A 57671-nucleotide genomic window follows, 5' to 3' on the forward strand; every position below is an offset into this window, starting at 1 on the left:
CAGGGAACCGGCGATCGCGGCGCCCCACGTGTAGAGGTCGAAGAAGTGCTTCTCCACCGGGCGGTCCAGGAAGCGGGAGGAGAGCCAGCCGCCCACGAAGGCGCCCGCGATGCCGATGAGGGTGGTGCCGATCAGGCCACCCGGGTCGCGGCCGGGCAGCAGGACCTTGGCGATGGCTCCGGCGAGGAGACCCAGGACGATCCAGCCGATGATGCCCACGTTCGTTGTCCTCCAGTGAGTTGCGTTGTTGCGCAAGCTTATGAACGGGAGTGGCCGCCGGATACGCCTGACGCCGAGCCGTCGATGATCTGTCACCCGGTCATGACAATGCGGGGAACAGGTGGAGGACATTGCGGGGAGGCCGTACGGGAGGCGGTGACCGTGCGCCTACACTGAGTGGGCGCCTGTGCGGAGACTGTGATGGGAGGGAGTGGCTGTGGGGGAGAGCGACGACGGCTTCACGGATCCCTCCGACGGGGTGCTGACGGAGGCGGCGGCGGTGTTCGGGCTGCTCGCCTCGCCGGCCCGGCTGCACATCATGTGGGCGCTGTCCCAGGGCGAGAGCGACGTGACGCGCCTCGCCGACCGGGTCGGCGGCGCCCTGCCCGCGGTCAGCCAGCACCTGGCCAAGCTCAGGCTGGCCGGTCTGGTGCGGTCCCGCCGGGAGGGCCGGCGGCAGGTCTACTACGTGGACGATCCGGACATCGTGACCGTCGTACGGGTGACCGTCGGGCAGTTGACCGCGCGCTCCCACCAGGCCTCGGTGCCGGTGCGGCGGCTGTACGAGGCCGGTGTCTGACCGACCGCACCCGGGCCGCCGTACGGGGGCGGACGGCGAGTGTGTCACCGAGGTTTCATGAGATGCCTCACCTGTGAATTCGGGTGGGGCTTGTGCTGTCGGGGCTGTGGGTTTGTTAGATTGCGCAATCACGCAACCCAAATGGGCCCTGCCCGCGGCTGCCCGTAACCCGCCGCGGACGCCCGACCCGCCCGACCGTACCCGCAGACGGACCCGACCGTTCATGGGAGTGGAAGATGACCGACCCGTGGGACGGCCCGGGAGGCCAGGCCACACGCAGCCGCACCGACCGGGTGCCCGGACAGCGTGGCGCCCTGCCCGACGGGACGCGGCCGACCGGCGGCCGGGCGGCCGCCCGGCAGGCGGCCAAGACCCGCGGCGGTGGCAGAGGGGGCTCCCGGCGGGCCAGGCCGCCGGGCCGCGGCAAGCGGGTCATGAAGATCCTGGGCCTGGTCACGGCCGTCCTGGTGCTGGTCACGGCCGGTGCCGGCTGGTGGTTCTACCAGCACCTCAACGGCAACATCAACAGCGTCTCCCTGGACGGCAAGGGCGGCACCGAGAAGGCCGACGCGTTCGGCCGCACCCCGATCAACATCCTGGTGATCGGCTCGGACGGCCGGACCAGCTCGGCCGACTGCAAGCTCGGCGGCGGCTGCAAGGAGACCGGCGTCCAGACCGGCAACGGCAACGCGGACGTGGAGATGGTGGTCCACATATCCGCGGACCGCTCCAACGCCACGGTGATGAGCATCCCGCGTGACACCATGGTCGACGTACCGGCCTGCAAGGACAGTTCGAGCGGCCAGTCCACCTCCGGCTACTACGGCCAGGTCAACAGCGCCCTCCAGTACGGCGCCGCCTGCCAGGTCGCCACCGTGCACCAGCTCACCGGCGTCCCCATCGACCACTTCGTCAAGCTGGACTTCTCCGGTGTGGTCAAGATGTCCGACGCGGTCGGCGGTGTCTCGGTCTGCGTCAACAACAACGTGTACGACACGTACTCGCACCTGAAGCTCTCCAAGGGCGCCCACACCCTCAAGGGCGAGGCCGCCCTGGAGTTCGTCCGCTCCCGGCACGGCTTCGGCGACGGCAGCGACCTCGGCCGTACCGTCTCCCAGCACATCTTCCTCAGCGCGATGATCCGCAAGTTCAAGAGCGCGGGCACCCTCACCGACCCGACCGCGGTCTACAAGCTCGCCGACGCGGCCACCAAGGCGCTGACCGTGGACGACGACCTCGACAGCGTCAAGAAGCTGATCTCGCTCGCGGCCGACGTGAACAAGGTCCCCACCAAGCGGATGACGTTCACCACCATGCAGACCGCGCCCGACCCGAACAACAGCAACCGGGTGGTGGTCGGCGAGGGTGCCAAGGACCTGTTCGCCACCATGGCCAACGACCAGTCGCTGACGACCAGTTCGGGCAAGAAGTCGTCGGCCGCCTCGGCGGCCGCGAGCGCGAAGCCGACGCCCACCGCGACCGTCCCGGCCGCCCAGATCGCCGTGACCGTCGAGAACGGCACCGACATCACGGGCCGCGCCTCCGCCATCGCGAACTCCCTGATCTCCCAGGGCTTCAGCACCGGCACCAGCACCGCCAACGCCCCGGACTCCGCGAGCACGACCACCCTGTCCTACGGCAGCGGCGACAAGGCCGAGGCGCAGACCGTCGCCAAGGCCCTGGACATCCCCGCCTCGCACATCAAGTCGGGCAGCGGCACCGGCGTCACCCTGGTGATCGGCAGCGACTGGAGCAGCGGCACCTCCTACCCGGCCAGCTCCGGCGACACCAAGGCGGCCGTCTCCAACGCCAACGCCTCCACCGCCGACGACTCCAAGACCTGCGCCAAGGTCAGCCAGTACAAGACGGTCAGTCTCAACGGGATCCCGATGACCCCGTCCCAGGCGTACGCGGCGGCGACGAGCAAGCCCGACTCGGACAAGTGACGGGCGGAGGCGAACCCCCGGACGGGGGGGGGTTCGCCCCGCCACGGCCGTGAAAGCATGTAACCGCCAGACACCTGGCCCGGCCGTGCGCACAGCGAGGTGACAGATGCAGTTCACCACCCGTCCCACCCTCCAGGGCACCTTCGGCATGGTGTCGTCCACGCACTGGCTGGCCTCCCAGTCGGCGATGGCGGTCCTGGAGAACGGCGGCAACGCGTACGACGCGGCCGTCGCCGGCGCCTTCGTCCTGCACGTGGTCGAGCCGCACCTCAACGGCCCGGCCGGCGAGGTGCCGATCCTGCTGGCCCCGGCCGGCGGCGAGGTACGGGTGCTCTGCGGACAGGGCGTGGCCCCGGCCGGCGCCACGGTCGCCCACTACCGGGGACTCGGACTGGACCTCGTCCCCGGCACAGGCCCGCTGGCCGCGGCCGTCCCCGGCGCCTTCGACGCCTGGCTCCTCCTGCTGCGCGACCACGGCACCAGGCCGCTGGACGAGATCCTGGCGTACGCCATCGGCTACGCCGAGCACGGCCACCCGCCCGTGGAGAACGTCGGCGCCACGGTGGAGAGCGTCCGCAAGCTGTTCGAGACCGAGTGGACGTCCTCGGCCGAGCTCTACCTGCCCGGCGGCCGGGCCCCCCGCCCCGGCGAGCTGTTCCGCAACCCCGCGCTCGCCGCGACCTGGCGACGGCTGCTCGCCGAGACCGCGGGCGCCGGGGACCGGGAGGCCCGGATCGACGCGGCCCGCGAGGTGTGGCGCACCGGCTTCGTCGCCGAGGCGCTGCTCCGGCAGGCCGCCCGCCCCACCATGGACACCAGCGGCACCCGGCACACCGGCACCCTCACCGCCGCCGACCTGGCCGGCTGGTCCGCGGGCTACGAGAGCCCGGTCCGCTACGACTGGAACGGCTGGACGGTGTGCAAGGCGGGCCCCTGGAGCCAGGGCCCGGTCCTGCTCCAGCAGCTCGCCCTGCTGCCCCCCGAACTGCCCGCGTACGGCTCCGCCGACTACGTCCACCTCCTGATCGAGGGCTGCAAGCTCGCCATGGCCGACCGCGAGGCCTGGTACGGGGACGCGGCCGAGGTGCCGCTGGCCGAGCTGCTCTCGGACGCCTACAACGCCGGACGGCGGGAGCTGATCGGCGCCAAGGCCTCCGACGAGCTGCGGCCGGGCAGCCCCGGCGGGCGCGTGCCCCGGCTGCCCGGGTACGCGCGCGTGGAGGCCGGCCGGAGCGCCGCCTTCGACCCGCTGGGCGCCGGGGAGCCGACGGTCGCGCGGCTCCCCGGGGACGCCCGGGTCGCCGCCGACGGCACCACCCGGGGCGACACCTGCCACCTGGACGTCGTCGACCGCTGGGGCAACATGGTCGCGGCCACGCCCAGCGGCGGCTGGCTCCAGTCCAACCCCGTCGTCCCCGAGCTGGGCTTCCCGCTCGGCACCCGGCTCCAGATGGCCTGGCTGGAGGAGGGCCTGCCCAACACCCTCACGCCCGGCCGCCGCCCCCGCACCACCCTCACCCCGTCGATCGCCCTGCGCGACGGCATCCCGGTGCTGGCCTTCGGCACGCCCGGCGGCGACCAGCAGGACCAGTGGCAGCTGCACTTCCTGCTCGCCGTCGCGCTGCGCGGCGAGGTCCGCGGCGGCCTCGACCTCCAGGGCGCCATCGACGCCCCGAACTGGCACAACGACAGCTTCCCCAGCTCCTTCTACCCGCGCGGCCGGCGCCCCGGGAGCGTGACCGTCGAGTCCCGCACGGACGAGCAGGTCGTGGCCGAGCTGCGGCGCCGCGGCCACGACGTCACGGTCGGGCCGGGCTGGTCCGAGGGACGGCTGTGCGCCGTGGCGCGGGACCCGGAGACCGGGGTGCTCTCGGCGGCGGCCAACCCGCGCGGGATGCAGGGCTACGCGGTGGGACGCTGACGCCGGCCCGCTGACCTGGTACGCCCGTCGGCGCCACCCAGGCCTTCGGCGCCGCCTGTTCGTCCGTATTCCATGTTCCGTACATGCGACGCGTGGGGATTGTTGTCAGTGGCGCGTGCTCTCATGGAGGCATGATCGAAGCAACGGAGACCATCGACGAGTTTCTCCTCCAGCACGGCGGTGACGTCGAGGACGCCATCCGCAAGGCCGCCAGAACCGAGATCCTGCCCCGCTGGCGCCGGCTCGCCGACCACGAGGTCGACCAGAAGAGCGGCCCGCACGACCTGGTGACCGACGCCGACCGGCTCGCCGAGCGGTACCTCACCGCGGAGCTCGCCGCACTGCTGCCCGGCTCCGTCGTGGTCGGCGAGGAGGCGGTGCACGCCGATCCGGAGACGTACGACGCGCTCCAGGGCGACAGGCCGGTGTGGATCGTCGACCCGGTCGACGGCACCCGCCAGTTCGTGCGCGGCGAGGACGGCTTCTGCACGCTGGTCGCGCTCGCCCACCGGGGCGTCCTGCTCGCCTCCTGGACCTACGCCCCGGCCCGCGAGCAACTCGCCACCGCGGTACGGGGGAAGGGTGCCTTCCTCGATGGCGAGCGGCTGCTCTCCGGCGCGCCCGAGGCGGGCCGGGACCTCCGGATAGCCACCTCCCACCCGGACTACACGACCGACGCGCAGAAGCGCGCGCTGTTCGCCCTGTGGACCGACGGCGTCGCCCCGCGCGCCTGCGGCTCCGCGGGCCTGGAGTATCTCGCCGTCGCCCGGGGCGAGTTGGACGCGACCGCGTTCTCCTGGGAGGCCGCCTGGGACCATGCGGCCGGGCTGCTGCTGGTCGAGGAGGCGGGCGGCGCCCACCTCACGATCGCCGGCGAGCCGTTCCGGATCACCGGCGACAACGCCCTGCCGTTCACCGCGGCCCGCGACGCCGCCACCGCCCACCGGATCGTGGACCTGCTGCTCAACCCGCACTGGTAACCCGAGCGCGGGGAGTGTCAGTCCCCCGGCATATCCTGAACCCGAGTGGCCATCGGCTGACGAAGGGGTCCCAAGGTGCCGTCGATGCTCGATGCGGTCGTGGTGGGGGCGGGGCCGAACGGCCTGACGGCCGCCGTGGAGCTGGCCCGGCGCGGTTTCTCCGTGGCCCTCTTCGAGGCCCGGGACACCGTGGGCGGGGGCGCCCGCACCGAGGAGCTGACCCTCCCCGGCTTCCGGCACGACCCGTGTTCGGCCGCCCACCCGCTCGGGATCAACTCGCCCGCGTTCCGGGCGCTGCCGCTGGAGCGCTACGGCCTGGAGTGGCTGCACGCGGACCTGCCGATGGCGCACCCCTTCCCCGACGGCCGCGCGGCCGTTCTGGCCCGCTCCGTCGCCGAGACGGCGGCCTCCTTCGGACCGCGTGACGCGGGCACCTACCGCAGGCTGGTCGAGCCGTTCCTGCCCAAGTGGGACACCCTGGCCCGGGACTTCATGTCCCTGCCGCTGACCGCGCTGCCGCGCGACCCGGTCACCCTCGCCCGGTTCGGCCTGGCCGGGCTGCCGCCCGCCGCCCTGCTGCTGCGCCGCTTCCGCGACGAGCCGGCCCGCACCCTCTTCGCCGGGCTCGTCGCGCACGTCATGGCCCCGCTCAGCGGCTTCGCCACCGGCGCCGTCGGCCTGGTCTTCGCGCTCGCCGCGCACGCCCGCGGCTGGCCGGTGGCCCGCGGCGGCTCCCAGGCCATCTCCGACGCCCTCGCCGCCTACCTGACGGACCTCGGCGGCGCCATCCACACCGACTACGAGGTCAAACGCCTCGACGACCTGCCGCCCGCCCGGTCGTACATCTTCGACACCTCGCCCACCGCGCTGGCCCGCATCGCCGGCTTCGGCACCTACTACCAGGGCTACCGGTACGGCCCCGGGGTCTTCAAGATCGACTACGCGCTGGACGGGCCGGTCCCCTGGACGGCGCCGGAAGCGCGCCGCGCCGGGACCGTGCAGATCGCGGCGGACAGCACCGAGATCGGCACCGCCCTGCGCGCCGCCGCCCGGGAGGGCCGCGCCCCCGACCGGCCGTTCATGATCACCGTGCAGCCCAGCGTGGTGGACCCGGGCCGGGCCCCCGAGGGCAAGCAGGTCTTCTGGGCCTACGCCCATGTGCCGAGCGGCTGGACCGGCGACCTCACCGAGGTGATGGAGCGTCAACTGGAGCGCTTCGCCCCCGGGTTCCGCGACCGCGTACTGGCCCGCGCCACCGCGGGCCCCGCCGAGCTCGCCGCCCGCAACGCCAACTACGTCGGCGGCGACATCGGCACCGGGGCGGTCTCCGGCCTGCAGATCATGCTGCGCCCCAAGCTCTCCCTGTTCCCGTACGGCACCCCGCACCCCGCCGTCTTCATCTGCTCCTCGGCCACCCCGCCGGGACCGGGCGTGCACGGCATGTCGGGGCACAACGCGGCGAAGGCCGTGTGGAGGAGGTTGCGACAGTCATGACCCGTATCACCCTCGTCCAGGGCGACATCACCCGGCAGAGCGTCGACGCCATCGTCAATGCGGCGAACTCCTCCCTGCTCGGCGGCGGAGGCGTCGACGGCGCCATCCACCGCCGCGGCGGCCCCGCCGTCCTGGCGGACTGCCGCAAGCTGCGCGCCTCGCACTACGGCAAGGGCCTGCCTACCGGCCAGGCCGTCGCCACCACGGCCGGCGACCTCGACGCCCAGTGGGTCATCCACACCGTCGGCCCCGTCCACTCCGCGACCGAGGACCGCTCCGAGCTGCTCGCCTCCTGCTACCGCGAGTCCCTCAGACGCGCCGACGAACTCGGCGCCCGCACGGTCGCGTTCCCCGCCGTCTCCACCGGGATCTACGGCTGGCCCATGGACGACGGCGCCCGCATCGCCGTCGCGACCGTCCAGGACACGGACACGGCCGTCGAGGAGGTGCGCTTCGTGCTCTTCGACGAGCGCGCCTACGACGCGTTCGCCCGACAGCTGCCCTGACGGCACCGCCCGGCACGGCACGGGGTGCCGTCGCACCGCCCGCCCCGCACCCTGGACGACAGGGAAAGGAGCAGGCGATGCCGACCAGCGGGCGGAGGCGGCACAGCGGGGGCGGGGGCGGAGTGCCCGAAGGCAGCGGGGCGCGGACCGGCGGGTCCGGTTCCGGCGGGTCCGAGACCGGCGGGGGCGGGTCCATGGGGGTCGGGGCCGGCGGGGTTGAGGCCGGCGGGCCAGGGTCCGGTGGGTCCGAGACCGGTGGGTCCGGCGGGGGCGGGTTCAGGGGGTCCGGGTCCGGCGGGGTCGGGGCTGGTGGGACCGGGGCTGGCGGGGGCGGGTTCAGGGGGCCCGCGACGGGTGGGGCCGCGACCGGCGGGTCCGGGGGCCGCGTATCCCGGTGGCGTCGGCGGAGCGTGCGTATGGTGGCCGCTGCCAGAGATGCGCACCGGCGGGCGGAGAGGCGTTTTCCGGTGGTCACGCATCTCGCGGAGCGGATGGTGTCCGTGAACATCTTCGACACCGCCACGCGGTTGGCCGCCCAGTGCTTCCTGACCGCCGTTCCGCTGCTCTTCGTCTTCGCGGCCTACGCCCCGCCGGTCGTCCGGGACCAGCTGCTCCACTCCCTGCGCTCGGTCCTCGGGCTGTCCGGACCGGTCGACACCGGGATCCAGCAGCTGATGCAGCCCCCGAACGAGGACCTGCGGCAGACCACCGGCGTGGTCGGCGGCCTCATGGTGCTGATCTCCGCCACCGCCGTCAGCCGGGCCGTGCAGCGGCTGTGCAAGCGGGCCTGGGAGATCCCCCGCGGCGGCACCCGGATCGCCCCCTGGCGCTGGGTGGCCTGGCTCGTCCTGTGGGTCGGCGCCCTGCTCCTGGAAGGCACCCTGCACAACGGCTTCGGCCTGGGCATCTGGCTGGGCGTCCCCGTCACCCTCGTCTGCCAGACCGGCCTGTGGTGGTGGACCCAGCACCTGCTCCTCGGCGGCCGGATCGCCTGGCGCCCCCTGCTGCCCGGCGCCCTGATCACGGCCGCCGCCCTCACCGCGCTGAGCGCGACCGCCCAGCTGTACATGCCGCTGACCCTGAACCGCACCGTGAGCGAGTACGGCCCGCTGGGCTCGGTCTTCGTGCTGCTGTCCTGGCTGATCGTGGTCTGCCTGGTCGCCACCGTCAGCGTGAGCACCGGCGCGGTCCTCGCCCAGGAGCCGTTCCTCGCCGCCCGCCTCGGCAGCCCGCCGCCCGGCGGGGCCCCGGGAGCGCCGACGTCCTGACGCCCTGCGCGGCGGCCCCAACACTGAGATCCTGATCGTGCCGAGCGCCGACCACGGCCGACCGGACACGGGAGGTGATCTCTGTGGCCGCGAACGACGACAGCGCACGGGGACCGGCCCTCGGGTACGCCGATCCCCTGGGGGAGCCGTTTCTGCGCACCCGGTTCGCCGTGCCGGCCGTACCCGCCACCTTCGTCCGCAGACCCAGGCTGGCCGCACACCTGGACCAGGCCCTCGACACCCCGCTGACCATGGTCAACGGCGCCGCCGGGGCCGGCAAGACCCTCCTCGTCGCCGACTGGGCGGCCCGGCTCGGACAGCCGGTCGCCTGGTTCACCAACGAGGCGGGCGACCAGGGACCCGGCATGTTCTGGGCCCATGTGCTGCACGCCCTGCACACCGCCGGAACACCGCCGCCCGCCGGGACCGCCGGCTCCCCCGGGGGCCCGCGCATGGTGGACCACCGGCTGCTGGCCCGCCTCGCCGACGAACTGAGCGGGCGCGACCGGCCCGCGATCCTTGTCCTCGACGAGTTCGACCGGCAGGCCGCCCCGGAGACCGCCGAGCAGCTCGAGTTCGTCCTGCACCACGCCGGACGGGGACTGCGGCTGATCCTCGTCACCCGTACCGAGCCCCTGCTGCCCCTGCACCGCTACCGGGCGGCGGCGGCCATGACCGAGATCAGGAACCAGGAGCTGGCGTTCACCCCCGAGGAGGCGGCCGACCTGCTGGCCCGGCACGGTCTGCGGCTGCCCGCCGACGCGACCCGCGCCCTGGTGGCACGTACCCGGGGCTGGGCGGCCGGGCTGCGGCTGAGCGCGCTGGCCGCCCAGCAGAGCGTGGATCCGGAGACGTACCTGAAGGAGTTCGAGGCCGGCCACAGCACCATCGCCGACTTCCTCCTCGCCGAGGTGGTCGGACGGCAGCCGCGGCAGACGCAGGACCTGCTGCTGCGGGTCAGCGTTCTGGACCGGTTCGGGCCCGAGCTGGCGCAGGCGCTGACCGGCCGCCCCGACCCCGGTCCGCTGCTGGCCGGACTGTGCCGGCAGAACGCGTTCGTCGAGGACCTCGGACACTCCTGGTACCGGCTGCATCCGCTGTTCGGGGAGATCCTCCGGGTCCATCTGCGGGCCCGCTCCCCGGGGCTCGAACCCGAACTGCACCGGCGCGCCGCGTGGTGGCTGCGGGCCCACGGCGCCGTACCCGAGGCGCTGGCCCACGGCGCGGCGGCGGGCGACTGGGAGTGCGCCGCCGGCACCCTCGTCGACGACCTGGCGATCGGCCGGCTCCTCACCGGTCTGCGCGCCGACGACCTCACCGAGCTGTTCTCCGCGATGGGCCCGGAGGCCGGCGGAGCGGCCGTGGACCTGGTGCGCGCGGCCCGTGAGCTGGCCGAGCACGACCTCGACCACGGCCTCGCCCACCTCGGCCGCGCCGAGGAGAGCCTCGACCGGGGCCGCGCGCGGTCCGGTCCCGCCGGGGAACGGCTTCCCGCCGGTACGGCCGCCGCCACCCGGCTGAGCTGCGTGGTGCTGGAATCCCTCGCGGCCCGGCTGACCGGCGCGCCGGACCGGGCCGAACAGGCGATGGCCGAGGCTGTCCGGCTGCGCCGCGAGGTGCCCGCTCACCTCCTCGCCAGGCATCCCGAGCTCACCGCCCTCCTCCTCACCCACCTGGGCTCGGCCCGCCTCTGGGCCGGGCACTTCGACGAGGCCCGCGCCGCCCTGACCGAGGTGGCCGAGGCGGGCGAGGTGGCCGAGGAACCCGGTGTCGCGCTGACCGAGCTGCCCCGGGAGGACTGCCTCGGCCACCTGGCGCTGATCGACTACTTCGAGGGCCGGCTCGACCGCGCGGAGAGCCGGGCCCTGGCCGCGACCGACGCGACCCGGCACTGCGGCGGACGCCCGTTCCCCGGCGCCGGGCTCGGCCAGCTGGTGCTGGCCGTCGTCGCGGTCGACCGCGACGAACTGGAGCGGGCCGGGGCCCTGCTGGACGAGGCCGCCGACTCCGCGCCCGGCCCCGGCGCGCCCGACCCGGTGACCGAGGCCTGCCGCGCCCTGGCGACGGGCCGGCTCCGGCTCGCGCTCGGCGACCCGGCCGCCGCCGCGTACGCGGCCGAACCCGCCGTGGAGACCCGGGTGACCTCGCCCTGGGCCTGGGCGAACACGGCCCTGGCCGCCGCGGCCGCCCTGCTCGCCGAAGGCAGGACCGGCGCCGCCGCCGAGGTGCTGGACGGGATCGACGGCCCGTACGGGCCCCTGTGCGTCGCGGAACTCGCATGGGCGCGGCTCGCCGCAGGCCACGCAGGCCACGCAGGCCACGCAGGCCACCGCGAGGAAGCCGTCGAGACGGCTGGCCGGCTGTGTGCGGACGGCCGGAGCGGCCCCGGCGTCACCGTCCGGGCCACCCTGGTGCGGGCCCGCGCGGCAGCCGAGGCGGGGGACACCGGCACCGCCTGCAAGCTGCTCGCCCGGTCCCTCCTGGAGGCCCGTCCGGACCGGCTGCGCCGCCCGTTCCTCGACGCCGGGCCGCAGATCCGCCGGCTCCTGGACTCCCCGCCGCTGCACGGCCTGGCCGCGGGCTGGCTCTACGGCGACGGCCCCGGCGCCGGTTCGCCGCCGCCGCTGCTCGTCGAGGAGCTGAGCGGACGCGAGCGGGAGGTGCTCGGCCGGCTGGCGCAGATGATGTCCACGCAGGAGATCGCCGCCGATCTGTTCGTCTCCGTGAACACCGTGAAGACGCACCTCAAGAGCGTCTACCGGAAACTCGGCGTGGGCCGGCGCGGTGACGCGGTCCGCCGGGCACGCGAGCGCGGACTGCTGTGACCGCTGCCCCGCGGCCCGGTTCACCTGTGCCGGGTGAGGCCGGGCGGTGGCCGTGGGGGCAGGATCACGGGACGGACAGACCGCAGCAGACCCGCGGCGGGAGACGGCTCATGCGCTACGAGATCCGCGTCGAAGGGACCATGTCGGAGACGCTGACCCGGGCCTTCCCGGAGATGGAACACGTGACGATGTCCGGCGAGACGGTCCTGTTCGGTCCCGTCGTCGACGAGGCGCATCTGTACGGCCTGCTGAACCGCTGCCTCTCCCTGGGGCTGCGGGTCGTGGAGATGCGGCGCCTGCCGGAGTGAGGGGGCCGCGGGGACCGGAGCGACGCACGATCACCCGCACCGGGTGAGGAACCCCGGCGCCCGCAGTGCGCACGCTGGGACGGCAGGGCCCGGCCGACCGGCCGGCGCCGTGGACGGAGGACGTACATGAGCGCGCAGACCTACCTCGCATACGACTATCCGCTGCTGAGCGCCTTCTGGACGATGTTGTGGCTCTTCCTGTGGATCATGTGGCTCGTCCTGCTGTTCCGGGTCATCGTGGACATCTTCCGCGACGACTCGATGGGCGGCTGGGCCAAGGCCGGCTGGCTGGCCCTCTGCATCGTCGTCCCCTTCCTGGGCGTCCTCGTCTACGTGATCGCCCGCGGCAAGGGGATGGGGCAGCGCGAGATCACCCAGGCCCGTGACCAGCAGAAGGCGTTCGAGTCGTACATCCGGCAGACCGCCAAGGGCGGCCCCGCCCAGACCAGCAGCGTCGACGAACTGGCCAAGCTCTCCGAGATGAAGTCCCGGGGCGACATCTCGGACGAGGAGTTCCGCAAGGCCAAGGCACTGGTCCTGAGCGACTACGGGCCGGCCGAGCGCTCCGGCGCCGGTTCGGTGCCCACCGCCCACGGGCGCTGAGCACCCCCTCCGAGAACGAATCGAGGCAGCCGCATGACCGCGACACATTCCGCGCACCACCCGCACCAGCACACCGCCAAGATGGCGTGGGCCGGCGGACTGACCGCCTTCGCCGGCGTCATGCTCCTGATCGCCGGACTGCTCGCCGTGTTCCGGGGCATCATGGCGATCGCCCAGGACGACGTCTTCGTCACGACCCCCAACTACGTGTTCAAGTTCGACCTCACCAGCTGGGGCTGGATCCACCTGGTCCTGGGCGTGATCGCCGTGGTCGTGAGCATCGGCCTCTTCCAGCCGGCCGCGTGGGCCCGCGGCGCCGGGGTGGCCATCGCCGCCCTGGTGATCATCGCCAACTTCCTGTCCCTGCCGTACTACCCGGTCTGGTCCGTCGTCATGATCGCGCTGTCCGGATTCATCATCTGGGCGCTGTGCGTGGTGCGCGGCGACGACTCGGCGGACGCCGCGGACACGGCGGACCCGCGCATGGGCTGACGGGCCGTACCGCATCCGGCGTGCGGGACTCCGCTCACGGCGAGTCCCGCACGACGCTCCGCGCGGGCACCGGCACCGGCCCCGCCGGGGCGGCGCCGGCCGGGGCGGCGCCCGTCGGGACCAGGTGGGACTCCGCGGCGTGGCGGAACGCCGGGAACAGGGGGTGCCGGTCCCCGGCCCGGGTGGCGAGGACCACCTGGAGGGGGACCGCGTCCTCGATCGGGACGGCGACGATGTCCGGCCGCAGGTTCCCGCGGAACCCGGCCGGCGCCAGGGACACCACCTCACCGCTCGCCACCAGTTCCAGCTTGTCCTCCAGCGTCTCCACCACCGCACCGAGGTTGGTGTGGCCGGGGGGAGTCGCGCCGATCCGGTCGGAGCCGGTGAAACGGGCGAGCGGCTCGTCGGCGAAGTCGGCGAGGGTGACCGACTCCCGGCCGGCCAGCCGGTGGCCGAGCGGCACCAGGAGGACCCGCGGCTCGTCGTAGAGGACCGTGATCTCCAGGCCGTCGGAGACGAACAGGAACCGGGTCACCACCACGTCGACCCGGTGGTCGAGGAGCGCGACCCGCGGTTCGCTCCAGTCCACGTGCAGGGTGCGGACGTCGGCCTCCGGATGGCGGTGGCGCAGCTCGCGGACGGCCGGGGTGACGATCTGGTGGGTGGTGTACCCGACGGTGAACGGGACGTGCGCGGCGGCCGAGCGGGCGCTGGCGGCGGCCCGGGCGGCGGTCCGCAGCAATTCCCTTGCCTGCGGCAGAAAGGTCTCGCCGGCCTCGGTGAGCCGGGTGCCGCGCGGCGTGCGGTCGAGCAGCCGGACGCCCAGCTCCCGCTCCAGGCGCCGGATCTGACGGCTCAGCGACGGCTGCGCGAGATGCAGGGCGTCGGCCGCGCGGCCGAAGTGCAACTCCTCGGCGACCACGGTGAAGTAGCGCACCAGGCGCAGCTCCAGGTCCACCGGCGGTACGAAGGAATCGGGCACCCCTCGACTCTACTCCCGGCGCCTCCGCTGCCGCCGCCGTGAGCTGCGGTCATGACCGGAAGGACATCACCGGGTACGGAACAGGTCTTGGACCGGGCCCCGGGGCCGGGCGCACGCTGGGGTCATCCCAGCAGCAGCACTCTCCGTGAGGTGATTTGTCATGCGTGTGTTCGTCACCGGCGCCACCGGGTTCATCGGCAGCGCGGTGGTCCGCGAACTGCTCGGCGCCGGCCACCAGGTGCTCGGCCTCGCCCGCTCGGACGCGGCCGAGGCGGCCCTGAAGGAGGCGGGAGCGGAGGCGCACCGCGGCGACCTGGACGACGTCGACGGCCTGCGGGTCGCGGCGGACGCCACGGACGGCGTGGTCCACACGGGCTTCAACCACGACTTCTCCGACCCGCACGGCGCCCTGCGCACCGAACTGGCGGCCCTGGCGGCCTTCGGCGACGCGCTCGCCGACTCCGGCCGCCCCCTGGTCATCAGCTCCGTGACCGGCCTGCTCGCCCCTGGCCGCCTCGGCACCGAGACCGACGGCCCCGACCCGGCGGCGCCCGGCGCGCACCGGGCCGAGTCGGAGCGGGCCGCCCTGGCCCTGGCCGACCGCGGGGTACGGGTCTCGGCGATCCGGCTCCCGAACGTGCACGGCGTCGGCGACCACGCCTTCGTCCCGCACCTGATCGACATCGCCCGGGACAAGGGCATCTCCGCCTACCTGGGCGAGGGCGTCAACCGCTGGTCGGCCGTGCACCGCCTGGACGCCGCCCGGCTCTACCGCAAGGCGCTGGAGACGGCCCCGGCCGGTGCCGTGCTGCACGCGGCCGCCGAGGACGGCGTGCGGCTGCGCGACATCGCCGAGGTCATCGGCCGCCGCCTCGACGTACCGGTCGTCTCCCTCGCGCCCGAGGAGGCGGCCGCCCACTTCGGCTGGATAGGCCGCTTCGTCGGCAACGACAACCCCACGTCGAGCGAGGCGACCCGGGAGCGGTACGACTGGCGCCCCGAGCAGCCCGGACTGCTGGCCGACCTCGACCAGGACCACTACTTCGGCTGAGCCTCCCCGGGTCTCAGGTCAGCTCACCTTCGTGTCGGATTTCCGCCAGCATCGGCCGCTCCGGTGGCCGATGCTGGACCCATGCAGAAAGCGATGCACCTCGACCGCGAGCACTGCGTACGGGCCGTACAGTCGAAGGACGCGCGGTTCGACGGCTGGTTCTTCACCGCGGTCCTGACCACCCGCATCTACTGCCGGCCCAGCTGCCCGGCGGTACCGCCGAAGCCCGAGAACATGACGTTCCACCCGAGCGCCGCCGCCTGTCAGCAGGCCGGGTTCCGGGCCTGCAAGCGCTGCCGCCCCGACACCAGCCCCGGTTCCCCGGAGTGGAACCAGCGTGCCGACCTGGTCGCCCGTGCCATGCGGCTGATCGCCGACGGGGTCGTGGACCGTGAGGGCGTACCCGGCCTCGCCACCCGCCTCGGCTACAGCCCCCGGCAGGTCGAACGCCAGCTGCTCGCCGAACTCGGGGCCGGCCCGCTGGCCCTGGCCCGGGCCCAACGCGCCCAGACCGCACGCCTGTTGATCGAGACGACCGCGCTGCCGATGGCGGAGATCGCCTTCGCGGCCGGCTTCTCCTCGATCCGCACCTTCAACGACACCGTCCGCGAGGTCTTCGCGCTCTCGCCGACCGAACTGCGCGACCGCCGCCCGAGGTCGGCTCAGCTCGCCCCCGGCACGCTCACCCTCCGGCTGCCCTTCCGTGCCCCCCTCAACCCCGACAACCTCTTCGGCCACCTCGCGGCCACCGCCGTACCCGGCGTCGAGGAGTGGCGGGACGGCGCCTACCGGCGGACCCTGCGGCTGCCGTACGGCCACGGCATCGCCGCCCTCACCCCGAAGCCCGACCACATCGCCTGCCGGCTCACCCTCAGCGACCTGCGGGACCTGCCCGTCGCCATCAGCCGCTGCCGGCGGCTGCTCGACCTGGACGCCGACCCGGTCGCCGTCGACGACCAGCTGCGTACGGACCCCTTCCTGGCGCCCCTGGTCGACAAGGCGCCGGGACGACGGGTACCGCGCACCGTCGACGAGGCGGAGTTCGCCGTCCGGGCCGTGCTCGGCCAGCAGGTCTCCACGGCCGCGGCCCGCACCCACGCGGCCCGCCTGGTGACCGCCCACGGCACCCCGGTGGACGATCCCGAGGGCGGCCTCACCCACCTCTTCCCGTCCCCCGAGGCGCTCGCGGCCGTGGACCCCGAGACCCTGGCGATGCCCCGCACCCGCCGCACCACCTTCACCACCCTGGTCCGTCAACTCGCCGACGGCACCCTCCACCTGGGCGTCGAGAGCGACTGGTCCGAGGCGCGCGCCCGGCTCCTCGCCCTCCCCGGCTTCGGCCCCTGGACCGTCGACGTCATCGCCATGCGCGCCCTCGGCGACCCGGACGCCTTCCTCCCCACCGACCTCGGAATCCGGCGCGCCGCCGAGGAGTTGGGCCTGCCCGGCACCCCGGCCGCCCTCACCGCCCGCGCGGCGGCCTGGCGCCCCTGGCGCGCGTACGCCGTCCAGTACCTGTGGGCGACCGACAGTCACCCGATCAACTTCCTGCCCGTATAAGGACGTTCAAGGAAACCGCCGTGAAGAACCACACCGTCACCGACAGCCCCTACGGCCCCCTCACCCTCGTTGCCGAGGGCGGCACCCTCTGCGGCCTCTACATGGAGGACCAGCGACACCGCCCGCCCGAGGAGACCTTCGGTCCCCGCGACGACGACCTCTTCACCGAGGCCGAGGACCAGCTGACCGCCTACTTCGCGGGCGAGTTGAAGGAGTTCACCCTCGAACTGCGCCTGAACGGAACCCCGTTCCAGCGCAGCGTCTGGGAGCAGCTGCGCCTGATCCCCTACGGCGAGACCCGCTCCTACGGCGAACTCGCCGAGGCCCTCGGCAACCCCCAGGCCTCCCGCACGGTCGGCCTCGCCAACGGCAAGAACCCGGTCGGCATCATCGTCCCCTGCCACCGCGTGATCGGCGCCAACGGCAGCCTCACCGGCTACGGCGGCGGCCTGCCCCGCAAGCAGCGCCTGCTCGACTTCGAACGGGGAGCGGGCCTCTTCTGACCGGGCCTGCGGCGCGGCGAACGGTCAGCCGGCTCTGCTTCGGTGGCGGGATTCCCGCGGCGGGAGAAGTCGGCGGTCCGGTAGGAGGTGGAGGCGCGCAGCAGCGCCTCGCGGGCGCTGGCCCCGGGACCGACGGTCGGTGCGTCCCGGCCCACGGGGGCGACCGGGCCGCCTCGTCTCCCTCCGGGATCTGCCGGCAGGCCACCGCCGTCCGCCAGGACTCCGCCATCGCCACCTTCCTCTCCCTCAACCCCATTCAGCCCCCGACCATCCCGGACGACGTCGTCGACGCGCAGCTGAAGAAGCTCGCCTGACCTCGTCCTGCGGGGGATGGCGTACGCGCCGAGGTTCACAGCGCACCGTCGGGCGCGCCGAGAGGGCCGAAGCGCCTCACGCGCTCTGGCGTGCCAGAACGCGGAGGAGCTGAGGCAGCGCGGTGCCGATCGGTTCGCGGACGACCTCGTCGGCGAGTTCGTCGTAGGGCGTCGGTTCCGCGTTGACGATGACCAGCCGGGCGCCGTGGTCTGCGGCCACGCCCGCGAGGCCGGCGGCGGGCTGGACCTGGAGGCTGCTGCCGACGGCGACGAACACGGTGCAGGCCTTGCTGATGGCGAGGGCCTCGCCGAGGACGACGGGGTCGAGCCGCTCCCCGAACATCACGGTCGCGGACTTGAGGATGCCCCCGCACTCCAGGCACGGCGGGTCGTCCTCGCCGGCCTCGACGCGGGCGAGCGCGTCCGCCATGGATCCCCGTGCACCGCACCTGGTGCAGAGCACACTGCGTGCGGTGCCGTGCAGTTCGAGCACCTTGCGGGCGGGCATCCCGGCGAGCTGGTGCAGCCCGTCCACGTTCTGCGTGATCACCCGCACCGGAACCCCGGACCGCTCCAGCTCGGCGACGGCCCGGTGCGCCGCGTTCGGCTCCGCCCGCAGCGCCCGGTTCCCGCGCCGCATCTGCCAGGACCGGCGCCGGATCTCCGGGTCGCCCATGTAGTACTCGTACGTCACGAGCTTCTCGGCCTCGGGATCCTTCCGCCACAGCCCGTTGGGGCCGCGATAGTCCGGGATCCCGGAATCAGTGGAGATACCGGCGCCGCTGAGGACGGCGACCAGGGGCCTGTTCATGGGGCCGAGGGTAGGGCGGGCGGGCAGCCGGGGCCAGCGGTTATCGGTGCGGCCCGGTCAGCCGACCCGGTGGCCGTTCTCCAGTTCCGCCGTGCCCGTGTCCTGCGCGAGGACGTCGAGGGCGGCCAGGACCCGGAGGCCGAGGGAGCCCGGGAGGTGTGCGGGGAGTTCCTCGCGGGGGACCAGCCGCCAGGACAGCAGCTCCTCCTCCTGGAGCCGGATCGCCTTGAGGTCGGCGTCGGTGACGACCCCGCCGTCGTAGAGGTAGGCGACGATCGGCGGGCGGCCGGTGCCGTGCACCCAGTCCACCGTCAGCAGGCGGCCCATCTCGCGGTCCAGGCCGATCTCCTCCAGGGTCTCCCTGCGGGCGCCCTGGCGCGGGGTCTCCCCGTCGTCGGACTCGACGGTCCCGCCCGGCAGTGCCCAGCCGTCCCGGTAGTTCGGCTCGACGAGCAGGACCCGTCCCTCGGTGTCCCGGAAGAGCGCGGCGGCCCCGGCGAGGATCCGGGGCAGGCTCGCGATGTACGCGGCGTAGGCGTCAGTCGTGGTCACTCGGGAAGCGTAGCCAGTGCGGACGCCGCGCCGGTCCGGGCGAGACGCTCGGCGGGGGGCCGCCAGGTCCGCGACGCGGGAACCGCCGAAGCCGAGGACGGCGCTGCGGACCCTGTCCTCGGGCATGGCTGAGGGGCACCCGCTTTCGCAGGCGGCTCCCAGCCGCCTCCCAGGCTTCGGGCGGGGCATGACGGCGAGGGTGTCCTCCGGTTAAGGTCACAGCGGCGCGACTGGCCTTGACGTGCACGAGGCCCGGAGAGCAAGGGGATACAGGTGACACAGCGCGTGCTCATCGCCGCGGACAAGTTCAAGGGCTCGCTGACGGCCGTGGAGGTCGCCGAGCGGGTCACGGCCGGGCTCAGGCGGGTCGCGCCGGACGTCGGCGTCGAGGCGCTGCCCGTCGCGGACGGCGGGGACGGCACGGTGGCCGCGGCCGTCGCGGCCGGCTTCGAACGCCACGAGCGGGAGGTCGCCGGGCCGCTGGGGCAGGAGGTCACCGCCGCGTTCGCGCTGCGCGGCGACACCGCGGTCGTGGAGATGGCCGAGGCGAGCGGGCTGCAGCGGCTGCCCCGCGGAGTCTTCGCGCCCCTGACCGCGTCCACGTACGGCTCCGGGGAGCTGCTGCGGGCCGCGCTGGACGCGGGCGCGCGCACGATCGTCTTCGGCGTCGGAGGCAGTGCCACGACGGACGGCGGGGCCGGGATGCTGTCGGCGCTCGGCGCCCGCTTCCTCGACGCGGACGGCGAACCGGTGCCGCCGGGCGGCGGCGGCCTCGCCGACCTGGCCCGCGCGGACCTGTCGGGCCTCGACCCGCGGCTGTCCGACGTCGACCTGGTCCTCGCCAGCGATGTCGACAACCCGCTCACCGGCCCGAAGGGCGCGCCGGCCGTCTACGGCCCGCAGAAGGGCGCCTCGCCGGACGACGTCGAGCTCCTGGATGCCGCGCTGGCCGAGTTCGCGAAGGTCCTGGAGGCCGAGGTCGGTCCGCGCGCCGCCGAGTACGCGGTCGCGCCGGGTGCGGGGGCCGCCGGGGGCATCGGGTACGGCGCCCTGCTGCTCGGCGCGCGCTTCCGGGCCGGTATCGAGGTCATGCTCGACGTCCTGGGTTTCGCGCCCGCGCTGGAGCGGGCCACGCTGGTGATCACCGGGGAGGGCTCGCTGGACGAGCAGACCCTGCACGGGAAGGCGCCGGCGGGGGTGGCCGCGGCGGCGCGCGCCGCCGACAAGGAGGTCGTGGCGGTCTGCGGCCGCCTCGCCCTCCCGCCGGAGGCGCTCGGACGCGCCGGGATCCGCCGCGCCTACCCGCTCACCGAGATCGAACCCGACGTGGTCAAGTGCATCGCCGAGGCCGGACCGATCCTGGAGCGCGTCGCCGAGCAGATCGCGCGGGACTTCCTGCGCTGAGGGCGCCTAGTCCAGCGGGGTCAGCTCGCCGTTCGCGTCTCGGTAGTAGCTGCCGCTGGTGAGGCCCCACACCTTGTACTTGTTCTGGAGCCAGTGCTGGGAGATCTCGTGCAGGATCTCGGCGGGGCGCTCCCAGACCATGGAGTGTCCTGCGCCCTCCAGCTGGAACATCAGCTTGTGCTGCCCGGCGATGGCCGCGTAGAGCGCCGGGACGGAGAAGCGCTGGTCGTCGGGGACCGGCGAACTCGCGGGTGTGTTGGCGGTCTGGTCCAACTGGCCGTGGACGAGGACCACCGGCACGCGGTCGCCGAGCACGTGGGCGCCCGCGGGACTCTCGAACGGCGCGGTCTCGTTGTTCCACCCCCAGAAGTAGGTGTTCCGGTAGCGGTGGATGCCCTCGGGGCTGCCTGACGGCAGTACGGGGCCCCAGGTACTGCCGACGGGGTCGTTGGCCATCATGGCGGCCCAGGCCCGGTCCACCATGTCGGGGTCCCGCTGCTCGACGCTGCCCTGCTCGCGGTCCCACCCCTGCTTGAAGTTCCGCTTGCTGTTGACGTGCATCGGGAAGCCGAACACGGGGGCCGGCTGGGACACCGGCAGGGTCGTGTTCGGCGGCAGGCCGAAGGGGTCCGCGGCGTTCCCCGACCACCGGCCCAGCGGAGCGAAGATCGGGGCGAGCAGGAACAGGCTCTTGACGTTCTCGGGGTGCTGGAGGGTGTAGGGCCCCATGACGGGCCCGGCCGCGGACCAGCCGACGAAGTCGATCGGTGTGGTCATGTTGGGCAGCCCCTTGATGAAGTTGACCACCGTGGCCAGCTCCGCCCACTCGCTCCCGGAGTTGCCCAGCTGGTGGGGGTACAGCGGCGGATCGGTGTACGGCTCCGGCAGGGGGTTGGGGGTGAGCACGCCCCGCTGTGCCGGGTTGGCGTTACGGGGCTCGTCCATCTTCGGGCGCGGTGACCGGCCACTTCCCTGAAGATCCATGAGAAACACGTCGTAGTGGTGCGAGGCCAGTTCCTGCGCCCAGCTGTACGTGATGTCGTGTCCGGGGCCGGTGAGGTCGTACCCGGCGACGACCGGCACGCTTCGGCCGTGCAGCATCAGGACGGGGGAGCGCGGCTGGTTGCCCTGGGTGCCGTTGTACTCCCGCACGAAGAGTTTCACGGAGTCGCCCTCGTTCGCCGGGATGGACGAGATGTGCGGGACGAGGTGGTCCTGGGCGGTGGGTGCGGGCATGGCTGTCCTCCGATCGGCATGTGGAGACAAATCCCCCCTGAATTGGGGCAAGTCATTGCAAAATTCACCCCAATTCCACCGTCCTCCCCTTCCCGGACCTCTGCAACTCGACACTGACCATGGGTAGTTGACCGGTCAAGAGCCACGCCGTACGCCCTTGAAGCCGAAACGGGTGTGGCCCGAGCCTCGAAGGCTCGGGCCACACCCGTTTCGGCGTTGTGACGAGGGTCAGGGCAGCTGTGTCGCCCGTGCCTCGCGCCTGTTGTCGCGGAAGTTGTTCACCCGGCGGGCCGTCGCGAACAGCGGGATCACCGCGCCCATCACCAGCTGCAGCGCGCAGCCGGTCTGGAGGAGGAGCTGGCCGCTGGGCGCGTCGAAGGCCCAGGAGACCAGGAGCCCCATCGAGAGGACGATCCAGGCGAGCATCGCGACCGCGAGGCGCCCGCGCGGCTTCGGGTACTCCACCCGGCTCACCATCAGCCAGGCCGTGCCCAGGATGGCGAGCAGCGTCGCCACGAAGGGCAGCTCCAGGAGCACGATCGAGACGACCGTCAGCGCGCCGAAGGGGCTCGGCATGCCCTGGAACATGCCGTTCGGCGGTGTCACGCACGAGAACCGGGCGAGTCTCAGCACCACGGCGAGGAGCACGACCACCGCTCCGACCGCGGCCACCTTCTGGTACGCGTCGTCGGCCACCATGCCGTAGACGAGCACGAAGTAGGCCGGCGCGAGGCCGAAGCTGATCAGGTCGGAGAGGTTGTCCAGTTCCGCGCCCATGGGGGAGGAGCGCAGCTTGCGCGCGACCAGGCCGTCGAACAGGTCGAAGACCGCCGCGCAGAGCATGAGGATGACGGCGGTGGCGGCGCTGTGGCGCGCCATGCCGGCCGACTGGTCGTCCCCGGTGAGGTGCGGGATCAGGATGCCCGTGGTGGTGAAGTACACCGCCATGAAGCCGCACGTGGCGTTGCCGAGCGTGAGGGTGTCCGCTATCGACAGGCGGAGAGAGAGCGGCATCTCCTCCTCGTCGTCGCCGATCTCGTCGGCCTCGGGCACCCAGCCCGCCTGGGTCTCAGGATCAATCACGGTCAATGCGAGTCACCCCAGCCACGGTCTTCTGGCCGACCTCGACCGCGACGTCCACGCCCTCCGGCAGGTAGATGTCGACACGCGAGCCGAAGCGGATCAGACCGATGCGGTCGCCCTGCTCGACCTTCGTGCCCTGCGGGATGTAGGGGACGATACGGCGGGCCACCGCGCCGGCGATCTGGATCATCTCGATGTCGCCGAGTTCGGTGTCGAAATGCCAGACTACGCGCTCGTTGTTCTCGCTCTCCTTGTTGAAGGCGGGAACGAAGCCACCGGGGATGTGTTCCACCGACGTCACCTCGCCCGCGAGGGGCGCGCGGTTGACGTGGACGTTGAGCGGGCTCATGAAGATCGCGACCCGGGTGCGTCCGTCCTTCCACGGCATGATGCTCTGCACCACACCGTCGGCGGGGGAGATGACACGGCCCTGGGCGATCTCACGCTCGGGGTCGCGGAAGAACCACAGCATGCCCGCCGCGAGCGCGGTGGCGGGTACGGCGACTGCCTTGGCCGCGCCGGAGCGACGGGCGCGCAGGAGGCTGACGGCTGCGGTGGCGACGGTCGGGAGAAGCCACGGCGATGCTCCGCGCGCGAGGCGTACGCCGGCCAGGCTGTCTCGATGTGCAGAGGTTTGGCTGTGGGGCATGGATGACCTTCGTAGCGGATGATGCCGCGCAGGATACGGGGACGGCGGCTTTCCGGGATCGTACCGGTCGGGGGCCGCAACTGGGCAAGCCAGGAAGACGAGTCGGCGGCCGAAGACCGTTGACGGGGTGTGATCTTCTTCTCGAAGAAAACACCCCGTACCGGGACAATCAGCCCTGGAATCGATACTCTTCGAGCAGCCTGCGCCCGATGATCATTTTCTGGATCTCGGCGGTACCTTCGCCGATCAGCAGCATCGGCGCCTCACGGTAGAGGCGCTCGATCTCGTACTCCTTGGAGAAGCCGTAGCCGCCGTGGATGCGGAAGGCGTCTTCCACGACCTCCTTGCAGTACTCGGAGGCGAGGTACTTCGCCATCCCTGCCTCCAGGTCGTTTCGCTCCCCGGAGTCCTTTTTGCGTGCGGCGTTGACCATCATGGCATGCGCCGCCTCGACCTTGGTGGCCATCTCCGCCAGCTTGAACTGGATGGCCTGGTGCTGGGCGATCGCCTTGCCGAAAGTGTGACGCTGCTGGGCGTATCGGACGCCCAGTTCGAACGCACGCTGGGCGACACCGCAGCCACGGGCCGCCACGTTGACGCGGCCGACCTCGACTCCGTCCATCATTTGGTAAAAACCTCGGCCCGTGGCGCCGCCGAGCACCCGATCGGCCGGGATCCGCAGCCCGTCCATGATCAGCTCGGTGGTGTCGACGCCCTTGTAGCCCATCTTGTCGATCTTGCCCGGGATGGTGAGGCCGGGGCGGACCTCGCCGAAGCCGGGCTCCTTCTCCACCAGGAAGGTCGTCATCGACTTGTGCGGGGCCGTGCCCTCGGGGTGTCCTTCGTCACTCCGGACGAGGACGGCCACGAGCGACGAGGTGCCGCCGTTCGTCAGCCACATCTTCTGGCCGTTCAGGACGTACTCGTCGCCGTCCTTCACCGCCTTCGAGGTGATCGCGGACACGTCCGAGCCGAGGCCCGGCTCCGACATCGAGAACGCGCCCCGGATGTCGCCGGCCGCCATCCGCGGCAGGAAGTGGTCCTTCTGCTCCTGCGTGCCGTGCTGCTTGAGCATGTACGCCACGATGAAGTGCGTGTTGATGATGCCGGAGACGGACATCCAGCCGCGGGCGATCTCCTCGACGCACAGCGCGTACGTCAGGAGGGACTCGCCCAGGCCGCCGTACTCCTCGGGGATCATCAGGCCGAAGAGGCCGAGCTCCTTGAGCCCGTCGACGATCTGCTGCGGGTACTCGTCGCGGTGCTCCAGCTCGGTGGCGACCGGGATGATCTCCTTGTCCACGAAGTCGCGGACGGTGGAGAGGATCTCCTGCTGGACGTCGGTCAGACCGGCGGTCTGGGCGAGACGGGCCATGACTAGCGCTCCTGAAGTTCCGGGCGGCCCGGCTGCTCGCCGCCGCGCTCCTTGATGTACGTCTCGGTCGGCACCATCACCTTGCGGCGGAAGACGCACACGAGCGTGCCGTCCTGCTTGTAGCCCTTGGTCTCGACGTAGACGATCCCGCGGTCGTTCTTGGACTTGGACGGCCACTTGTCGAGCACGGTGGTCTGGCCGTAGATCGTGTCGCCGTGGAAGGTCGGCGCCACGTGCTTGAGCGACTCGATCTCCAGGTTGGCGATTGCCTTGCCCGAGATGTCTGGTACGGACATGCCGAGCAGCAGCGAGTAGATGTAGTTCCCGACCACCACGTTCCTGCCGAAGTCCGTCGTCTTCTCGGCGTAGTTGGTGTCCATGTGGAGCGGGTGGTGGTTCATGGTGAGGAGACAGAAGAGGTGGTCGTCGTACTCCGTGACCGTCTTTCCGGGCCAGTGCTTGTACGTCGCCCCGACCTCGAACTCCTCGTACGTCCGTCCGAACTGCATCGCGCTCAGGGCTCCTTAGCTGACGGGGGTCTCGAACTTCGACGTGCGCTGCATGCCGGCGGCCCGGCCCTTGCCGGAGATGACCAGGGCCATCTTGCGGCTGGCCTCGTCGATCATCTCGTCGCCGAGCATCGCGGAGCCCTTCTTGCCGCCCGCCTCGGACGTGTAGTAGTCGTAGGCGTCCAGGATCAGCTCGGCGTGGTCGTAGTCCTCCTGGGAGGGCGAGAAGATCTCGTTGGACGCCTCGACCTGGCCCGGGTGCAGCACCCACTTGCCGTCGAAGCCGAGGGCCGCGGCGCGCTGGGCGACCGCGCGGTAGCCGTCGATGTTGCGGATCTGGAGGTAGGGGCCGTCGATCGCCTGGAGGTTGTTGGCGCGGGCGGCCATCAGGATCTTCATCAGGATGTAGTGGTAGGCGTCCGCCGGGTAGCCGGGCGGCTGCTCGCCCACGACCAGCGACTTCATGTTGATGGACGCCATGAAGTCGGCCGGGCCGAAGATGATCGTCTCGACGCGCTGGGAGGCCGTCGCGATCTCGTTGACGTTGTTCAGGCCCTGTGCGTTCTCGATCTGCGCCTCGATGCCGATCTTGCCGACCTCGAAGCCCATGGTCTTCTCGATCTGGGTCAGCAGGAGGTCCAGCGCGACGACCTGCTGGGCCGTCTGGACCTTCGGCAGCATGATGCAGTCGAGGTTCTGCCCGGCGCCCTCCACCACGGTCACGACGTCACGGTACGTCCACTCGGTCGTCCAGTCGTTGACCCGCACCACGCGCGTCTTGCCGGTCCAGTCGCCCTCGTTGAGGAACTTGACGATGGTGTGCCGCGCGCCGGGCTTGGCGAGCGGCGCGCACGCGTCCTCCAGGTCCAGGAAGACCTGGTCCGCCGGGAGACCCTGCGCCTTCTCCAGGAAGCGGGGGTTCGAACCGGGCACGGCCAGGCACGAGCGCCGCGGGCGGAGACGGTTGACGGGCGTGACGGGCGTCGTCATGCGGGGACCTCCAGAGGGTCGAGCTTGTTCGCTTTCCGGATCTCGTCGACGATGCGGCCGATGATTCCGGTGATGTCGAAGTCCTTCGGGGTGAAGACCGCGGCCACTCCGGCTTCCCGCAGCTGCTCGGCATCCCCGTTCGGGATGATGCCACCGGCGATCACCGGTATATCTGTGGCACCGGCCACACGGAGTCGTTCCAGGACGTCCGGGACCAGCTGCGCGTGCGAGCCGGAGAGGATCGACAGGCCGACCGCGTGCACGTCCTCGGCCAGCGCCGCGTCCACGATCTGCTCGGGCGTCAGCCGGATCCCCTGGTAGACCACCTCGAAGCCGGCGTCCCGCGCGCGCACCGCGATCTGCTCGGCGCCGTTGGAGTGACCGTCGAGGCCCGGCTTGCCGACCAGGAAGCGGAGCTTGCCGCTGCCCAGGTCGCGGGCGGTGGCGTCCACCTTGGCCCGCACCCCGGCCAGCGCCGAGCCCGGCTCGACGGGGACCGCGATCGGAGCCGAGGAGACCCCGGTGGGCGCCCGGAACTCGCCGAACACCTCCCGCAGGGCCCCCGCCCACTCACCGGTCGTCACGCCCGCCCGGGCGCACTCCAGGGTGGCCTCCATGAGGTTGTCGGTGCCCTTGGCGGCCTCCTTCAGCCGCTCCAGGGCCTTGCAGGGCCGCGGGTGGTTGAACGGCGGCTGGTAGCGCGTGTCGCGCCAGTGCCCGATCGCCGCCACGACCCTCGCCTCGACCGCCGGGTCGACCGTCTGGATCGCGGTGTCCAGGTCGGCGGTGAGCGGGTTCGGCTCGGTGGTCTCGAAGATGTTGACGCCGACGATCTTCTCCCGGCCGGACTCGATCCGGGCCCGCCGCTCGGCGTGCGAGGAGACCAGCTGCGACTTGAGGTAGCCGGACTCGACGGCGGCCATCGCGCCGCCCATCTCCTGGATCCGGTCGATCTCCGCGAGGGAGTCCGCGACCAGCTGGGCGACCTTCTTCTCGACGACGTGCGAGCCCTCGAAGATGTCCTCGTACTCCAGCAGGTCGCTCTCGTGGGCGAGTACCTGCTGGATGCGCAGCGACCACTGCTGGTCCCAGGGCGTCGGCAGGCCGAGCGCCTCGTTCCAGGCCGGGAGCTGCACGGCACGCGCGCGTGCGTCCTTGGAGAGCGTCACGGCCAGCATCTCCAGGACGATCCGCTGGACGTTGTTCTCCGGCTGCGCCTCGGTCAGCCCCAGCGAGTTGACCTGGACGCCGTACCGGAAGCGGCGCTGCTTGGCGTTCTCGATGCCGTAGCGCTCGCGGGTGATCCGGTCCCAGATGCGGCCGAACGCCCGCATCTTGCACATCTCCTCGACGAACCGGACGCCCGCGTTGACGAAGAAGGAGATACGGGCGACGACGTCACCCATCCGCTCCTGCGGCACCTGGCCGCTGTCCCGCACCGCGTCGAGGACCGCGATGGCCGTCGACATCGCGTACGCGATCTCCTGGACCGGCGTGGCGCCGGCCTCCTGGAGGTGGTAGCTGCAGATGTTGATCGGGTTCCACTTCGGGATGTGGGAGACCGTGTACGCGATCATGTCCGTCGTCAGCCGGAGCGAGGGTCCCGGGGGGAAGACGTGCGTCCCCCGGGACAGGTACTCCTTGACGATGTCGTTCTGGGTCGTGCCCTGGAGCTTGGTGACGTCCGCACCCTGCTCCTCGGCGACCACCTGGTAGAGCGCCAGCAGCCACATCGCCGTGGCGTTGATCGTCATCGAGGTGTTCATCTGCTCCAGGGGGATGTCCTGGAAGAGCCGGCGCATGTCACCGAGGTGCGAGACGGGCACGCCCACCCGGCCTACCTCGCCGCGGGCGAGGATGTGGTCGGGGTCGTAGCCGGTCTGCGTCGGCAGGTCGAACGCCACCGACAGGCCCGTCTGGCCCTTGGCGAGGTTGCGCCGGTACAGCTCGTTGGACGCCTCCGCCGTGGAGTGGCCGGCGTACGTGCGCATGAGCCACGGCCGGTCCTTCTCCCTCGGCGCCTGCGGCCCGGACTCCCGGCCGCCTTCGGCGATCTGACGCTCAGTCATCTATGACCTCGGGTGTCTCAGATGTTGCGGAAGCGGTTGATGGCGTCGAGGTGCTTGGCCCGCATCTCCCCGTCGCGCACGCCGAGGCCCTCCTCGGGGGCGAGGCAGAGGACGCCGACCTTGCCCTGGTGCAGGTTGCGGTGCACGTCGTAGGCGGCCTGGCCGGTCTCCTCCAGGGAGTAGGTCCTCGACAGCGTCGGGTGGATCTTGCCCTTCGCGATCAGCCGGTTGGCCTCCCAGGCCTCGCGGTAGTTGGCGAAGTGCGAGCCGATGATCCGCTTCAGGGACATCCACAGGTAGCGGTTGTCGTACTCGTGCATGTAGCCCGAGGTGGAGGCGCAGGTGGTGATGGTGCCGCCCTTGCGGGTGACGAAGACGGAGGCGCCGAAGGTCTCGCGGCCGGGGTGCTCGAAGACGATGTCGATGTCCTCGCCGCCGGTGAACTCGCGGATGCGCTTGCCGAAGCGCTTCCACTCGCGCGGGTCCTGCTCCCGCTCGTTCTTCCAGAACCTGTAGTCCTCGGCGTTGCGGTCGATGATCGCCTCGGCGCCCATCGCCCGGCAGATGTCGGCCTTCTGCGGCGACGACACCACGCAGATGGGGTTGGCGCCGCCGGCCAGCGCGAACTGGGTGGCGTACGAGCCGAGTCCGCCGCTCGCGCCCCAGATCAGCACGTTGTCGCCCTGCTTCATGCCGGCGCCGTTGCGGGAGACCAGCTGCCGGTAGGCGGTCGAGTTGACCAGGCCCGGGGCGGCGGCCTCCTCCCAGCTGAGGTGGTTCGGCTTCGGCATCAGCTGGTTGGACTTGACGAGCGCGATCTCGGCGAGCCCGCCGAAGTTGGTCTCGAAGCCCCAGATCCGCTGCTCGGGGTCGAGCATCGTGTCGTTGTGCCCGTCGCTGGACTCCAGCTCCACGCTGAGGCAGTGCGCGACGACCTCGTCGCCGGGCTTCCAGGCGTTGACGCCGGGGCCGGTGCGCAGGACGACGCCCGCGAGGTCGGAGCCGATGATGTGGTACGGCAGGTCGTGCCGCTTGGTCAGCTCGGAGAGGCGCCCGTAGCGCTCCAGGAAGCCGAAGGTCGACAGCGGCTCGAAGATCGAGGTCCACACCGAGTTGTAGTTGACACTCGATGCCATGACGGCGACCAGGGCCTCGCCCGGGCCCAGCTCGGGCAGGGGGACCTCGTCGAGGTGGATCGACTTGCGCGGGTCCTTGTCGCGGGTCTCCAGGCCCGCGAACATGTCCGTCTCGTCCTTGTGCACGGTGATCGCGCGGTACGACTCGGGAAGCGGCAGGGCCGCGAAGTCGGCCGGCGTCGATTCCGGTGACTGGATCGCGTCCAGAATGGCCTGAGTGGTCACGGTGTTGCCTCCGGCGATGCTTGCGCCCCCTGAGGGAAGGGGCGCTGAGGGTTACGTCGGTGCTGCTGAGGGTTTCGGGAAGGTGCCGTCGGTTCGGCGGGGTGGTGCTTCGGCAGCGCTTTGTGGCGCGGGAGGTTGCCTGTGACGCAGGCGTCCGGCGGGGGAGCTGGTGTGCTCACCGGGACAGGCCGGACTCCATCAACGTATGACACCGCGTGTCAGGCCGCAAGGCACTGAGTGCCACTACTTCGCCTCAGATGAAATCTTTACGTAACAAATGAGCGATGATCGATCGAACGGCATCGGAAAGTTGCCTGAAAAGGTGCTCTGACATGCCAAAACGGCCACCCGGGCGGGTGGCCGTCGTCACAGCGGGGGAGTGTCCGAGGACACTCCCGGAGGGTGGCTCAGCGCTCCTTGAGCGCCTGTTCGATGGTCCGCATGACCTCGTCCAGCGGGGCGTCGGTACGGGCCACCGTCACCAGCACCTCCCCCTGCGAGGCGACCGAGGCCGGCGCGGGCCGGCGGGGCTCGGTCTCCCGGCCCGCGCCGATCCCGTTCCCGAAGGTCTTCCGGACGATCGCGAAGGCGTGGTCCAGCTGGAGCTCGACGTCCCCCTGCCCGCCGGCCCGCAACCAGCGCCGCAGGACGTGGTTGTGGGCGGTGACCACGGCCGACGCCGCGACCTCGGCCAGCAGCGGGTCGTCGTTCGCGTCGTCCGCGTGGGCGTGCTCGTCGAAGTGGCCGAGGAGGTAGCGGGTGAAGAGGCGCTCGTAACGGGCCACCGACGCGATCTCCGCCTCGCGCAGGGTGGGTACCTCGCGGGTGAGCTTGTAGCGGGCGACCGAGATGTCCGGCCGGGCCGCGTACATCTTCATGACTTCCTTGATGCCGCGGCACACCGTGTCGAGCGGGTGCTCGTGGGCCGGGGCCGCGTTCAGCACGGCCTCGGCGCGGATCAGGGTGTCGTCGTGGTCCGGGAAGATCGCCTCTTCCTTGGAGCGGAAGTGGCGGAAGAAGGTGCGGCGGGCGACCCCGGCCGCGGCCGCGATCTCGTCGACGGTGGTCGCCTCGTACCCCTTCGTCGCGAAGAGCTCCATCGCGGCGGCCGCCAGCTCCCGGCGCATCTTGAGCCGCTGGGCCGCCGCGCGGCTGCCCGCGGCACTCTCCGGCGCGTCCGGCGTGGCGGGGGTACGTGAGGACTTGGCGGGCTGGGACATGACCCGAACGTACTGCATGTGCGCAGCTTGATGCGCAGGTCCGGGGTTTCCCCCGCCCGTGAAGGGCGGGGGAGCGTCCGCGGGGTCGAGCAGTCCGCCCCAGTCCTTCTCGTCCCGGAACCAGTCGCCGACGCCGTCAGCGGCGGGCATATTCGCGGAAGCCACGGCCGGTCTTGCGGCCGAGGCAGCCCGCGGCCACCAGATGCTCCAGGAGCGGCGCGGGCGCGAGGCCCGGGTCGCGGAACTCCCGGTGCAGCACCTTCTCGATGGCGAGCGAGACGTCCAGGCCGACCACGTCCAGGAGCTCGAACGGCCCCATCGGGTAGCCGCCGCCCAGCTTCATCGCCGCGTCGATGTCGTCGAGCGAGGCGTAGTGCTCCTCCACCATCTTGATCGCGTTGTTCAGGTACGGGAACAGCAGCGCGTTGACGATGAACCCGGCCCGGTCGCCGCAGTCGACCGCGTGCTTGCGGATCTTCGTGCAGACCTCGCGGACCGTCGCGTGCACGTCCTCGCCGGTCAGCACGGTACGGACGACCTCGACCAGCTTCATGGCCGGCGCCGGGTTGAAGAAGTGCATGCCGATCACGTCCTGCGGACGCGAGGTGGCCCGGGCGCAGGCGACGACCGGCAGCGAGGACGTGGTGGTGGCGAGCACCGCGCCCGGCTTGCAGACCTTGTCGAACGTCGCGAACAGCTGCCGCTTGACCTCCAGGTCCTCGGCGACCGCCTCGACGGCCAGGTCGACGTCCGCGAAGGCGTCGTACGAACCCGCCGGGGTGATCAGGTCCAGGGTCTGGGCGGCGGCCTCGGCGGTCATCCGGCCCTTGCCGACGGAGCGGTCCAGGGACTTGCCGATGCGGGCCTTGGCGGCCTGCGCCTTCTCCTCGCTGCGGGCGGCGAGGACGACCTCGTAGCCGGCCTTGGCGAAGACCTCGGCGATCCCGGAGGCCATGGTGCCGGAGCCGGCGACGCCGACCGAGCGGACCGTACGGCCCGGGGTGAGCGCGGCGCCGTCCAGCGGGGTGAGCGCGTCCCGGACCACGGTGGCGCTGCCCGGGGCCTCGTAGGTGTAGAAGCCGCGGCCCGACTTGCGGCCGGTCAGGCCCGCCTCGCTGAGCTGCTTGAGGATGGGCGCCGGGGCGTGCAGCCGGTCGCGGGACTCGGCGTACATGGCCTCCAGGACCGTGCGCGCGGTGTCGACGCCGATCAGGTCCAGCAGGGCGAGGGGGCCCATCGGCAGTCCGCAGCCGAGCCGCATGGCCGCGTCGATGTCCTCGCGGGAGGCGTACTTCGCCTCGTACATCGCGGCGGCCTGGTTGAGGTAGCCGAACAGCAGCCCGTCCGCGACGAAGCCGGGGCGGTCGCCGACCGCGACCGGCTCCTTGCCCAGCTCGATCGCCAGGTCGGTGACGGCGGCGACGGCGCCCGGCGCGGTGAGCACCGAGGAGACCACCTCGACCAGCTTCATCGCCGGGGCCGGGTTGAAGAAGTGCAGGCCGAGGACGCGCTCGGGGCGGGCCGAGTCGGCGGCGAGCCGGGTCACGGAGAGCGCGTTGGTGCCGGTGGCGAGGATGGTCTCCGGGCGGACGATGCCGTCCAGCTCCCGCAGGACCTGGTGCTTGATGTCGTACGACTCCGGGACCACCTCGATGACGAGGTCGGCGTCGGCGGCGGCCGACAGGTCGGTGCCGGTGCGGATCCGGGCGAGAGCGTCGGCGCGCTCCTGCTCGGTCAGCTTGCCGCGCGCCACGGCACGCGCGGTGGCGGCCTCCAGGGCGGCGAGGGACGTGGCGGCCTGGGCCTCGCTGATGTCGATGCCGATCACCTCGCGGCCGGCCTTCGCGAGGACCTCGGCGATACCGGTGCCCATGGTGCCGAGGCCGACGACGGCGATCGTCTTGAGCGGGGACAGAGAAGGGTCGGACTGGGGAGTGGCCATCGCGGGACTCCAGGAATGAGGGTGACGACTGGAAGCGCGCCCGGGTGCGCCGAGGGGCGCACCGGGTGCGGAGGGAGCTGCGTGAATGCGGGTGGTGCCGGGCTGCGAGCGCACACGCCCGGTGCTGCCGCCACGGGCGCGCACACGCCCGGAAACGGCGGATTCCGACCGGCCCTGTCCCGGAGCCGGGTCGTACTGCGGTACGAGGTACCGAACCGACCTTCGTCCTCACGGCGGCTGCGTCACCAAACCGACGTGAGCGTTACTGCGAGTGGGTGACTCGCTCGATTGAGCTTAACCGGCGGGTAACGAGCGCGCCAGCCCCCCGAGTTTGTGATGTACGTCCCTCGGTTGCCGCAACCCCTCTACGCTGGGCTTCGTGGACGAAGAGTTGCGATCACTCACGGAGCGTTTGCGGCAGGAGTCGCAGGGGACGGGCGCCTTCGACCGGCTTCTGGCCACCGAGGACCACGACGAACTGGCGGAGGTGCTCACCGCGGCCGGACAGCCCCTGTGGGCCAGGGAGCTGGCGGCGTTCCGGCTGGGGACGGCCGGGGACCGGCGGGCCTTCGAGACCCTGGTCCTCCTCCTCAACCACCGTGACCCACCCCGCTGCGTCTCCGCCGCCTGTGCCCTCGCCCGCCTCCAGGACCCGCGCACCGCACGCGCCGCCGCCGCCCTCGCCACCAACGAACTCCGCGTCGCCTACGCCCTGCAGCCCGTCCGTCTCCTGGTCCAACTCCGCGCGCCGGAGTCCGTCCCCGCCCTGATCACCACCCTGGAACGCCGGCTGCGCCCGCACGACCCCTACCGCAGGATCGCCCTCGCCTGCGTGGACGGCCTCGGCACCCTCGGCGACACCCGCGCCCGCCGCGTCCTGACCGAGGCCCTGGCCCACCCCACCCTCGCCGAGGCGGCCGTCGAGGCCCTCGCCCGCATCCCTAGGCAGAGGTGACGCCGGACTCCCTGACGTACCGCACCTCGGGCACCTGCACCCCGTCGACCTCGTACGGCTCCTCGGCGCCGTCGGCCGCGAAACCCGCCATCTCGTAGAACCGCCGGGCGCGCGCGTTCTCCTTCAGCACCCACAGGTATACGCGCGGGTGCCCGGCGCACTGCTCCAGGACCGTGGCGAGCAGCGCCCGCCCGGCGCCCGTGCCGAGGTGTGCGGCGTCCACGTAGATGGCGTACAACTCGGCGTCGCCGGTGCGCACTTCACCGTCCCGGTACGGTCCGTGCGCAGCCCACCCCACGATGGTGCCGCCCCGCTCGGCGACCAGCTCCGTCACCCCGTCCCCGGCGTCCCGGAACCGGGTCCGCCGCCGCTCGGCGTCCCGCTCGACACTGAGCCCGTCCAGGAAGGGCTGCGGCATGAGGCCCCGGTACGCGTACTGCCAGCCCCGGATGCGGATCTCCGAGACCCGGTCGCAGTCGGCGAGCGCCATCGGGCGGACACGGAGGGCGGACGCGGGGAGCGAGTCGGTGTTCATGACGGCACCCTAGGGAGCGGACGGCTCCGTCCGCCCGGGATCCGGTGTCAGCCGGCCACCACCGCCAGCGCCTCGATCTCCATCAGGAACTGCGGGCCGACGAGGGCGGCCACCTGGACGGCGGAGGCGGCCGGGAGGCGGTCGTCGGGTATGTGGGCGGCGCGGGCCGCGCGGACGGCCGGCAGGTGGGCCATGTCCGTGACGAAGTAGGTGAGTTTGACCACGTCGTCGAAGGTCGCCCCGGCCGCCGCCAGGCAGCGCCGCAGGTTCTCGAAGACCTGGCGGGCCTGGGCGGCCGGATCGCCCTCGCCGACCAGCCTGCCGTCCTCGTCCAGCGGCAGCTGGCCGGAGACGGCGACGAGCCGGCCGGTCGCCGCCACCACGTGCGTGTACTGGGCGGCGGGGGCGACGCCGTCGGGGGCGGGGATACGGGTCAGATCACTCATGCGTCCATGGTGGACCACGGGTCTGACAACGCCCCCGACAGGACGTCAGGACCGGCTCAGCCGCGGAACCCCAGCAGCCCGTGCAGGGTCGAGCCGCGGGACGACGTCGAGGCCGCCTTGGTGGTGAGGGGCTTCGGGTCGGGGGTCTTGGCGCAGACCGCGTCGGCCGTGCCGGTGCCGCGCGGGACCGTGCCGTCGGTCAGGTAGGCGGCGAGGTGGGTGTCCAGGCAGGTGTTGCCGCTGAGCGTGATGCCGTGGTTGCCGCCGCCCTGCTCCACGACCAGGCTGGAGCCGGCCAGCAGCCGGTGGACTGTGACGCCGCCCTGGTAGGGGGTGGCCGCGTCGTCCGTGGCCTGGAAGAGGAGGACCGGCGGGAGCTTGGTGTTGGCGATGTTCGGCGGCTTCAGGGACTTCGTCGGCCAGGACGCGCAGGACGCGTTGTACCAGGCGTTGTTCCAGACCATGAAGGGCGCCTTCTCGTATGCCGCCCAGTTGTCCTTGCGCCACTGGTTCCAGTCCCGCGGCCAGGAGGAGTCCCGGCACTGGACGGCCGCGTAGACGCTGTAGCCGTTGTCGCCCGACGCGTCGACGGCGGCGAAGTTCTGGTACGCCTCGACCAGGGCCGCGGTCTTCTTGCCGTTGACGTAGGCGGAGAACGCGTCGGCCAGGTAGGGCCAGTAGCCGTCGTAGTAGCCGCCGGGGATGAAGGTGTCCTCCAGCTCGGAGGCGCCCACCTTGCCGCCGGCCGGCTTCTTCGCCAGCGCGGCCCGCATGGCGTACCACTTGGCCTCGACCTTGTCCGGGTCCTTGCCGAGCTTGTACGTCGAGTCGTACTTCGCGATCCACGCCATCAGGGCGCGCTGGCGGTCGTTGAACGCGTAGTCCTGGCTCAGGTTGTCGTCGTACCAGACGCCCGTGGGGTCGACGATCGAGTCCAGGACCAGGCGGTGGATCCGGTCCGGGTGCAGCTTCGCGTAGACCGCGCCCAGGTAGGTGCCGTACGAGTAGCCGAAGTAGCTGATCTGCCGGACGCCGAGGGCCTGGCGGATCGAGTCGAGGTCCTGTGCGGCGTCGACCGTGTCGAGGTACGGCAGCAGCTTGGCGTACTTCTTGCCGCAGGCCGCCGCGAACGACCGCACCCGCTTGAGGTTCGCCTGTTCGAGGGCGGGGGTGGCCGGGACCGAGTCGGGGCGCACCGGCTTGAAGTAGCCGGGCGCGCAGTCGATCGCCGGGGTGCTCTTGCCGACGCCGCGCGGGTCGAAGCCGATGACGTCGTACTGGGCGGCCACCTTCTTGGGCAGCGTGGACGCCACGAAGCCGGCGAGGGCCAGCCCGCTGCCGCCGGGGCCGCCGGGGTTGACCAGCAGCGGCCCCTGGGAGACCGGGGCGGTGTGCGGGACGCGGGTGAGGGCGAGCGTGATCTGCCGCCCGCGCGGGTTGCGGTGGTCCAGGGGCACCTTGACCGAGCCGCACTGGAGCGTCGGGTAGTCGGTGGTGCCGCACTTCTTCCAGGTCACCGGGGAGACCTGGACGGGGGCTCGGGTGGCGGCGCTCGCGGGCAGGTCGGTGAACGAACCGGCCACGACGGCGGCGACGGCGCACAGCACGGCTGCGCGTGTTCGCATGGGTCCTCCCAGGACGGAGGGGAGCGGACCGCACGTGCCACGGTCCTCGCCGCATCGTCCCGGAAACAGGACCCGGAAGAACCCATTCTGACGATGAATGACCCAATTGGTCCGAGAGGTGCGCCCGAACGCCCCCGGACCCGCCGGTCGGTCAGAGCAGGGTGAGCTGGGTCGGCTCCGGCAGCGCGGGCTCCTCCTCCGCCGCCGGTACCGGGATCCGCCGGGCGGCGCCCGCGCGGTTCGGGCCGATGCCGTACTCCTCGGCCAGCTCGTGCACCTGACGGGTGATCCGGCGCTGGTACCACTTGGGCGCGTAGGCGCCCTCCGCGTACAGCCGCTCGTAGCGCCGCACCAGGTGCGGGTGGTGGGCCGCGAGCCAGCTCATGAACCACTCGCGGGCACCCGGCCGCAGATGCAGCACCAGGGGCGTCACCGAGGTGGCCCCGGCCGCCGCGATCGCCCGCACGGTGGCCCGGAGCTGGGCCGGGTGGTCGCCGAGGAAGGGGATCACCGGCGCCATCAGGACCCCGCAGCCGATACCGGCCCCGGCGAGGGCGCGGACGACGTCCAGGCGGCGTTCGGGGGCCGGGGTGCCCGGCTCCACGGTCCGCCACAGCTCGGGGTCGACGAAGCCGACCGAGACCGAGACGCCGATCTCCGTGACGTCCGCCGCCCGGCGCAGCAGCTCCAGGTCGCGCAGGATCAGGGTGCCCTTGGTCAGGATCGAGAACGGGTTGGCGTGCTCGGTGAGGGCGGAGATGATCCCCGGCATCAGCCGGTAGCGCCCCTCGGCGCGCTGGTAGCAGTCGACGTTGGTGCCCATCGCTATGTGGTCGCCGAGCCAGCGGCGCGAGCCCAGCTGGCGTCGGAGCAGCTCCGGCGCGTTCACCTTGACCACGATCTGGGTGTCGAAGCCGATCCCGGTGTCCAGGTCCAGGTAGCTGTGGGTCTTGCGGGCGAAGCAGTACACGCACGCGTGCGAGCAGCCCCGGTACGGGTTCACCGTCCACTCGAACGGCATCCGCGAGGCGCCCGGCACCCGGTTGATGATCGACCGTGCCCGCACCTCGTGGAACGTGATCCCCCGGAATTCTGGCGTGTCGAAGGTCCGGGTCGTGACCGCGTCCGCGCCGAACAGCGCGGTGCCGGCCCGGCTGTGACCGGTCTCCTCGGTGAGGTTCTCCCAGCGCATGACGCCTCCTCGGTAGCACTGCCCACAGAATAGAACATCTGTTCCCATGATCGTGCGAACGATCTGTGGAGACCGCGCGGACGTCGTTCCGATCACGTTTCAGACCGCTTCCGGCACCCCGATTTGGGCGGCCGGGCGCCGGGGTGGTTGGCTTGGCGCAACCCCGAGAACTCAGGTGCTGGAGGAAAGCGATGGCGCAGGTCGAGGCCACTACGGAGCGGGTCGTCGGCGCGGACGCGGAGACGGTGTTCGACGCGATCGCCGACTACAGCGGCACGCGCGCGAAGCTGCTCCCCGAACACTTCAGCGAGTACGAGGTGCGCGAGGGCGGCGACGGCGAGGGCACCCTCGTCCACTGGAGGCTGCAGGCCACCAGCAAGCGGGTCCGGGACTGCCTCCTGGAGGTCACGGAGCCCACCGACGGGGAGCTGGTCGAGAAGGACCGCAACTCCTCCATGGTCACCACCTGGCGCGTCACCCCGGCCGGCGAGGGGAAGTCCCGGGTCGTCGTGCACACCGCCTGGCAGGGCGCCGGCGGCATCGGCGGCTTCTTCGAGAAGACCTTCGCGCCCAAGGGCCTCGGCCGGATCTACGACCAGGTGCTCGACAAGCTCGCCACCGAGGTCGAGAAGTAACCCGAGAAGTAACCTCCCGGAGAACCGGGCCTGTTGGCCCCTCACCGGTTCGGGTGGATCTCCGGCCCCGCCGGTTTCGTGCCGTAACTCGTCGTGCTTGCTCGCAGTTGTCGCCCTACGGAAACGAGGCGGCAGTCGTGCGCAGGCGCGACGAGGGGAGCGGTACGTGGGCGGGACGACGCTGGTGCACTACGAGGAGCCGGCCGCGGTGTCCGCGGTCGCCCCCGAACCGGAACCCGCCCCGGTCTCCGGACTCGGGCCGCGCCGCACCCGGCTGGTGTTCTGCGGGCTGATGCTCGCCCTGCTCCTCGCCGCGCTGGACCAGATGATCGTCGCCACCGCGCTGCCGAAGATCGTCGGCGAGCTGCACGGCCTCGACAGGATGTCCTGGGCGATCACCGCCTACCTGCTCACCTCCACCGTCGGCCTCCCCGTCTACGGCAAGCTCGGCGACCTCGTCGGCCGCAAGGGCGTCTTCCAGTTCGCCATCCTCGTCTTCGCCGTCGGCTCCGCGCTGGCCGGACGGGCGCAGAGCATGGACCAGTTGATCGCCTTCCGTGCCGTCCAGGGCGTCGGCGCGGGCGGGTTGATGATCGGCGTGCAGGCGATCATCGCCGACATCGTGCCGCCCCGGCAGCGCGGCCGTTTCATGGGCCTGATCGGCGCCGCCTTCGGGCTCGCCTCCGTCGCCGGGCCGCTGCTCGGCGGCTACTTCACCGACCACCTCTCCTGGCGCTGGTGCTTCTACGTCAACGTGCCCTTCGGGCTGGTCACGCTCGCCGTCATCACCGCCGTGCTCAAGCTGCCCAAGCCCCGGGTCCGGGGCCGGTTCGACGTGTTGGGCACCCTGCTGCTCGGCGTCGCCTCGACCTGCCTGGTGCTGCTGACCAGTTGGGGCGGGACGGAGTACGACTGGGGCTCGCGCGTCATCCTCGGACTGGGCGCCGGCGCGCTGGTCGCCGGGGTGCTGTTCGCCGTCGTCGAGCACCACGCGGTCGAACCCCTCATTCCGCTGCGGCTGTTCCGGGACTCCGTCTTCAACGTCACCGGTCTGGTCGGACTGGTCGTCGGGGTCGCCCTGTTCGGCGCCGCCAGCTATCTGCCGACCTTCCTGCAGATGGTCGACGGCGCCTCGGCGACCGAGTCCGGACTGCTGATGCTGCCCATGATGGGCGGGATCGTCGGCGCCTCGATCGTCGCGGGACAGCTCATCAGCCACACCGGGCACTACCGGGTCTACCCGGTGCTCGGCGGGGGAGTGTCGGTCGTCGGGATGTGGCTGCTGTCCCGCCTCGAAGTCGGCACCCCGCGCTGGCAGTACAGCATCTGGATGGCCGTCCTGGGCGCCGGGATCGGCATGGTGATGCCGGTGCTCGTCCTCGCCGTGCAGAACTCCGTACGGCCCGCCGACCTCGGCACCGCCACCAGCGCCAACAACTACTTCCGGCAGATCGGCGGCAGCGTCGGCGCCGCCGTCTTCGGCACCCTCTTCGCCGACCGGCTCACCGACGCCCTGCAGAGGCGTCTCCCCGCCCACGCGGGCGCCCGCCTGCCCGACCCCGAGTCCCTCACCCCGCAGCTCGTGCACGCGCTGCCCCCGGCGCTGAGCGACGCCTACATCCGCGCCTACGCCGACGCGATGCCCAGGATCTTCCTCTACCTGGTCCCGGTGCTCGTCCTCGGCCTGCTCGTCGCCTGCTTCCTCAAGGAGAAACCGCTGGTGTCCCACCCCACCGCCGAATCGGAACCGACAACCGCCAACGCCGCGGTCCCGCAGGCCCGGTCGCCCCGCACCGGCGCCGGGATCCCGGTCTGCGGCACGGTGCGGCACCCCGACGGGACCGTGGTGCCGCGCGCCGCGCTCACCCTCATCGACGCCGTCGGCCGGCAGATCGGCCGCGGCGCCAGCGCCGAGGACGGCCGGTACGCGCTGGCCACCCCCGGCACCGGCTCGTACGTCCTGATCGCCGCGGCCGGCGGCCACCAGCCGCAGGCCGTCTCCGTGACGGTCGGCGAGCGCCCCGTCGAGCTGGACGTCGTCCTCGGCGGCGCCGGGCGGCTCGCGGGCAGCGTGCTCACCGCCGACGGCACCCCGGTACGGGACGCCACCGTCACCCTCACCAACGTGCACGGCGAGGTCGTCGCCAGCGTCCGCAGCGGGCGCGAGGGCGGCTATGTGATCACCGAGCTGGTGGCAGGCGAGTACACCCTCGCCGGCAGCGCCCCCGCCTTCCGCCCGGCCGCCCTCCCGGTCACCGTCCAGGCCTCCCGGGAGACCCGGCAGGACGTCGAACTCGCGGGCGGCGCGGTGCTGAAGGGCACCGTCCGGGCCGGCGGAGGCCGGCCGGTGGAGGACGCGCGGGTGACCCTGCTCGACGCCGCCGGGAACGTCGTGGACACCCTCACCACCGGCGCCGACGGGACGTTCCGGTTCGTCGACCTCTCCTCGGGCGAGTACACGGTCATCGCCGCCGGTTACCCGCCGGTCGCCACCGTGCTCCAGGTCGCGGGCGGTGGCCGCACCGAACGCGATCTCCAGCTCGGCCACGAGGACTGAGGAGGACCGAGAGCGAGGAGCGGTCGGTACGCGGCGGACGCGGTTCGCGCACCGTACGGGGGCGCGGACCTGCGCGCCGGGGCGATCCGGTGAAACCAATTCCAGGATTGCCACACATCGCAACCGGCGGCCACCGTACCGTAGTGACGGGCGGCACAGATCTTTTACGGAGCCGTGGGGAGAGAGGGCCTGGGCCATGGACCATGGCAGCGAGCGGGACACGGATCCCGGCCTCGGTGCTGGGGACGGCGCGTCGGGCCGCATCCCCCTGGCCGTGGTCGTCGTCGACCGCGACGGCGACGTCTCGCACTGGAGCACCGGCGCCCGGCGGCTCTTCGGCGCCGCCAAGGAGGAGGCCATCGGCCACTCCGTCCTCGACCTGCTGCCCGTCTCCGGCGCGCTCCCCGAGGACGACGAGATCACCCCGTACGGCGCCTACGCGGCCTACGACGGCCTCGGACCCGACCTGGAGTCCTCGCTCGACGGACGGCTGAGCTTCCCGGCCGCCGGCCGCGCCCGGCTCACCGTGCCGGAGCACGAGCACGACCGCGTGGACGTGCTCTGGTGGGCCTACCCGCTGGTCGGCCCGGGGAACGAGCGGCTGCTGGTGCTCGCCGCCGACGCCGAACGGCTGCGCAGGGCCGAGCAGGACGAGGGCATCGCCTTCGAGCGCATCGCGCCCGGCTTCGCCCTGCACACCGACTTCCCCGGCGCCGAGGAGCTGGCCCGCAGGCTCCCCGAGATCCTGCCCAGCATGAGCGTCGAGGAAAGCGCCCGGATCGTCGCCCAGGTCCTCGAACTCGGCTACCCCATCCTGGAGTTCAGCCAGAACGACCGGGTGCCCGTGACCCCCGACTGGGGCGTCGCCCGGCGCACCGAGCGGCTGGCCCGCCGCGAGCGCGCCGCGCATGTCGCTGCCCAGGGCCTGCCGGTGCCCGCCGAACTCACCGACGACGAGGGCGAGGACCTGGAGTACGCGGCCGTCCGTGAACGCCTCGAATTCCTCACCGAGGTCAGCGGGAAGATCGGCACCTCGCTCGACCTGTCCCGCACCATCGTCGAGGTCAGCAGAGCCGTCGTCCCCCGCTTCACCGACGTCGCCGGCACCTACCTGCGCGAACAGGTCGTCGCCGGTGAGGGGTTCCCCGACGGCGTGCCCGACACCACCACCATGTGGCACCGGGTCGCCCTGGAGCACACCGACGAACCCGGCCGCTGGGACGACGTCGTCCCCGTCGGCGAGGCCATGCCGTTCCCGGCGCACACCCCGTTCTTCCAGTGCATGACCACCGGCGAACCGGTCCTGGTGCCGCGGATCAGCGTGGAGATGGGCCACGCCATCGCCTCCCAGTTCGAGAAGCGGGACATCCGGCCGCTGATCACCGGCCGTTCCATGCTGGTCGTCCCGCTCAAGGCGCGCAATGTCGTGCTCGGCTTCATGATCCTGCTGCGCCACCCCGAGCGCGAGATGTTCAACGACATGGACCGGGTCACCGGCGCCGAACTCGCCGCCCGCGCCGGGCTCGTGCTCGACAACGCGCGCATGTACACGTACCAGGAGAGCGTCGCCGAGACCCTCCAGGACAGCATGCTGCCGCACATCCCGCCGCGCATGGCGGGCTGCGACATCGCCACCCGGTACCTCCCGGGCACCCTGCTCGGCCGGGTCGGCGGCGACTGGTTCGACTCGGTGAAGCTCCCCGGCGCCCGCACCGCCCTGGTGGTCGGCGACGTGATGGGCCACGGCCTCAACTCGGCCGCGATGATGGGCCAGTTGCGGACCGCCGTGCAGACCATGGCGGCCATGGACCTGCCGCCCGCCCAACTCCTGCGCAACCTCGACGACCTGGCCCAGCGCCTCGGCGACGGCTACCTCGCCACCTGCCTCTACGCCGTCTACGACCCGATCGGGAGCGAACTGCACCTCGCCAACGCGGGCCACATCCCTCCCGTGCTGGTCCGGGCGGTCGACGGGCGCAGCGAACTCCTCGACCTGCCCACCGGGGCGCCGATAGGCGTCGGCGGGGTCGCCTTCGAGTCGCTGCGGGTACGCGTCGAACCCGGCGACCGGCTGGTCATGTGCACCGACGGACTGGTCGAGATGCGCGGCGAGGACATCGGCGTCGGCCTCGCCACCCTCTGCGAGTCCGCCGCCCACCCGGCCGCCTCCATGGACGACGCCTGCGACACCATAATCCGCGCCCTCAACACCCGCGGCGGCCGGAAGGACGACGTCGCCCTGCTGATGGCCCGGCTCAACGGCATCGAGCCCGAGGACGTCGCCGAATGGCGGCTCGCCCTCGACCCGGCCGAGGTCCGCCGGGCCCGCGCCGTCGTCCGCGAGCAGCTCCACGACTGGGGCCTGGCCCGGCTCGCCGACCCGGCCGAACTGATGGTCAGCGAACTCTTCACCAACGCCCTCCGGCACTCCCACAGCCGCCCGGTCCAGCTCCGGCTGATCCGCGGCGAGACCCTGCTGTGCGAGGTCGATGACGACGACCACACCCTGCCGACCCTGCTCAGCGCGCGCCCCGACGCGGACGCCGGACGCGGCCTGCGGGTGGTCAGCACGCTCGCCCGGGAGTGGGGCACCAGCCGTACCGCGGCCGGGAAGACCGTCTGGTTCGAACTCACCTCACGGCGCCGCTGACCCAGGGGGCGCACGTTCGCCGAACGAGTGGTGAAGGAACGCGCCGGGCGCTTGTGGCCGAAACGTGCGCAGGGTAAACCGTACTGACCCGTCAGTGACGGCGGTCATCTGTGGTTTTACCCTGGGGAGTTGGCCATGAGCGTGACGAGTCGGTACCGGCATGCCTGGGAGGGTTTCTGGAAAGAAGCCCCCGAAGAACCCGGGGCGGTGTTCTGGGACGCCGAACCGGACGTGACCGCCGCGGTCCACGTCGCTCTCTTCGAATCCCAACTGACCGACCCGGGGCTGCCCCTGGTCGACCTGGGTTGCGGCAACGGCACCCAGACCCGCTACCTCGCGCGGCGCTTCCCGCGCGTCCTGGGCGCCGACATATCCGAGGCCGCCCTGGACCACGCCCGGCACGCGGACCCCGCGGCACAGGCCCGTTACCGGCTCCTGGACGCGGCCGAGAAGAGCGAGGCCGAGTCCCTGCACGCGGAACTCGGCGACGCCAACGTCTACATGCGGGGCGTCCTGCACCAGTGCGAACCGGATGACCGGCAGCCGCTGGTGGACTCCATCGCCACCCTCGTCGGCAGCCGCGGCCGGGTCTTCCTCGTCGAGCTCGCCGAGGCCGCCCGCCCCGTCCTCGGCGGCCTCGCCCAGAGCCCGTCCGGCCCACCGCCCAAGCTCGCCCCGGTCTTCCGCCACGGGATCGCCCCCGGCGAGGTCGCCGACGACGCGGTCCCCGCCTACCTGCGCAGCGCGGGCCTTACAGTCCTGGCGAGCGGCGAACTCCCCCTGACCACCACGGAGTCCACACCGGACGGCGAGCTGATCGTGCTGCCCTCGAAGTGGATCCTGGCCGGCCGCGAGAGCTGACGGCTAGCGGACCGCGAGGAACCCCGCCCACGCCGCACGCGACACGGAGACGACGGGTCCGGCCACAGCCTTGGAGTCACGGACGTACACGACTCCGGGGTCGGCCGCGACCTCTACGCACTGGCCGCCCTCGGTGTCGCTGTAGCTGCTCTTGAGCCAGGCGACCTCGACGCAGTCCCCGCCCTCGGTTCCGCTGTAGCTGCTTTTGAACCAGGCGAGGTCGGACACGACGGCCGAGAACTCAGCGGTGTTCATAGCTCTCCCAGCAACCTTTCGATGAACTCCAGGGACTCTCGCGGACTGAGAGCCTGTGATCGGATGATCCCATAGCGGGCAGCCGCGAGAGCCGTCTGTTCCGGGTCGGTCTGCAGGGTGCTGGTGTTCTGCGCCTCGACGTACATGAACTTCATGCCGTCCTTGCGCGTGACGACGGTGAAGGGCCCGTTCACGCCCGCGTTGTCCTCGCAGTCGGTCGGCATCACCTGAATCTCGACGTTGCGCTTCTGGCCGACCAGGAGAAGGTGCTCCAACTGTCCTCGCAGCACGTCCTTGCCGCCGTATCGGTGTCGCAGTACCGACTCGTCCATCACGAAGCTCAGCAGAGGTGAAGGCCGCCGGTCGAAGATGTCCTGGCGGGCCAGCCGTGCGGCTACTCGTTGCTCGGTGACCTCCTGATCCAGGGTGGGGCGCCGCATGGCCAGCAGAGCCCTCATGTACTCCTCGGTCTGGAGCAGGCCCTTGACCACCAAGGCGTCGTACGCGAGCAGTTCGATGGCCTCCTTCTCCAACTTCGCCATCCCCTGGAAGAAGACCGGATACTGCGCCCTCTCCACCTCCTCCTTCCACACCGTCAGGAGCCCCTCCGCGCCCAGCGCCTCGTCCGCCTTGTCGATGGTTCTGGGGGACGGGATCCGGCGGCCCTGCTCGAACGACGCGACCGTGGACGCCGAGTAGCCGATCCGCCGCCCCAATTCCTCGCGTTCCAGGCCTGCCCGTACCCGCAGCGTCTTCATGGTCTGGCCGAACGCCGCGACCACCCCCCGCCCCGAGGCGTCCGCCGCCTGGCCCGCGGAGTTCTCTTCGTCCGTCACCTCGGTCACCCCTACCGCCTCCCTGCCCCAACGCCCTTGTCCGGGACGGCGTCACGCCGCGCCGCTCGTACTCGCACCGCCACCGCGCGTACAACCGGCCCGCGTCAGTGCGTCACCACTGGTCACGCTACGCGACCGCGGACACCGTTGTCGGCATGACGAACAAACCCGACCGTGACTTCGAGATGCGCTTCACCTCCACCCCGCGCGGCGCCCGGCTCGCCCGCAGACTGGCCGCCCACCGGCTGGACACCTGGGGAATCCCGTACGGCGGCGGCCCGCACGAGGCGATCGCGCTGGTCGTCGGCGAGCTGACCGCCAACGCGGTGCGGCACGGGCATGTGTCCGGCCGGGACTTCCACCTGCGCCTGTACGTGACCGGACCCGCCCGTACGGTGGTCCGGGTCGAGGTCTCCGACACCCGCGCCGAACGCACACCGCCCCGTCCGGAGGCGCTGCGCGCGCCGGACCCCGAGGACGCCGGGGGCCGGGGGCTGCTCATCGTCGCGGGGCTGGCGTCTCGTTGGGGCTGGCACGTGCGGTCCGACGGGCCGGGCAAGACGGTGTGGGCGGAGTGCGCGGCCCCGGCCCAGGCTCCGTCCCGGCCGCGGTCAGCTCTTGACGCCGAAGAAAGTGAGCTCGTCCTCGTCGGGGATCGAGCCCTTGCCGTACTCCGTGAGGTAGGCGGCCGCCGGTCCCGCCCGGTACAGGGGGCTGTCCACGGTCAGCTGGTCCTTGCGGTGCTTCCGGTCCACGGGGTCGGTGACGCTGTCCAGCCAGCGGACCGCCGCGGCCGGGTCGGAGCCGGGGTGGTCGAACCGGGCACAGGCGCGCAGGAAGGCCGCCCGGCCGGGTGCCTTCACGGTGGCCCCGCATGACAGGTACTCCAGATCGCCGGCCAGGTCCCACAGCCCGGCCACCCAGAGTTCGGTGCCGCTGGACGGATGCGTGGTTCCCGCGGCGTGCCATACGGCGGGTCCGCTGCCTTTCGGTATGGCGGCGAGCTTCTTTCGGGCGGCGAGGCTGATGTGCCACTGCCGGGCCAGGGCGTCGATGAAATCGGTACCCGTGTAGTTCCGCTTCAGCACCCCGTAGGAGTACCCCTTGGGAAACCCGGGCTCGTCGACGTTGATCGGCGCGGTCGGCCAGGCCGAGAGGTCGAAGGAGGCGGAGGCCGACGGGGACGGCTCGCCGGAGGTGGGGGAGGACAGCGGGGCGGAGGCCGCCGGGCTCGGGGTCCCGGCGGAGGAGGTCGTGTGGTGCGAGGACGAACACCCGGCGAGAGGCAGGGCCAACGCCACCATGGCTGCGGCGAGTCGGCGGTGGCGTAGGGCGGTCAGGTGCATGGTCGGGGCTCCGGGACGTAGGGCGAGGACGTGGGCGGCGGTGCGCCGGGCGTCCCGGCCGGGGCCGGTCCGCGGGCGCACCGCCATGGTGGGCGAGGAAGGAAGAGGGGTCAGGAGTCGGTGAAGCAGTGGTCCGAGGTGGCGACGGTGGTGGTCGGCTGGAAGACCACGGCGTCGTAGGCGACGTCCTGGTCGCCGGTGTAGTCACTGCGGCTGACGTTGTCGAGTTGGATGTTGGCGCCCTGCCACAGCCGGAGGGTGCCGAGGTCCACCCAGACGTCGTTGCCGTTGCTCTTGGTCGCCTGGTTGACGTTGCACACGTGGGTGGGCTTCGCGCCGGCGTTGTTCATGCCGACGTGGACGGTGTAGGGAACGACGGCCTGTGCTCCGTGGCTGGGCAGGTGGACGTAGATGTCGTAGAGGACGCCGTTGGTGCCGTAGTCCGCCATCAGGGCCGGGTCGGGCGTCCAGGTGGCCAGGACCTTGTGCCAGAGGTCGCCGGCCTCGGGGACGGCGCCGCCGGGGTAGGCGTGGGTGAACCAGACATGCCCGTCGTAGCCGGCGCCCAGCTGGTGCAGGTCGATGGGGGCGATGTCGCCGGTGGCCCGCCAACTGCCGTCACTGCGCTGGTAGGTGAAGTTGTCGCCGAGCTGGAAGGTGAACTTGCCGTCGTTCGTACGGGAGTCGGTGCAGCCCTGGGTGTTGTCCTTCGGGTCGGGTACGTCGTCGATCAGCAGACCGGCCGGGGCGCCGCCGCAGGGGCCCGCCTTGTACTGGCGGTCGAGCGCGGGCTCGCCGGCGCCCAGGGAGTAGACGAGGTTCTCGCTGGAGCCGGTGGTGCTGTCCTCGCCGCCGCCCCAGCTGACCGAGCCGTTGAACCAGCAGGTTCCGTCCTCGGCCGGGCACGGGTCGGTGCCGGAGGCCGCGCCGGGGTCGCAGTTGTTGGAACTGTCGCAGTAGGCGCGGTAGTCCAGATCGAGGTTGAGCTTGCCGGCCGGGCTGGTGCCGCCGACCGGGAACTGCGGCAGCGCGTACGAGGGCTGGCTGTTGTAGGTGCGCTGCGGTGTCTCCACCCAGCCCATGATCTTCTCTTCGTAGGGCCAGTTGGCCGGGTGCGCGGCGTCGTCGTAGGAGTCCCGCAGGAAGGGGGCCCGGTCGGCGGGGTAGATCGGGTTGGCCGGGTTGTTGAACCAGCCGAGTCCGGTCTGGCCGCCGTTGGTGGAGGCGTCGGTGTAGACACCGCTGTTGTAGCCCCACAGCGCCATGAACCAGTTCTCGATGTAGGCCGAGTTGCCGGTGTTGACGTTCATGCCGAGCGTCTTGAGCTGGTTCCAGGTCTTGCTGAGGATCTGTACGCCGGCCGCGATGTTCGCCGCGTAGTCGGTGGCGATGGCGTACGCCTCGGTCGGCTCGTAGGGGTCGGGCTTGGCCTCGTTCATGCCGCTGGTGACCTGGGCGATGCCGTAACCGCAGTCGGCGACGGAGCCGTTGGGGTAGGTGTGGATGCTGTCGGCGTTGCCGTAGTAGTCGCCGAGCAGCGGGTTGCCGCCGTCACCGGGGACCGAGTGCCAGGACGCCTGCTTGAAGTTGGACTCCTGGGCGAGGATGCCGAGCATCACCTGGGCGGGCACGGTGCCGCCGTCGGTCAGCGTGACCCGTGGGAACAGCGACTCGGGGTCGTAGGCGTCGCTGCCGGTGCCGAGGTAGTTCGCCGGGCGGGTGATGTCCAGGTCGCCGTGGACGGCCTGGTCGACGGCCCACTCGACCTGGTTGGCGCTCGGCTGGAGGGCCTGGGCGTCGACGTCGTTGCGCTTGACCAGGCAGTTGGTGAAGTGGGACTGGGGGTTGGGATCGGTCGGAGCCACGCCGGCGTGCGCCAGGAAGTCCTTCTCCGACTGGCCGTCGACGGTGGGTTCCACGTCGTCGGCGGTGGCGTCGGCGGCCGTGGCCTCCGGGGTGACGAGTTCCGTGGTGGCCGTGGAGCCGGAGGAGGTGGCGAGCGCGCCCACCGTGAGGACTCCGGCGCCCTGGCCGTCGGCGGAACCGATCTTCGAGGTGATGCCCTTGAGCTCCTGCGAAGCCACCGAGGTGGTCAGCAGATGCCCCTCGCGTGAGGCTGCCACCGGCTTGTCGGTGCTGCTCGCCTTGACGAGGCCGGGGGCTTTGGCTGTGTCGATGTCCGAGACCTGACCGGCGACCAGGTCACCGCCGTCGCGTGGGAAGAGGGCCAGTTTGCCGAGCGGGGCGCTGCCCAGTTCGGTGAGTTTCGTGCCGGTCCAGCGGCGCAGGACGTCCTTGCCGCCGTCGACCTCGGCCACGTCGACGCCACCGCCAGCCGCCGGTGCCAGGGCGAAGGCACGGCCGGGCAGGTCGGTGAGCGTGCCGGTGCTGCCGTCGGCGCCGACCTTGACGAGCCGTCCGCCGAGCACGCCGATGTCGCCGCCCGTGGTGGGCAGCGGGTTGGTCAACTGACCGGCGACGGTGGTCTTCCCGACGGTCTCCCCGGTTCTGGCATCGATGTCGAGGAGGGTCGTGGTGCCCTTCGCCGAGTCGCCGACCGTCGTACGGGTGAAGGTGACGGTGTCGCCGGCTCCGCAGCCGGGCGAGAAGTAGGCGAGCTGCACCTTGGTGGCGGCCTGGGTCACCTTGCCGGTGTCCAGGTCGACGACGGCGGCGAAGGCGTCGTGCTGCATCAGGGCCGGTGTGTTGACGGCGGACGAGGGTGCGTAGACCGCGGCGGCGTACCGGCCGGAGCCGGTCTGGCACACGTATCCGGTCCAGGGGCCGATCCCGTCCAGCCCTTCCTGGGTGAGATCGGCGACCTCACGGTAGGCGAAGGACTTCGACTCGTCCGCCACCAGGATGTGGAATCCCTGCGAGTCACCCGTGCCGGTCACCGCACGGTCGGAGGACGACTTCCAGCCCTTGCCGAGTGCGGCGTCCGGGGAGGCGAACAGATGTCCGCCGGTGTGGGACTCGGTCGTGGCGGCGACGGTCACGGCGGCTGCCCCGGTGGCCGGCAGCAACCCCGCGGCTAGCGCCGCGCAGGAGACGGCGGCCAGCCGCGACACGAAACGAGCGGACCGGGTCCGGGACCGTCCGCCGCGACCTGACCGCCTGCTGGCGGCCGGCGCGCTGGTCAGTGCCATGCGGTACACAGTCCGTGGTCCCCCTCCTGCTGCCAGACCTCCGGCGCGGGGTCCGCGCCGGGTCCGTCGTCCTCGGTGCATCCCTTTGCCTGGGCGTTGCCGCCGACCATCGGAGTGGGCTTGGCCACGTCGCCCGGGTTCAGATAGTCGGCGGTGTAGTACGCCTCCGTGCCGCCGAACTGCGGCAGGTAGTAGATGTCCACGGCGATCGTGGAGTCCAAAGCGGACGTCACATAGGCCCAGGACGCGTCGCACGTGGGGGAGTGGTAGAAGCGCACGGACAGATTGGTCGCATCGACCTCGTCGAGGAGCCGTGCGTCGCCGTCGCAGCCCATCGTCACCGGACTGGCACCGTCGCACGCCGACCCCTGGCAGCCCACCGCCGAGGCGGGCGTCGAGACGGTGAGCACGCAGCCGCCGGCCAGGGCGAGGGCGGCCAAACAGGACAGGAGGCGTCTTCGTCTGGGCATGAACCATCCTTTGCCGATGGAATTAAGGTAAATCTCATGCACCGGAGGTGGATTCGCCGAGACGCCGTGCTACGCGCCGCCACCACCCCCGTAGTCGTCACCCAGCAGCGCGTTTGATTGTGTGACCCATACAGCTTCATCGCCATCATCCGGCCGGGAGAACCAAGCCTTCCCCAAGGGAAGTTCAAGGAATTCGGCCTCGACGTCGTCAACGTCCTTGAAAACAAAGGTGATTCATGTCACCTGTAGCGCGGAGAGTGAGATCGGGCCGCAGGGTGAAGTCGAAGTAAAAACCCCCAACTTCCCCCACGATCGGACACGCGCTGCCACCGTCGGTGAACGGCCCCGGGTTCTCCGGGTGTCGACGGTCGCCCATGCCCTTCCGCTGGAACTCGGCCCCCGCCTACCCTGACGCGGTTCGCTGACGGAAAGCCATCTGTGATCTTTCAGTAGAGAGAGTCACGACCTGAGACGCAGCAGGGCGCGGCAGTGCCGACTCCCGCCTGCCGCGGGCCGCCGCGGAATTCCGCTCTGTCAGACCTTGGAGAATTCTTGAGACCGAGACGTAGAGCACGGACATCCGTCGCCCTCACATCCGTCGTGCTGGTGGTCACCGGGCTGTTACCGGCCGCTGCGCCGGCACTCGCCGCCGAGGCGGAAACGGCACCGACCCCCGAACCCTCCACCGCCCGGTCCGCACCGTCGTCCCAGGTCGACCATCCGGACCGGAAACTGGGCACGGGCTGGAAGACCTCCAAGGACCGGGCGGTGACGAGCGCGGCCGACACCGTCGGCCTGAAGATCCTGGTGGCGGACTCGGCGAAGGCCTACGCCTGGAAGACCGTCGCCTCGTTGTCCGAGCCGGGGATGCCGGCGGACACCTGGATCGGCAACCAGTGCGTGATGGACGCGGATCACGTCGCCGCCGTGTACGCACCCCGCACGTTCACCAACCAGCCGGACCTGATGCAGGGCGGCGCGTTCGCGGCCATCGTGGACATCGCCACCGGCAAGACGGTGAAGCTGCCGTTCACCGCATCGCTCGCCTACTTCGACCCGTCCTGCAACACGGTCACGCACACGGCCGCGTTCACCGCCTTCCGCGACATGAACGACCCGGCGAAGACGGAGACCCGGGTCGTGACCGTCGATTCCGCGGGCAGGACGATCGGTTCGGCGGCGACGGCGGGTGAGATCACCGGCGCGGTACCGGTCAAGGACGGCGCGATCGGCGGACGCGGGCACGCACTGGTCCACATCGACAACGCGGGCAGGGTGACGACGCTCGCCGCCGCCGACAGCGTCCCCTTCGACATCCGGCCCACCGCGAACGGTCAGGTCGCCTTCCTCGACCACGCGGGCGACTCCACCGCGCACGCCAAACTCTGGCCGGGGAGCGGCGAGCCCTCCGTGATCGCCTCCGGCAGGCTCGACGACCTGGACCTGCGCCAGGGAGCCGAGGGCCGGGTGTTCCTCACCGGCGGACCGTCCGCCACACACCTGAAGGACACGGACGTCACGCGCCTGGACGCGCCCGCCGACACGGACGTCTCCACCCTGGGACGCCTCGCCGTCGACCCCGTGCTCACCCCCGGCGTCCGCCGCGGCCTGGACCGGATCAAGGACGCGGGCCAGAACTTCACCACGAGCGGCCCCGGGCCGGAGGACACCGCAACAGGCGCGCCGGACACCGTGACCGACGACGAACCGACCACCGTGACGTCCACCGCCACCGGCACCGGAGAGAAGATCACCCAGTCGGTGGCCGAGACCGCGGCCGACGGCGGCACCTCCCTGTCCCCCGCCCTCACCGGCGCGACCACGCCTGCCGCCCTCACCTCCACCGACACCGACCCCCGTGCCCACGACCCGGTCGACACCGACCGCTGGTGCTCGGTGCCCCGCAACGATGTCGGCTCCCAGGCCCTGCAACCCACCCCGAACCAGGTCGAGTGGGCCGTCGACATGGCCGTACGCGGTGACCTGCGCGCGAGCTACCTCACCCAGGGCGGCTGGCGTGACCAGATCGGGCTGAGCACCATCGACCCCCAGGGCCTCTTCCCCCTCCCGTCGTTGACCGGCGGCGGCCGGATCCCGGCCAACGTGCTGCTCGGCGTGATGGCGCAGGAGTCGAACCTGTGGCAGGCCGAACCGGGCTCGATCCCCGGCCAGATGGGCAACCCGCTGGCCTCCTACGCCGGTTTCTACGGCCATGCGGGCGACGACCCCGCCGCCTACTGGAAGATCGACTGGGCGAACTCCGACTGCGGTTACGGCGTCGGGCAGGTCACCGACGGCATGCGCCTCGCCGGGTACGAGAAGGAGGGCGAGACCGCGCTGCCCGTCACCACGCAGCGCGCGGTCGCCCTGGACTACTCGGTGAATGTCGCCGCCTCGCTGTACATCCTCGCGGACAAGTGGAACGAGATCCACGAGTCGGGGCAGACGATCACCGTCAACAACGACGACCCGGCCAAGCCCGAGAACTGGTTCGCGGCGCTGTGGAACTACAACCTCGGCTTCAACAAGGCGGCGGACGCGGGCACCAACGGCAACTGGGGCCTCGGCTGGTACAACAACCCCGCCAACCCCGTGTATCCGCCGTCCCGTTCGGCTTTCATGAACACCGACATCGACCCGAGCGCCGCCAAGGACGCCGCGCATCCGCAGGACTGGCCCTACGAGGAGAAGGTGATGGGCTGGGCCTCCTGGTCCATCGACACCGGCTTCTCCTACGCCACCTCCGGCCGCCAGGACTGGCCGGGTGAGTCCGGGTTCTCGTCCGCTGGCTTCCGCCCCGCCTACTGGAACGGCACAGCCGACGCCTACACGGTTCCGGGCAGCGCGACGTACAACCGCGCGCACGCCACGCCGCCGCTCAGCACCTTCTGCAACACCGCGAACAACTGCGACACCGCCGACCCGCCCGACTGCCCCGACGCCGCCTGCTACACCCAGTACTGGTGGCACGAGTCCAACGCCACCTGGAAGAGCGACTGCGCCACCACGTGCGGCTTCGAGAACATCAAGTACCTGACTCTGGTCGCCGAACCAGGCCGCGGTACCCGGCTCCAGTACGGCACCCCTGTCTGCACCGACGACGGTCTGCCCGCGGGTGCGCTGATCGTGAACTCCGTACCGGACAACACGAACACATACAGCTCGTGCGGCACGACCGGTACCGATGACGGAAGTTTCGAGTTCACGTTCAACTCCGACGGCACATCGGGTCCCGGCCTCGGGCAGTACGAGGCGAAGGGAGACCTGTCCCAGGTGGGCGGCGGATACGGCGGCCACTTCTGGTACGCGCACACCCGCAACGCCGCCCACCTCGGTGGTGACGACGGGGTCATGACGGTCGACGGAACCTGGACCCTCGGCCAGGATCTGGACGGCTGGGCCCGGGTGTTCGTGCAGTTGCCCGATACCGGCGCGCAGACCCAGCAGGCCCACTACGTCATCCACGGGGTGGACGGCGGCGACCGGGACCGTTATCTGAACACCCACTACGGCGCGAACACCTGGGCCGAACTCGGTGTGTACCGGTTCACCGGAACTCCCCGGGTGGAGCTCACGAACACCGCCGAGGACGGCACCGCCGACGAGGACGTGGCATACACGTCGGTGGCCTTCCAGCCGCTGTCGGCCAAGCCCCGGATGATCGTCCAGATGGGGGACTCGTACTCCTCGGGCGAGGGCGCGGGCGGCTACAGCGCCGAATCCGACCGGGACTACGGAGAGAGCACCTGGAACGCGTGCCGACGGAGCGAGAACTCCTGGGCGCGTAAGACGACACTGCCGAACGGCTCCGCCACCATCGGTGAACTGAGCGACTCCCACACGGACTCGCTGGATCTCCAGAACGTCTCCTGCTCCGGCGCACACACCTGGCAGGTGCTGTCCGGCACACCCGTCAACGCGGACGACGAGGAGACATGGGGCTTCGACGGGAACTTCCATGAACGGTTCCAGATCGACTCGGGCGTCCTCAGCGACGACACCGACCTGGTGGCGCTCACCATCGGCGGCAACGACGCGGGCTTCCCGGACGTGATGCGGATGTGTGCCACGACCGGGTGTCCTTCGGAGGACGACATCGAGAGCGACATCGACGACGCCGTGTCCGGCACGCAGGACTCGACCGGGGTCAAGGACGTACTGAACGCGATTCACGCGGAGGCACCCAACGCCGACATCGTCCTGCTCGGCTATCCCCGCATCTTCGACGAGAACGTGACCCTCTGCGTGAGCGGTGTCGGCGGAGCCGGGATGGCGAGGGTGGACGCGATGGCCGACTACATGGAGACCAAGCAGCAGGAACTCGTGGACTCGCTCAAGCTGCAGGGTCTCCCGGTCAGCTTCGCATCCCCGGACAGCGACTTCGAGGGCAAGCGGGCCTGCGACGACGACGAGGGCATCAACAAGATCGTGACGGCCCCCGAGGGCGACGGCGACTTCCGGTGCCTCAGCACGGACTCCTGGTGCATCAGCCGGGAGAGCTACCATCCGAACGGCGTCGGCACCTCCGCCTACGCCGACACATTCAGCCGCGCGGTCGGCGAGCTCTAGGCAGCCATGGCATCCGAGCAACGAGGCAGGACCGCACCCTGGGCGAAGACCCTGGGTGCGGTCCTGCTCGCCCTTCTGACAGTCACCGTGACCTACTACGCCGTCGGCGCCCATCGGGCGGACCAGCGCAAGGCGGCCGCTCTCAAGGGAACGCGGGAGGACGCCCAGCGTTTCGTGGACGACGTCCTCGCTCGTGACGGGGGTTTTCCCACCACGCGCCGGCAGATGGACGAGGTGTACGCCACCGCGGTCGGTCGCACCGGCGCGTGGCTCTACTACCTGCGGTTCGACGGTGCGGGCGCGCGCGTCCTGGCGCGGTTCTCGCGTTCGTACGAGCCCTTCCCGCACCTCTTCGGCTCAGGGGACACCAAGGTCAGCCGCTGCTTCACCATCGACTTCCCGTCAAGGACCGCGGACCCGACCCAGGTTCGGATCACCGCGCACGAGCCCGACGAGTCCTGCGAGGACGTCGCGGCGGACAAGCCGGAATCCAACGGGGCATGACGACCGGGCCCGAGCAGGTGATGGAGTCCTGAGGATCGGCCCCCGGCTGCTGATGCGGACGGGGGCCGGGTGTGGGGCGGGTCAGGAGTTTTCCGCGGTTCCGCCGCCGAGGATCTTCAGCTGTTCGGAGTCGGTCAGTCTGTTCACGAACATGACGAGTTTTCCGGTGGTGAGGATGCCGCTGACGGTGGCTGCCTTCTTCTTCGCGTACAGGGTGTCGGTCTCCTTCTTGGCCTGGTCGAACCATGTGGTCGCCCTGTCCGCGTCGGTGCCCGGGGCGTCGACCGCGGCGCAGGCGCGGAGGAAGGCGGTGGTGTGGGTGTTGCCGTTTGCTGCGACGCAGTCCAGGAAAACGAGTTCGTCGGCCTTCGTGACCGTCAGGTACAGGGACAGGCCCTTGCCGTTGTCACCGGTGATCACTGTCTTCCTGCGGCCGCCGGGGAACTCCTCCTCCTTCGGAGCTCCGAGGTTGATGCCCCATGCCTTCGAGAGGTTGTCCAAGAACGCCTTGCCCGTATAGCCCTTGGCCATGGCCGTCGCCTCGCCCAGCCTCGGCATTTCCTCTGCCGGGATCGCGTGGGTGGGCAGGGCAGCGGCTGACGGTGGTGTGAAGGAGGGGGCGGGGCTCGGCTCGGTCGGTGGCGGCTTGTGCTCGCCGTCCGCGGCGGCCGGGGGATCCTGTTGCTTGTGCGCGGTGCAGGAGGTGAGTGTCAGGACGGCACCCACGACCGCGGAAGTCAGCGCGAGGCCGACGCGCTTGCTGTGGCTCATCAGGGACCACTGTCGATCAGTTGGCATGCCTGTGTGGTGACCTTGCTGTTGTGCGGGACGAAGGCCATCGCGTCGAAGGCGACGTCGGCGTCTCCGGTTCCCGCGTCGTGTAGGTTGTCCGCCTCGATGCGGCCGCCCTTCCAGAAGGTGAAGGTGCCGAACTCGAACCAGGTGTCGCTGCCGTTGCTGCGGGTTGCCTGGTTGACGTGGCAGTAGTCTGCCTTGGCCCCCACGGTGTTGTCTCCGGGGATGAAGTTGTACTTCACGTTCGCCTGGCCGCCATGGCTGGGCAGGTGGACGAACACGTCGTACCGCTTGCCGGGTTGGTCGCCGGCGGGCAGGCGGGCCTGGTTGAGTTCCCAGCGGCCGGTGACCTTGTGGAAGACGTCGCCCGCGGGGTAACTCGGTTGTCCCTCAAACGCGTGGGGATTCCGCGAGCCGAAGACCCGGAAGACCTCCGCCGACCGCCTCGGCCGACCGCCCTCCTCGTCAGCCCGCTCGGCATCGACCGGCTCCGGGTCCGTCGCCGGCACCGGCGCCGCATACGGGAGTGGGCTCGACCTTCGTTCCGCCTCGTAGGAAGTTCACCCGTCGACGCGTAACGTGAAGCACCATGAAGATCCTCATCAGCGCCGACATGGAGGGCGCCACCGGGGTGACCTGGCCCGGCGACGTGCTGCCCGGCGCGCCGCAGTGGGAGCGGTGCCGGCCGATGTTCACCTCCGACGTCAACGCCGCCGTCCTCGGCTTCTACGACGGCGGCGCCGACGAGGTCCTCATCAACGAGGCCCACTGGAGCATGCGCAACCTGCTCCTGGAGCAGCTCGACGACCGCGCCCAGATGATCACCGGCCGGCACAAGACGCTCTCCATGGTCGAGGGCGTCCAGCACGGCGACGTCGACGGCGTGGCCTTCATCGGCTACCACACCGGCGCCGGCATGGAGGGCGTCCTCGCCCACACCTACCTGCCCAACTCCGTCACCGGCGTCTGGCTCAACGATGTCCGCGCCAGCGAGGGCCTGCTCAACGCGCACGTCGTCGCCGAGTACGGCGTCCCGGTCGTCCTCTTCACCGGCGACGACCTGGCCTGCGAGGACGCCCTCGGCTACGCGCCCGAGGCCCGGAAGGTCGCCGTCAAGGACCACGTGTCCCGGTACGCGGCCGTGTGCCGGACGCCCGCCCGGACCGCCGCCGACATCCGCGCCGCCGCCAAGGACGCCGTCCAGCTCGCGGTGCGGCACGAGCCCGTGACCGGCGGGCCCTTCACGATCGCCCTGGAGTTCGACGCCGAGCACCTCGCCCTCGCCGCCACCGTCGTCCCCGGCGTGGACCAGGTCGGCGAGCGGAAGGTGGCGTACACCGAGGGGACCATGTACGACGGCATCCGCACCTTCAAGGCGGTCACCACGATCGTCTCGGCCGCGGTGGAGGAGCAGTATGGCTGACCAGCAGGCACTCGACGAGGTCGTCCGGTTCACCTCCGAGCTGATCCGGATCGACACCAGCAACTTCGGCGGCGGCGACTGCCGGGAGCGGCCGGCCGCCGAGTACGCGGCCGAA

General features: G+C 71.5%; 49 protein-coding genes and 1 pseudogene (2 of these 50 cut by a window edge). 25 read left to right on the plus strand and 25 right to left on the minus strand.

The genetic code is table 11. The features are described from left to right. Positions 1-219, minus strand: partial view of a GlsB/YeaQ/YmgE family stress response membrane protein gene (locus ACGF5O_RS23215; protein ID WP_393811774.1) — the 5' portion only. It extends 54 nt beyond the left edge of the window; 219 of the gene's 273 nt are visible here — the first part of the coding sequence; the start codon lies at positions 217-219; its stop codon lies off the left edge, out of view. Positions 220-436: 217 nt separating this feature from the next. On the opposite strand from ACGF5O_RS23215, the gene ACGF5O_RS23220 reads away from it, so the two are divergent. From ACGF5O_RS23220 to ACGF5O_RS23270, 11 genes are all read left to right on the plus strand, one after another. Beyond that, positions 437-799, plus strand: coding sequence for an ArsR/SmtB family transcription factor (locus ACGF5O_RS23220; protein ID WP_393811775.1), 363 nt, complete (start codon positions 437-439; stop codon positions 797-799). A 236-nt stretch (positions 800-1035) separates the two neighbouring features. Continuing rightward, a complete protein-coding gene (locus tag ACGF5O_RS23225) occupies positions 1036-2745 on the plus strand; it encodes an LCP family protein (protein WP_393811776.1) in 1710 nt (569 codons plus the stop codon). Between the two features lie 106 nt (positions 2746-2851). Beyond that, the gene (locus ACGF5O_RS23230) at positions 2852-4666 is read left to right on the plus strand and encodes a gamma-glutamyltransferase family protein (protein ID WP_393811777.1); all 1815 of its coding nucleotides are present in this window, start codon (positions 2852-2854) and stop codon (positions 4664-4666) included. A 131-nt stretch (positions 4667-4797) separates the two neighbouring features. Beyond that, positions 4798-5646 carry an inositol monophosphatase family protein gene (locus ACGF5O_RS23235; protein WP_393811778.1) on the plus strand — a complete coding sequence of 283 codons (849 nt, stop codon included), beginning with the start codon at positions 4798-4800 and terminating at the stop codon, positions 5644-5646. Positions 5647-5730: 84 nt separating this feature from the next. After that, positions 5731-7140: a phytoene desaturase family protein gene (locus ACGF5O_RS23240; RefSeq protein WP_393811779.1), complete on the plus strand. Its 1410-nt coding sequence runs from the start codon at positions 5731-5733 to the stop codon at positions 7138-7140. Beyond that, positions 7137-7646 carry an O-acetyl-ADP-ribose deacetylase gene (locus ACGF5O_RS23245; protein ID WP_393811780.1) on the plus strand — a complete coding sequence of 170 codons (510 nt, stop codon included), beginning with the start codon at positions 7137-7139 and terminating at the stop codon, positions 7644-7646. Before ACGF5O_RS23240 ends, ACGF5O_RS23245 begins: the two co-directional genes overlap by 4 nt. 467 nt (positions 7647-8113) lie before the next feature. Beyond that, positions 8114-8914, plus strand: coding sequence for a YhjD/YihY/BrkB family envelope integrity protein (locus ACGF5O_RS23250; protein ID WP_393811781.1), 801 nt, complete (start codon positions 8114-8116; stop codon positions 8912-8914). 74 nt (positions 8915-8988) lie between these two features. Then, a complete protein-coding gene (locus ACGF5O_RS23255; protein WP_393811782.1) occupies positions 8989-11739 on the plus strand; it encodes a LuxR C-terminal-related transcriptional regulator in 2751 nt (916 codons plus the stop codon). Between the two features lie 110 nt (positions 11740-11849). Continuing rightward, positions 11850-12047: a hypothetical protein gene (locus ACGF5O_RS23260; protein WP_089107713.1), complete on the plus strand. Its 198-nt coding sequence runs from the start codon at positions 11850-11852 to the stop codon at positions 12045-12047. A 126-nt stretch (positions 12048-12173) separates the two neighbouring features. Then, a complete protein-coding gene (locus ACGF5O_RS23265) occupies positions 12174-12650 on the plus strand; it encodes an SHOCT domain-containing protein (RefSeq protein WP_362590245.1) in 477 nt (158 codons plus the stop codon). Between the two features lie 33 nt (positions 12651-12683). Further along, the gene (locus ACGF5O_RS23270; protein WP_393811783.1) at positions 12684-13142 is read left to right on the plus strand and encodes a hypothetical protein; all 459 of its coding nucleotides are present in this window, start codon (positions 12684-12686) and stop codon (positions 13140-13142) included. Between the two features lie 34 nt (positions 13143-13176). On the opposite strand, the gene ACGF5O_RS23275 is transcribed toward ACGF5O_RS23270, so the two are convergent. Next, positions 13177-14124, minus strand: coding sequence for a LysR family transcriptional regulator (locus ACGF5O_RS23275; RefSeq protein WP_393811784.1), 948 nt, complete (start codon positions 14122-14124; stop codon positions 13177-13179). A gap of 160 nt (positions 14125-14284) precedes the next feature. On the opposite strand from ACGF5O_RS23275, the gene ACGF5O_RS23280 reads away from it, so the two are divergent. The 3 genes from ACGF5O_RS23280 (at position 14285) to ACGF5O_RS23290 (ending at position 17238) form a co-directional block, all read left to right on the plus strand. Further along, the gene (locus tag ACGF5O_RS23280; protein ID WP_393811785.1) at positions 14285-15175 is read left to right on the plus strand and encodes an SDR family oxidoreductase; all 891 of its coding nucleotides are present in this window, start codon (positions 14285-14287) and stop codon (positions 15173-15175) included. A gap of 93 nt (positions 15176-15268) precedes the next feature. Then, positions 15269-16735 carry an AlkA N-terminal domain-containing protein gene (locus ACGF5O_RS23285; RefSeq protein ID WP_393811934.1) on the plus strand — a complete coding sequence of 489 codons (1467 nt, stop codon included), beginning with the start codon at positions 15269-15271 and terminating at the stop codon, positions 16733-16735. Between the two features lie 20 nt (positions 16736-16755). Continuing rightward, on the plus strand, positions 16756-17238 hold the full coding sequence (locus ACGF5O_RS23290) for a methylated-DNA--[protein]-cysteine S-methyltransferase (protein WP_393811786.1): 483 nt from the start codon (positions 16756-16758) through the stop codon (positions 17236-17238). A gap of 390 nt (positions 17239-17628) precedes the next feature. Here the strand turns inward: ACGF5O_RS23290 and ACGF5O_RS23295 are convergent, their stop codons facing one another. Next, positions 17629-18363, minus strand: a complete 735-nt coding sequence (locus ACGF5O_RS23295; RefSeq protein ID WP_393811787.1) for an NAD-dependent deacetylase — start codon at positions 18361-18363, stop codon at positions 17629-17631. A gap of 57 nt (positions 18364-18420) precedes the next feature. Next, a complete protein-coding gene (locus ACGF5O_RS23300; protein WP_393811788.1) occupies positions 18421-18915 on the minus strand; it encodes an NUDIX domain-containing protein in 495 nt (164 codons plus the stop codon). Between the two features lie 267 nt (positions 18916-19182). On the opposite strand from ACGF5O_RS23300, the gene ACGF5O_RS23305 reads away from it, so the two are divergent. Continuing rightward, on the plus strand, positions 19183-20319 hold the full coding sequence (locus tag ACGF5O_RS23305) for a glycerate kinase (protein ID WP_393811935.1): 1137 nt from the start codon (positions 19183-19185) through the stop codon (positions 20317-20319). Positions 20320-20325: 6 nt separating this feature from the next. Here ACGF5O_RS23305 and ACGF5O_RS23310 read toward each other — a convergent pair whose 3' ends face one another. The 10 genes from ACGF5O_RS23310 to ACGF5O_RS23355 form a co-directional block, all read right to left on the minus strand. Beyond that, entirely contained in the window at positions 20326-21555 is a 1230-nt protein-coding gene (locus tag ACGF5O_RS23310) for an alpha/beta fold hydrolase (RefSeq protein ID WP_393811789.1), read from the minus strand. A gap of 228 nt (positions 21556-21783) precedes the next feature. Then, complete coding sequence (gene pssA / locus ACGF5O_RS23315; protein WP_391369718.1) at positions 21784-22608, minus strand: CDP-diacylglycerol--serine O-phosphatidyltransferase; 825 nt, start codon at positions 22606-22608, stop codon at positions 21784-21786. A 22-nt stretch (positions 22609-22630) separates the two neighbouring features. Continuing rightward, positions 22631-23287, minus strand: coding sequence for a phosphatidylserine decarboxylase (locus ACGF5O_RS23320; protein WP_089104115.1), 657 nt, complete (start codon positions 23285-23287; stop codon positions 22631-22633). Between the two features lie 169 nt (positions 23288-23456). Continuing rightward, entirely contained in the window at positions 23457-24662 is a 1206-nt protein-coding gene (locus ACGF5O_RS23325; protein WP_393811790.1) for an acyl-CoA dehydrogenase family protein, read from the minus strand. 2 nt (positions 24663-24664) lie between these two features. After that, entirely contained in the window at positions 24665-25171 is a 507-nt protein-coding gene (locus ACGF5O_RS23330) for a MaoC family dehydratase (RefSeq protein WP_393811791.1), read from the minus strand. Positions 25172-25186: 15 nt separating this feature from the next. After that, positions 25187-26161, minus strand: a complete 975-nt coding sequence (locus ACGF5O_RS23335) for an HpcH/HpaI aldolase/citrate lyase family protein (RefSeq protein ID WP_393811792.1) — start codon at positions 26159-26161, stop codon at positions 25187-25189. Continuing rightward, positions 26158-28230 carry a protein meaA gene (locus ACGF5O_RS23340; protein ID WP_393811793.1) on the minus strand — a complete coding sequence of 691 codons (2073 nt, stop codon included), beginning with the start codon at positions 28228-28230 and terminating at the stop codon, positions 26158-26160. Before ACGF5O_RS23340 ends, ACGF5O_RS23335 begins: the two co-directional genes overlap by 4 nt. Positions 28231-28247: 17 nt before the next feature. Continuing rightward, positions 28248-29591 (minus strand): crotonyl-CoA carboxylase/reductase, encoded by a 1344-nt coding sequence (ccrA, locus tag ACGF5O_RS23345; RefSeq protein ID WP_393811794.1) that lies wholly within the window; start codon positions 29589-29591, stop codon positions 28248-28250. A 407-nt stretch (positions 29592-29998) separates the two neighbouring features. Continuing rightward, on the minus strand, positions 29999-30811 hold the full coding sequence (locus tag ACGF5O_RS23350) for a TetR family transcriptional regulator (RefSeq protein ID WP_393811795.1): 813 nt from the start codon (positions 30809-30811) through the stop codon (positions 29999-30001). Between the two features lie 136 nt (positions 30812-30947). Continuing rightward, positions 30948-32753 carry a 3-hydroxyacyl-CoA dehydrogenase family protein gene (locus tag ACGF5O_RS23355; protein ID WP_393811796.1) on the minus strand — a complete coding sequence of 602 codons (1806 nt, stop codon included), beginning with the start codon at positions 32751-32753 and terminating at the stop codon, positions 30948-30950. A gap of 379 nt (positions 32754-33132) precedes the next feature. On the opposite strand from ACGF5O_RS23355, the gene ACGF5O_RS23360 reads away from it, so the two are divergent. After that, positions 33133-33708: an adenylosuccinate lyase gene (locus ACGF5O_RS23360; protein ID WP_393811797.1), complete on the plus strand. Its 576-nt coding sequence runs from the start codon at positions 33133-33135 to the stop codon at positions 33706-33708. Here the strand turns inward: ACGF5O_RS23360 and ACGF5O_RS23365 are convergent. From ACGF5O_RS23365 to ACGF5O_RS23380, 4 genes are all read right to left on the minus strand, one after another. Then, positions 33695-34243: a GNAT family N-acetyltransferase gene (locus ACGF5O_RS23365; protein WP_393811798.1), complete on the minus strand. Its 549-nt coding sequence runs from the start codon at positions 34241-34243 to the stop codon at positions 33695-33697. The genes ACGF5O_RS23360 and ACGF5O_RS23365 overlap by 14 nt on opposite strands. Before the next feature lie 47 nt (positions 34244-34290). After that, a complete protein-coding gene (locus ACGF5O_RS23370) occupies positions 34291-34689 on the minus strand; it encodes a RidA family protein (RefSeq protein WP_393811799.1) in 399 nt (132 codons plus the stop codon). 56 nt (positions 34690-34745) lie between these two features. Continuing rightward, positions 34746-36314: an alpha/beta hydrolase gene (locus tag ACGF5O_RS23375; protein WP_393811800.1), complete on the minus strand. Its 1569-nt coding sequence runs from the start codon at positions 36312-36314 to the stop codon at positions 34746-34748. Positions 36315-36465: 151 nt separating this feature from the next. Continuing rightward, positions 36466-37506, minus strand: a complete 1041-nt coding sequence (locus ACGF5O_RS23380) for an Rv2578c family radical SAM protein (protein ID WP_393811801.1) — start codon at positions 37504-37506, stop codon at positions 36466-36468. A 191-nt stretch (positions 37507-37697) separates the two neighbouring features. Here ACGF5O_RS23380 and ACGF5O_RS23385 point away from each other — a divergent pair, with 191 nt between their 5' ends. The 4 genes from ACGF5O_RS23385 to ACGF5O_RS23400 all read left to right on the plus strand — a co-directional run bounded on the left by ACGF5O_RS23385 (position 37698) and on the right by ACGF5O_RS23400 (position 44209). Continuing rightward, on the plus strand, positions 37698-38141 hold the full coding sequence (locus tag ACGF5O_RS23385) for an SRPBCC family protein (RefSeq protein ID WP_393811802.1): 444 nt from the start codon (positions 37698-37700) through the stop codon (positions 38139-38141). 166 nt (positions 38142-38307) lie between these two features. Continuing rightward, on the plus strand, positions 38308-40698 hold the full coding sequence (locus ACGF5O_RS23390; protein ID WP_393811803.1) for an MFS transporter: 2391 nt from the start codon (positions 38308-38310) through the stop codon (positions 40696-40698). Between the two features lie 196 nt (positions 40699-40894). Continuing rightward, positions 40895-43348: a SpoIIE family protein phosphatase gene (locus ACGF5O_RS23395; RefSeq protein WP_393811804.1), complete on the plus strand. Its 2454-nt coding sequence runs from the start codon at positions 40895-40897 to the stop codon at positions 43346-43348. 135 nt (positions 43349-43483) lie between these two features. Then, positions 43484-44209: a class I SAM-dependent methyltransferase gene (locus ACGF5O_RS23400; protein ID WP_393811805.1), complete on the plus strand. Its 726-nt coding sequence runs from the start codon at positions 43484-43486 to the stop codon at positions 44207-44209. Positions 44210-44212: 3 nt separating this feature from the next. On the opposite strand, the gene ACGF5O_RS23405 is transcribed toward ACGF5O_RS23400, so the two are convergent. Further along, positions 44213-44464, minus strand: a complete 252-nt coding sequence (locus tag ACGF5O_RS23405) for a DUF397 domain-containing protein (protein WP_393811806.1) — start codon at positions 44462-44464, stop codon at positions 44213-44215. After that, on the minus strand, positions 44461-45309 hold the full coding sequence (locus ACGF5O_RS23410; protein ID WP_393811807.1) for a helix-turn-helix domain-containing protein: 849 nt from the start codon (positions 45307-45309) through the stop codon (positions 44461-44463). The genes ACGF5O_RS23405 and ACGF5O_RS23410 overlap by 4 nt, the downstream gene beginning before the upstream one ends. Before the next feature lie 176 nt (positions 45310-45485). Here ACGF5O_RS23410 and ACGF5O_RS23415 point away from each other — a divergent pair. Continuing rightward, a pseudogene (locus tag ACGF5O_RS23415) lies at positions 45486-45860 on the plus strand (ATP-binding protein); the annotation flags it as partial. Positions 45861-45911: 51 nt separating this feature from the next. Here the strand turns inward: ACGF5O_RS23415 and ACGF5O_RS23420 are convergent. The 3 genes from ACGF5O_RS23420 to ACGF5O_RS23430 all read right to left on the minus strand — a co-directional run bounded on the left by ACGF5O_RS23420 (position 45912) and on the right by ACGF5O_RS23430 (position 50265). Then, on the minus strand, positions 45912-46733 hold the full coding sequence (locus ACGF5O_RS23420; protein WP_393811943.1) for a hypothetical protein: 822 nt from the start codon (positions 46731-46733) through the stop codon (positions 45912-45914). A 23-nt stretch (positions 46734-46756) separates the two neighbouring features. Continuing rightward, the gene (locus tag ACGF5O_RS23425) at positions 46757-49717 is read right to left on the minus strand and encodes a hypothetical protein (RefSeq protein WP_393811808.1); all 2961 of its coding nucleotides are present in this window, start codon (positions 49715-49717) and stop codon (positions 46757-46759) included. A gap of 68 nt (positions 49718-49785) precedes the next feature. Continuing rightward, the gene (locus tag ACGF5O_RS23430) at positions 49786-50265 is read right to left on the minus strand and encodes a DUF2690 domain-containing protein (protein ID WP_393811809.1); all 480 of its coding nucleotides are present in this window, start codon (positions 50263-50265) and stop codon (positions 49786-49788) included. Between the two features lie 600 nt (positions 50266-50865). On the opposite strand from ACGF5O_RS23430, the gene ACGF5O_RS23435 reads away from it, so the two are divergent. Both ACGF5O_RS23435 and ACGF5O_RS23440 read left to right on the plus strand, forming a co-directional pair. After that, on the plus strand, positions 50866-54834 hold the full coding sequence (locus ACGF5O_RS23435) for an SGNH/GDSL hydrolase family protein (protein ID WP_393811810.1): 3969 nt from the start codon (positions 50866-50868) through the stop codon (positions 54832-54834). Positions 54835-54840: 6 nt separating this feature from the next. Further along, a complete protein-coding gene (locus ACGF5O_RS23440; RefSeq protein ID WP_393811811.1) occupies positions 54841-55338 on the plus strand; it encodes a hypothetical protein in 498 nt (165 codons plus the stop codon). 81 nt (positions 55339-55419) lie between these two features. Here the strand turns inward: ACGF5O_RS23440 and ACGF5O_RS23445 are convergent, their stop codons facing one another. Both ACGF5O_RS23445 and ACGF5O_RS23450 read right to left on the minus strand, forming a co-directional pair. Continuing rightward, complete coding sequence (locus ACGF5O_RS23445; protein WP_393811812.1) at positions 55420-56109, minus strand: hypothetical protein; 690 nt, start codon at positions 56107-56109, stop codon at positions 55420-55422. Further along, positions 56109-56642: a hypothetical protein gene (locus tag ACGF5O_RS23450; protein WP_393811813.1), complete on the minus strand. Its 534-nt coding sequence runs from the start codon at positions 56640-56642 to the stop codon at positions 56109-56111. Before ACGF5O_RS23450 ends, ACGF5O_RS23445 begins: the two co-directional genes overlap by 1 nt. Before the next feature lie 80 nt (positions 56643-56722). Between ACGF5O_RS23450 and ACGF5O_RS23455 the strand changes: the two genes are divergently transcribed. Both ACGF5O_RS23455 and ACGF5O_RS23460 read left to right on the plus strand, forming a co-directional pair. Then, positions 56723-57556, plus strand: a complete 834-nt coding sequence (locus ACGF5O_RS23455) for a M55 family metallopeptidase (protein WP_393811814.1) — start codon at positions 56723-56725, stop codon at positions 57554-57556. Then, positions 57549-57671: the 5' end (the start) of a M20/M25/M40 family metallo-hydrolase gene (locus ACGF5O_RS23460; RefSeq protein WP_393811815.1), read on the plus strand. It continues 1182 nt past the right edge of the window; the window shows 123 of its 1305 coding nt (coding positions 1-123); it begins with the start codon at positions 57549-57551; the stop codon falls past the right edge of the window. Before ACGF5O_RS23455 ends, ACGF5O_RS23460 begins: the two co-directional genes overlap by 8 nt.

The sequence above is a fragment of the Streptomyces sp. NPDC048291 genome, assembly GCF_043201715.1.
Lineage (GTDB): Bacteria > Actinomycetota > Actinomycetes > Streptomycetales > Streptomycetaceae > Streptomyces.

What these genes read in the sequence shown, in the direction of transcription:
- ACGF5O_RS23285 (WP_393811934.1), top strand. Translation starts at nt 15,269, where the DNA reads ATGCACCTCGACCGCGAGCACTGCGTACGGGCCGTACAGTCGAAGGAC.
- ACGF5O_RS23440 (WP_393811811.1), top strand. Translation starts at nt 54,841, where the DNA reads ATGGCATCCGAGCAACGAGGCAGGACCGCACCCTGGGCGAAGACCCTG.
- ACGF5O_RS23405 (WP_393811806.1), bottom strand. Translation starts at nt 44,464, where the DNA reads ATGAACACCGCTGAGTTCTCGGCCGTCGTGTCCGACCTCGCCTGGTTC.
- ACGF5O_RS23335 (WP_393811792.1), bottom strand. Translation starts at nt 26,161, where the DNA reads ATGACGACGCCCGTCACGCCCGTCAACCGTCTCCGCCCGCGGCGCTCG.
- ACGF5O_RS23375 (WP_393811800.1), bottom strand. Translation starts at nt 36,314, where the DNA reads ATGCGAACACGCGCAGCCGTGCTGTGCGCCGTCGCCGCCGTCGTGGCC.
- ACGF5O_RS23310 (WP_393811789.1), bottom strand. Translation starts at nt 21,555, where the DNA reads ATGCCCGCACCCACCGCCCAGGACCACCTCGTCCCGCACATCTCGTCC.
- ACGF5O_RS23270 (WP_393811783.1), top strand. Translation starts at nt 12,684, where the DNA reads ATGACCGCGACACATTCCGCGCACCACCCGCACCAGCACACCGCCAAG.
- ACGF5O_RS23365 (WP_393811798.1), bottom strand. Translation starts at nt 34,243, where the DNA reads ATGAACACCGACTCGCTCCCCGCGTCCGCCCTCCGTGTCCGCCCGATG.
- ACGF5O_RS23265 (WP_362590245.1), top strand. Translation starts at nt 12,174, where the DNA reads ATGAGCGCGCAGACCTACCTCGCATACGACTATCCGCTGCTGAGCGCC.
- ACGF5O_RS23385 (WP_393811802.1), top strand. Translation starts at nt 37,698, where the DNA reads ATGGCGCAGGTCGAGGCCACTACGGAGCGGGTCGTCGGCGCGGACGCG.
- ACGF5O_RS23350 (WP_393811795.1), bottom strand. Translation starts at nt 30,811, where the DNA reads ATGTCCCAGCCCGCCAAGTCCTCACGTACCCCCGCCACGCCGGACGCG.
- ACGF5O_RS23225 (WP_393811776.1), top strand. Translation starts at nt 1,036, where the DNA reads ATGACCGACCCGTGGGACGGCCCGGGAGGCCAGGCCACACGCAGCCGC.
- ACGF5O_RS23455 (WP_393811814.1), top strand. Translation starts at nt 56,723, where the DNA reads ATGAAGATCCTCATCAGCGCCGACATGGAGGGCGCCACCGGGGTGACC.
- ACGF5O_RS23400 (WP_393811805.1), top strand. Translation starts at nt 43,484, where the DNA reads ATGAGCGTGACGAGTCGGTACCGGCATGCCTGGGAGGGTTTCTGGAAA.
- ACGF5O_RS23280 (WP_393811785.1), top strand. Translation starts at nt 14,285, where the DNA reads ATGCGTGTGTTCGTCACCGGCGCCACCGGGTTCATCGGCAGCGCGGTG.
- ACGF5O_RS23295 (WP_393811787.1), bottom strand. Translation starts at nt 18,363, where the DNA reads ATGAACAGGCCCCTGGTCGCCGTCCTCAGCGGCGCCGGTATCTCCACT.
- ACGF5O_RS23420 (WP_393811943.1), bottom strand. Translation starts at nt 46,733, where the DNA reads ATGGCGGTGCGCCCGCGGACCGGCCCCGGCCGGGACGCCCGGCGCACC.
- ACGF5O_RS23430 (WP_393811809.1), bottom strand. Translation starts at nt 50,265, where the DNA reads ATGCCCAGACGAAGACGCCTCCTGTCCTGTTTGGCCGCCCTCGCCCTG.
- ACGF5O_RS23320 (WP_089104115.1), bottom strand. Translation starts at nt 23,287, where the DNA reads ATGCCCCACAGCCAAACCTCTGCACATCGAGACAGCCTGGCCGGCGTA.
- ACGF5O_RS23245 (WP_393811780.1), top strand. Translation starts at nt 7,137, where the DNA reads ATGACCCGTATCACCCTCGTCCAGGGCGACATCACCCGGCAGAGCGTC.
- ACGF5O_RS23330 (WP_393811791.1), bottom strand. Translation starts at nt 25,171, where the DNA reads ATGCAGTTCGGACGGACGTACGAGGAGTTCGAGGTCGGGGCGACGTAC.
- ACGF5O_RS23355 (WP_393811796.1), bottom strand. Translation starts at nt 32,753, where the DNA reads ATGGCCACTCCCCAGTCCGACCCTTCTCTGTCCCCGCTCAAGACGATC.
- ACGF5O_RS23235 (WP_393811778.1), top strand. Translation starts at nt 4,798, where the DNA reads ATGATCGAAGCAACGGAGACCATCGACGAGTTTCTCCTCCAGCACGGC.
- ACGF5O_RS23370 (WP_393811799.1), bottom strand. Translation starts at nt 34,689, where the DNA reads ATGAGTGATCTGACCCGTATCCCCGCCCCCGACGGCGTCGCCCCCGCC.
- ACGF5O_RS23260 (WP_089107713.1), top strand. Translation starts at nt 11,850, where the DNA reads ATGCGCTACGAGATCCGCGTCGAAGGGACCATGTCGGAGACGCTGACC.
- ACGF5O_RS23380 (WP_393811801.1), bottom strand. Translation starts at nt 37,506, where the DNA reads ATGCGCTGGGAGAACCTCACCGAGGAGACCGGTCACAGCCGGGCCGGC.
- ACGF5O_RS23395 (WP_393811804.1), top strand. Translation starts at nt 40,895, where the DNA reads ATGGACCATGGCAGCGAGCGGGACACGGATCCCGGCCTCGGTGCTGGG.
- ACGF5O_RS23240 (WP_393811779.1), top strand. Translation starts at nt 5,731, where the DNA reads ATGCTCGATGCGGTCGTGGTGGGGGCGGGGCCGAACGGCCTGACGGCC.
- ACGF5O_RS23325 (WP_393811790.1), bottom strand. Translation starts at nt 24,662, where the DNA reads ATGGCCCGTCTCGCCCAGACCGCCGGTCTGACCGACGTCCAGCAGGAG.
- ACGF5O_RS23340 (WP_393811793.1), bottom strand. Translation starts at nt 28,230, where the DNA reads ATGACTGAGCGTCAGATCGCCGAAGGCGGCCGGGAGTCCGGGCCGCAG.
- ACGF5O_RS23445 (WP_393811812.1), bottom strand. Translation starts at nt 56,109, where the DNA reads ATGAGCCACAGCAAGCGCGTCGGCCTCGCGCTGACTTCCGCGGTCGTG.
- ACGF5O_RS23230 (WP_393811777.1), top strand. Translation starts at nt 2,852, where the DNA reads ATGCAGTTCACCACCCGTCCCACCCTCCAGGGCACCTTCGGCATGGTG.